The following is a 44,894-nucleotide window of genomic DNA, read 5'->3' on the forward strand; positions in this document are numbered from 1 at the left end:
GTAGTAGGTGCCGTACGGCAGCACGTCGAGGTCCGGCTGGTGGCGGGGGCCTGAGTCGGGGTGTTCAGGCCCGGGGAAGCGGTCCTCGGGTGTCATCCGCCCATCATAGGAAGACCACTCTCCCGGCGTCGTCACCTGGTGGGTATCCAATCCTCCGGAGCGTCAGCCGGGCCGCCCGCATGGTCCGTTTTGTCCCGGCTCGTTATGGTCTAGACCTCGCCCGGGGGCCGGGGCGGGCTGACCGTGGTGCGCGGGCTCCGGCGCTGGGAGGACGCGCGGACGATCAGCTCGGTCGGCATCAGGGTGCCCGGGGGCGGGCCCGTCCCGGCGGTGCGGAACCGCGGCGGGAAGAGCCGGGCGATGTCGACGCCGGTGCCGGAGTCGACACCCTCGATCGCGTCGATGAGCAGGTTGACGACGGTGGTGCCGATCCGGCGGGGCTTGAGCGAGAGCGTGGTGATGGGCGGCTCGGTGGCGGCGTAGACGTCGCTCTCGCTGCAGCAGACCAGCAGCAGGTCGTCCGGGACGCGCAGGCCGTAGCGGCGGGCGGCGGCGAGCAGGTCGGTGCCGTTGGGGTCGAACAGTCCGTAGACGGCGTCGGGCCGGTCGGGGCGGGCGAGCAGCCGGTCGGCGGCGACGGCGCCCGCGGCCGGGTCGTGCGCGGGGTACGCCTCGTAGACCGGCTCCTGGCCGACCTTGGCGCACCAGCCGAGGTAGGCCTCGGTGGAGAGCCGGGTGTAGGTGTCGGTGCTGGTGCCGGTGAGCAGGCCGATGCGGCGGGCGCCGGCCTCGGAGAGGTGGTCGAGGATGCCGAGGACGGCGGCCTCGTGGTCGTTGTCGACCCAGGCGGTGACCGGGCAGTTGCCGGGCTTGCCGTCGCTGACGACCGGGACGCCGGACCGGTACAGCTCGCTGACCAGCGGGTCCTGGTCGGGCGGGTCGATCACCACGGTGCCGTCGAGGGCGATGTTCCCCCAGACGTCGTGCCGGGAGGAGGCGGGCAGCACCACCAGCGCGTAGCCGCGGCCGAGCGCCGCGCTGGTGGCGGCCCGGGCCATCTCGGCGAAGTACGCGAACTCGGTGAAGGTGAAGGGTTCCTCGCCGTAGGTCGTGACGGTCAGGCCGATCAGGCCGGACCGCCCGGTGCGCAGGGTGCGGGCGGCCGCCGAGGGGCGGTAGCCGAGGCGCTCGGCGACCTCGCGCACCCGGCTGCGGGTCTCGTCGGGCAGGCGGCCCTTGCCGTTCAGCGCGTCGGAGACGGTGGTGATCGACACTCCGGCGGCTGCTGCCACATCCCGGATGCCGGCCCGCTCCAGACGCCGCGAGGTGGTGGGACGCCGACCGCTCTGGTTGGCTGCTGCTGTCATGGCGGACCGATCGTATGGCTCCTGACAAGGGTCTGTGACCGGCGCATCGGGAGCCCTTGGAGATACGTTTCTCCTCGAGTGAGCCGGGGTGCGCTCCTTCGATACCCGTACGAAACCAGCCGTCTTACCTCTGACATGTGCCAAAGGAACCCGGCAGAATGGCTGATCTGCGCCCATCGGCCGACCGGGCATCTCACCCCTACGGGTGAGCGCGGTCGGTATCGTTCAAGGCACCCGACCGGGGTGGTCCGGGCGCGTTCCGAGATCCCGGGGCACGGTGGCGATCCCACCGGTGACGGGCGAGCGCACCGGAGAGAGAAGAAGGAGTACGACCGTGAGCAGTGGTACGTCAGCGCAGGGCCCGCGGCTGCGGCCGACCCTCGACGGCATCCCCACCTACAAGCCCGGCAAGCCGGCCGGCGCCGACGCCTACAAGCTGTCCTCGAACGAGAACCCGTACCCGCCGCTGCCCGGCGTGCTGGAGGCGGCGGTCGCGGCGGCCGGCTCGTTCAACCGCTACCCCGACATGGCCGTCACCGGGCTGACCGAGGTGCTCGCCGAGCGCTTCGGCGTGCCCGCCGAGCACATCGCCACCGGCACCGGCTCGGTCGGTGTCGCCCAGTCGCTGATCCTCGCCACGGCCGGCCCCGGCGACGAGGTCATGTTCGCCTGGCGCTCCTTCGAGGCGTACCCGATCATCACCCAGGTGGCCGGCGCCACCCCCGTCCCGGTGCCCATCACCGAGTCCGGTGACCACGACCTGGACGCGATGCTCGCCGCGATCACCCCGAACACCCGGCTGATCTTCGTCTGCAACCCCAACAACCCCACCGGCAACGTGATCCACCGCGCCGAGCTGGAGCGCTTCCTGGACGCCGTCCCGTCCGACGTCCTGGTGGTCGTCGACGAGGCGTACATCGAGTTCATCCGCGACCCCGAGGTGCCCAACGGCATCGACCTCTACCGGGACCGCCCGAACGTCTGCGTGCTGCGCACCTTCTCCAAGGCCTACGGCCTCGCCGGCATGCGGGTCGGCTTCGCGATCGCGCACGAGCCGGTGGCGAACGCGCTGCGCAAGACCGCCGTCCCGTTCGGCGTCAACCAGCTCGCCCAGGACGCGGCGGTCGCCTCGGTGCGCGCCGAGGCCGCGCTGATGGAGCGGGTGGACACCCTGGTCGAGGAGCGCACCCGGGTGGTCGCCGGGCTGCGCGCCCAGGGCTGGGACATCCCGGACTCGCAGGCCAACTTCGTCTGGCTGGGGCTCGGCGAGCGCTCTCAGGAGTTCGCCGTCGCGTGCGCCGAGGCGGGCGTGATCGTCCGGCCGTTCCCGGAGGGCGTGCGGGTCTCCATCGGCGAGACCGAGGGCAACTCGATCTTCCTCTCGGTGGCGGAGGCGTTCCGCAAGGCGCTCTGAACCGACGCCGTCACCGGCCCGCGGCGCCGTCACCGGCCCGCGGCGCCTTCACCGGCCCCCGGGGCCGGCAGCGACCCGCAGGGGCGCACCGCACGCGGTGCGCCCTTGCGGCGTTCCCGCGGACCGCCGGCCCCGCCTCGCGCCACCGGGCCCCGGGAGCAGGCGGCGACGCTGCCGGATGGCTGGGGATCACTGGGAGCCCGCTGGGAGTTCGGCCAACGACTGCCCACGCCGCGGCCAAGCGGCCCGCGTGATCCGGTCCTTGCGCCCGGAATGCCCGGATCCGGCCCACCAGTTTCCTCCCAGCCGGCGCCCAGGACTCCGCAAGAGCGCCCAGGAAAGCTGTCCGCCATGAAGGTGCTCCCGCGACGGCGAGGTGCCGTCCTCGTCAATTCCGCGCTCGGCGTGGCTCTGCTGGGCGGTGCCGCCCTGGTGTACGCCACCCTGAACGGCAACAGCAGCGCCGCCGCCGCCAAGGCCCCGGCCCGGACGGCCACCGTGTCCAAGGGAACGGTCCTGGCCACCGTGTCCGGAACCGGCACCCTGGTCTCGCCGACCGACGCGGCCCAGGACTTCGCCACCGGCGGCCGGCTCACCGCGGTCAAGGTCGCGATCGGGGACGCCGTGAAGAAGGGCCAGGTGCTCGCCACCGTCGACACCACGGCCGCCAAACAGCAGGTGGACGCCGCCCAGGCGGCCCTCACCACCGCCAACGCCAACCTCACCAAGGCCCAGGCCGGCGTCACCACCACGACCACCGTGCCGGTGACACCCACCGCCGCGACCACCACGGCCCCGGCCGCCCCGGCCGCCCCGGCCGGCGGCGGATCCGGAGGTTCCGGCGGCTCCGGCGAACGCGGGTCCGGATCCAACACCGTGCCCGCCCCGCAGACCACCACCGTCACCACCACCAAGGTCGACGACGCGGCCGTCGCCCAGGCGCAGCAGCAGGTCGCCACCGCGCAGACCAACCTCTCCAACGCCCAGGCCGCGCTGGCCGGCACCACCCTGACCGCCTCGGTGGACGGCACCGTCGCCGCCGTCTCGGCGAAGGTCGGCGACACCGTCGGCACCGGCGGCTCCAGCGGGTCCACCGCCGGCAGCTCCGGCTCGACGGCCAAGTCGAGCGGCAGCACCGCCTCGGGCGGCACGCCGAGCGGGTTCATCGTGCTGACCAACCCGACCGGGATGCAGGTCACCGCCAACTTCTCCGAGCTGGACTCGCTCAAGCTCAAGAAGGGCGAGGCGGCCACCGTCGCGCTGAACGCGCAGTCCGACACCAAGCTCAACGCGACCGTCCTGTCCGTCAGCTCGCTGCCCAGCAGCGGCTCCGGCAGCGCCGGCTCGTCGGCCGTCCAGTACGCCGCCACCCTGCAGATCACCGGCGACACCAGCACGCTGCGCACCGGCCTCAGCGCCACCGTCCAGGTGATCACCGGCGAGGCGGACAACGCGCTGTCGCTGCCCACCGCCGCGCTCTCCGGCACCGGCACCAGCCGCACCGCGACCGTGGTCCACCAGGACGCCTCCACCGAGCGGGTCTCCGTCGGCGTCGGCGTCGAGGGCGACACCACCGTCCAGGTCGTCTCCGGCCTGAAGGAGGGCGACCGGGTCGAGCTGCCCACCACCAGCGGCGGCAACGGCTTCCCGAACGCCTCCTTCCCGGGCGCCGGCGGCCAGGGCGGCCGCGGCGGCGCCGGTGCCGGTGTGGCGGGCGTCGGCGGCGGTGGCGGTACCGGCGGCGGCGGAGCCGGCCGGGGCGGCAGGGGCTGAGCATGCGTCACGTCATCGACAAGCGCGTCCCGGCGGCGCCGCCACCGGTCATCCAGCTGCGCAGCATCACCAAGGCGTACGGGCACGGCGACGCCGTCGTGCACGCCCTGCACGGCCCGGAGGACCCGGAGACCGGCGGCCCGCTCGGTGTCAGCCTCGACATCCACCAGGGCGACTACGTCGCCGTGATGGGCAGCTCCGGCTCCGGCAAGTCCACCATGATGAACATCCTCGGCTGCCTGGACGTCCCGACCGGCGGCCGGTACCTGCTGGACGGCATCGACGTCGGCCACCTCGACGAGGGCCAGCTCGCGCTGGTCCGCAACCGCAAGATCGGCTTCGTCTTCCAGTCCTTCAACCTGATCCCGCGCACCACCGCGCTCGCCCAGGTGGAGCTGCCGCTCGCCTACGCCGGCGTCCGGGCCGCCGAGCGGCGCCGCAGGGCGCTGGCCGCGCTCTCCCTGGTCGGCCTCGCCGAGCGCGCCGGGCACAAGCCCAACCAGCTCTCCGGCGGTCAGCAGCAGCGCGTGGCGGTCGCCCGGGCGCTGGTCACCGCGCCCGCGATGCTGCTCGCCGACGAACCCACCGGGAACCTGGACAGCCGCTCCACCGAGGAGGTCCTCGGCCTCGTCGACGCGCTGAACACCACCGGCCGCACCGTCGTCCTGATCACCCACGAGGACGAGGTCGCCCGGCACGCCAAGCGGGTGCTCCGGCTGGTCGACGGCCGGATCGTCAGCGACGTCCGGCAGGCCCCGGTGGACGGGCCGCCGCCGATGCTGCACGGAGTGGGGGTGCCGGCGTGATCCTCTGGCAGATGCTCCGCTTCGCCGTCGGCGGCCTGGGCGCCAACAAGGTGCGCTCGGCGCTCACCATGCTCGGGGTGCTGATCGGTGTCGCCTCCGTGATCCTGCTGCTGGCCGTCGGCAACGGCTCGTCGGTGGCGGTCAAGGAGTCGATCACCTCGCTCGGCACCAACTCGCTCACCGTCAGCTCCGGTTCGGCGGTCGGCGGGGCGCGCGGCGCCGCCGCCTCCGCGGTCAAGAAGCTCACCGTCGACGACGCCAAGGCGCTGGCCACCGACGCCGACGCCGCCGCCTCGATCAAGTCGGTCGCCCCCGTGGTGACCACCAGCGGCACCGCGCTGTACGGGGACATCTCGTACAGCCCCGGCTCGATCGTCGGCACCTACCCGGCGTACTTCGAGACCGCCAACCAGAAGGTCGCGCACGGCGAGTACTTCACGGACGACGACGTGCTCGGCTCGCGCAAGGTCGCGGTGCTCGGCGCCACCACCGCCAAGCAGCTGTTCGCGGGCGAGGACCCGGTCGGCAAGCGCATCGTCCTCGGCGGCACCCCGTTCACCGTGGTCGGCGTGCTGGCGGCCAAGGGCGGGACGGGCTTCACCGACCCGGACGACGTGGTCGTCGCCCCGCTGCCGACCGTGCAGAACGCCTTCACCGGCTTCGGCCCGGTCAGCCAGATCCTGGTGCAGGCCGCGTCCGCGGACAGCACCACCGCGGCCCAGTCCGAGATCACCCGGGTGCTGCTCGGCACCCACGCGATCACCGACCCGACCAAGGCCGACTTCCGGATCACCAGCCAGGCCTCACTGCTCACGGCCCGGGAGAGCACCACCAAGACCTTCACCGTGCTGCTCGGCGCGGTGGCGGCGATCTCGCTGCTCGTCGGCGGGATCGGGATCACCAACATCATGCTGGTGACGGTCACCGAGCGGACCAGGGAGATCGGCATCCGCAAGGCGCTCGGCGCCCCGCGGGCCGTCATCCTCGGACAGTTCCTGACCGAGTCCACCCTGTTGTCGGTGCTCGGCGCCGGCCTCGGAGTGGCCGCCGGCATCGCCGGCTCGCACTTCAGCATCGTCGGCATCAAGCCGGTGGTGATCCCCGAGTCCGTGCTCGGCGCGTTCGGCATCGCCGTCGCCATCGGGCTGTTCTTCGGCAGCTACCCCGCCAACCGGGCCGCGTCACTGCGGCCGATCGACGCCCTCCGGCACGAGTAGGGACCCCATGAGCAACGAGATCGCCACGGTGACCAGCAGCCCGGCCGAGCAGGTCGCCCTGCTCGCCACCCCGCCGGACGCCCGCGACGTCACCGCCGAGCTGGCCGCGCCGCCGCGCCGCAAGCTGCCCTGGCTGAGCCTGCTGCTGGCCGGCGGCGTGATCGCCAGCGGCGCCTTCGCGGGCGGGGTCTGGTACCAGCAGAACAACGGGACGACGAAGGGCTCGTCGCCGCGCGCCGCGGCGGCGGCCGGTGCGGCGGCCGGCGCCGCCGGGCAGCAGCGCGGGGCCGGTGCCGCGGGCGGCGGATACGGCCAGAACGGCCAGAACGCCGGCGGGCAGAACGGCGGCCGGCGGAGCGGCCAGGGCGGAGCCGCCGGCGGCCAGGGGCAGGGCCAGGGCGGGCAGGCGGGCTTCACCCGCGGCACGGTCAAGGCCGTCGACGGCACCACCGTCTACCTCACCGACGCCAACGGCAACACCGTCAAGATCACCACCGGCGACGCGACGAAGGTCCAGCTCAACAAGGAGGGCAAGGTCGCCGACCTGCTCCCCGGCCAGAGCGTGACCGTCGTCGGCACCCCCGACGCCAACGGTGGCTACACGGCCAGTCAGCTCGTCGAGGGCGCGGCCGGCGCCGCCGGAGGAGCCGGCGGCGGGTTCGGCGGCTTCGGCGGAGGCGGCGCGGGAGGGGGCAACCGGAACCCGTCCGGCGGCTGACCCGGCAGGCCGGACGACCGCGAGGCCCTCGCCCTTCCGGGGCGGGGGCCTCGACGCGTCCTCAGAGCAGCCCGTCCCGGTCGTCGTCCGGCCGCGGCAGCCGCAGCGTGGCGAGGACGCCGAGTGCCACGGTGGCGATCGCGAGCAGGAGGAGGACGGCGAGGACGGCGCCGACGAGGAGGTCCACCCCTCGGAGGTGGTTCACGCGGCGCGGTCCAGCTCGTACCAGACGCTCTTGCCGCGCTTCTGCGGGTCCACGCCCCAGCGGTGCGTCAGGCCCTCGACGAGCTGGAGGCCCCGGCCGGTCTCGGCGAGACCGGCCGGGGTCCTGGGCTGGGGGAGCGCGTCGCTCTCGTCGGAGACGACGACCCTGAGGGTGCCGCCGAGCAGCGAGAAGAGGACGACCGGAGCGGTGGTGGCCCCGTGCCGCCAGGCGTTCACGATCAGCTCGGCGAGGGCGAGTTCGGCGGCGAGGACGGTCTCGGAGTCCCAGCCCGATCGGGCGAGGGCGTCCCGCAGGGCCTGCCGGGCGAGGGTGAGGGAGGGGGAGTTACGGGTGCACACGGGAACCTCCGGGAGAGGTGAGGAGAGGAGAGGAGAGGGGAGGGGATGCGGTGGGGATGTCGCCGTGAGCCAGGCCAGGACGTCGGCTGGTTGCTCTTCGGTGCGCGGGCAGCACGCGCCTACTGCCAGGTGGATAGGCATCTCTGACGATCCGTCGGATCGCTCTGAAAACGACGATAGCGCACTCGCTCTTAAAATTAATCGGGATGCGGGAAGGTTCCTCCTCCCGTGGGATGCATGACCTCCCGCACCCGGATGGCTCCGCAGGCAGGCCGCGCGGCAGACTGGCCTCCGTATCCGCAGAGAGGACGCCATGGCACTTCGAACGCCAACCCTTCGTCAGCGCCGACTCGGTGCCGAACTGCGGAGGATGCGCGAGCAAGCAGGCCTCGGAGGCAGCCACCTGGCCCGTCTTCTCGGCGTCACCCCTGCCCTGGTGACCCAGATGGAGAACGGCAAGTCCGCCGTCGGTGCGGAGCGGCTGCGAGAGATCGCGGTCGCCTGCGCCTGCACCAATGAGCCATTGATCGCCGCGCTCATCGAGATGGCCTCAGAGCGGGGTGTCGGCTGGTGGGAGCAGTACAGCGACAGCCTCAGCGGGGACCTGCTCGATGTCGCCGCGATCGAAGCCCACGCCCGGAGGATCTTCACCTACTCGATCACCTTCGTGCCCGGGCTGCTCCAGACCCCGGCCTATGCCGCGTCGGTGTTCGCTCGTGCCATCCCTCCGCTCCCGAGCGCTGAGGTCGATCTCAGGACGGCCTTTCGTCTGCGCAGGCAGGAGGCCGCTCGCTCAGGAGAGGCGCCTTACACGGCGTACATCCACGAGGCGGCTCTCCGGATGCAGTTCAGCGGCCCGACGGTGCTCGCCGAGCAGCTCGGCGCCCTCATCGAAGACTCCGAGGGCCCGGGAATCTCGGTTCGAGTGGTGCCGTTCAGGATCGAATCGCTGCCCGGCCCCAGCGAGAACTTCGTCTACACCGAGGGAGCGGTGCCCGAGCTGGGCACGGTGCAGATCGACATCAGCTTCGGCTGCCCGCTCTTCGATGATCCGTCCGACCTCGCGAGCTACCGCGAGATCCTCGACCGGATGGCATCCGTGGCCCTCTCGGAAGAGGACTCGCGTGACTTCATCCGATCCATCAAGAAGGAGATAGAGGGCAATCATGGCTAGCCCGGCATGGCAGAAGTCCACTTACTCCGGTTCGAGCAACGCCTGCGTCGAGGTGTGCTCCGTCGACGATCTGATCGCACTCCGCGAGTCCGACGACGGCGGCGTCGTCATCCACACCACCCGGGCCCGCTTCGCCGCCCTCCTCCGGGCTGCGAAGGCCGGCGAGTACGACCGCCGCCCCTGACCTCCGGTAGCCGCGCGGGAAGTCGACCCCGCCGACTTCCCGCGCGGCGGATCGTCGACCTGCGGATCGCGGGTGGCACAGGTCACACCGGAGGGATGTCACGGACGGCCGGGCTGTCCTGTCCAAGTGGTCGACAGCGCACGACGACACCAGGGAGCACATCGTGGAAGCCCGACTGAACCCCTTCGCCAGCCCGCTGCTGGGCAAGGTCTACAAGCACCTCATCGCCGCGAACGCCGTGCTCGCGGAGTCGACCCTGCCGCTCGCCACCCAGGAGCTGGTGAAGCTGCGCGCCAGCCAGATCAACGGCTGCGGATTCTGCGTCGACATGCACTTCAAGGACGTCGTGCACGCGGGCGAGGAGGCGACCCGGCTGAACCTGGTCGCGGCCTGGCGCGAGGCGACCGTCTTCACCGAGGCCGAGCGCGCGGCGCTGGAGATCGCCGAACAGGGCACCCGCCTCGCGGACGGCACCGCCGGGGTCACCGACGAGGCGTGGGCGAACGCCGCCGAGCACTACGACGAGGAGCAGCTGGCGGCCCTGGTCGGCGTCCTCGCGGTGATCAACGCCTTCAACCGCGGCAACGTGGCCCTGCGGATGCCGGCCGGCAGCTACCGGCCCGGCCAGTTCGCCTGAGCACGCCCGGCCGGACGGGCCGGACCGGGACCGGGGGTTCCGGGAACGCCGTGGGAGGCGTTTCCGGAGCCCCCGTCCCGTGCGCACACCATCAAAGCTGCCCTTGAGGGGTTTCCCGTCCAAAAACCGACCGATAAGGTGTTAATCCAACATTCATCGATGCCGCATAGCCTCCTCGGGCTAGCCTCATGCTGAACGCCATCGTCCGACCGGGAGGCGAAACCCCCGTGCAAGGCACTGTCACCACACCAGGCGGCTCCGCGGTGGCCGGCGGCCCGGGCGAGGCCTTCCTGCTCGTCGTCGACGACGAACCCAACATCCGCGAGCTGCTCGCCGCCTCGCTGCGGTTCTCCGGGTTCCGGGTCGCCTCCGCCGCCAGCGGCACGGAGGCCCTCGACCTGATCGCCGTCGAACGCCCCGACCTCGTCGTCCTCGACGTGATGCTCCCCGACCTCGACGGCTTCACCGTCGTCGAGAAGCTGCGCGAGCGCACCAGCCGCGGCCAGATAGCCGGCCCGGTCCACGGCCACCCCGGCGACCACCTCCCGGTGCTCTTCCTCACCGCCAAGGACGGCGTCGGCGACAAGGTCCAGGGCCTCGCCGCGGGCGCCGACGACTACGTGACGAAGCCGTTCAGCCTGGAGGAGCTGATCGCCCGGATCCGCGCCATCCTGCGGCGCTCCGGCGGACCGGCCGAGGACGGCCGGCTGATCGTCGCCGACCTCAGCCTCGACCCGGTCGCCCACGAGGTCACCCGCGGCGGCACGCCCGTCGCGCTCTCGCCGACCGAGTTCAAGCTGCTGCACTACCTGATGGCCAACGTCGGCCGGGTCGTCTCCAAGGCGCAGATCCTCGACCACGTGTGGGCCTACGACTTCGGCGGCGACCTCTCGATCGTCGAGTCCTACATCTCCTACCTGCGCCGCAAGCTCGACTCCGGCCCGGCGCACGGCCCCAAGCTGATCCACACCGTGCGCGGCATCGGCTACGCGCTGCGTCGCCCCCCGCAGGGCTGAGCGGACCGACCGGTGTTCGCCCGCTTCTCCTCCCGGCTGTCCCTGCGCGCCCGGCTGCTCGTGCTCGCGCTCGGGCTGGTCACCACCGGTCTCGCGGTCAGCGACACCGTCGTGCTCGGCACCGTCCGGATGCAGCTGGTCGAACAACTCGACCAGCAGCTTCAGCGGTTCGGACAGCCGCTGTCGCACCGGACCCCGGCCCGGCCCGGCACCGGGGATCCCGCCCGGCCCGCCTCCGGCCGGCGCAGCATGCTGCCCAGCCAGTACCTCGTCCAGTTCCTCTCCTCGGACGGCAAGGTGCAGGCCGTGATGCGCCAGCCCGTCTCCGACAGCGACCCGGCACCCCAGCTCGCCGGGCTCGACCCCACCCGGACCGCGCCGGACGCCCCCTTCGACCTGCCCGACCAGCGCGGCCACCGCAGCTGGCGGGTGCTCGTCCTGCCGCTCCAGGGCCCGCGCAGCAGCACCGGCCCCAGCGCGTACGCCTCGCCCGCGGTCACCCCCACCTACGTGATGGTCGCCGTCTCGCGCGAGGACATCGACGCCACCATCGGCAAGCTGCGCACCTCCTTCCTGGCGATCGGCGGCGCCGTCCTGGTGCTGATCGCCGCGCTCGGCCTGTTCGCCGTCCGGGCCGGGCTGCGGCCGCTGCGGCGGATCGAGGCGGGGGCCGAGCGGATCGCCGCCGGGGAGCTCTCCCACCGGATGCCGGAGCTCTCGCCCGGCACCGAGGTCGGGCGGCTGTCCATCGCGCTCAACGGCATGCTCACCCAGATCGAGGCCGCCTTCGCCGCCCGCGCCGAGTCCGAGGCCCGGATGCGGCGGTTCGTCGCCGACGCCTCGCACGAACTGCGCACCCCGCTGGCCGGCATCCGGGGCTTCACCGAGCTGTACCGGATGGGCGCGCTGCCCACCGAGTCGGACGTCCGGCGGACGATGTCCAGGATCGAGAGCGAGGCCGTCCGGATGGGCGCGCTGGTCGAGGACCTGCTGGTGCTCGCCCGGGTCGACGAGGAACGGCCGCTCGACCTCGCCCCGATGGACCTGCGCACCCTCGCCGCGGACGCCCTGCACGACCTCACCGCCCTCGACCCGACCCGCCCGGTCGCGCTCACCGGCCCGTCCGGCGCGGGCTCCCCCGGTGCGGCGCCCGTCCTCGGGGACGAGGCCCGGCTCCGCCAGGTGGTCACCAACCTGGTCGGTAACGCCGTCAAGCACACCCCGCCCGGCACCCCGGTCCGGATCGGCGTCGGCGGAGCGGGCGGCGTCTGCCTGCTGGAGGTCGCCGACGCCGGGCCGGGGCTCACCGAGGAGCAGGCGCAGCAGGTCTTCGACCGCTTCTACCGCGTCGACGCCTCGCGCAGCAGGCACGACGGCGGCGGCGCCGGCCTCGGCCTCGCCATCGCCACCGCGCTCACCCGCGCGCACGGCGGCACCCTCAGCCTGGACACGACCCCGGGCGCGGGCGCCACCTTCCGGGTCGAATTGCCGACCATCCGGGACCGGGTCTCCTGAGCGCCTCCTGAGGCCTTTCCGTCCGGCCCGGCGGAATTGTCGACTCGTCAATTCCCCTGTCGAGCAAGCAGTCGGAACGCCCTTTTCATTGCCGGAAATCGGCATGGAGGGCGGAGATTCCGTGTGCCTATGATCAGCGGCGCCGGGTTGTCGATCATCGCCCGGGCCACGGATTCCGCCCCCTCGCCGACCCGAAAGGGGTCCTCGTGACCATCCGCCGCACACTGGTCTCGGCCGCGCTCGTCGCCGCCGTGATCTCGCCCGCAGCCGTGCTGTCCGCGGCGCCCGCCTTCGCCGCGCCGGCCGCCGCGGCGCAGACCCGCGCCGACGCCGGCTCGATCGCCGAACTGGAGCAGGCCGCCGCCGACGCGGCCGCGGCCCACCGGGCCGCCGTCGCCGCCGAGGCCGACGCGCAGGCCAAGGCCCAGGCCTTCCTGGCGAACCCGCAGCCCTACCTGGGCACGTTCCAGCAGGCCAAGGAGACCGCGAAGACGGCCGCCGCGGCCAAGGAGGCCACCGACAAGGCGGTCCACGAGGCCATGACCGCCTACGGGGCGTCGACCGAGGAGGAGCGGCCCGCGGCCAGGGAGCGCCTGCTGAAGGCGATGGACGCCGCCAACGCCGCCATCCGCGCGGACACCGAGGCCAAGGCCGCGGTGACCGCTGCCGGCACGGCCCTGGACGACGCCAAGGTCGAGGCGTTCCGGAAGATCGGTACCGCGCAGGCGGCCACCAAGGCCGCGGCCGCCGCCGAGGCCGCCGCGGACAAGGCGCTCGCCGACGCGCGTGCGGCTGCCGAGAAGCCGGCGGAGAAGCCGGTCGAGAAGCCGGTGGACCAGCCCGTGGAGAAGCCCGTCGAGCAGCCGGCCCAGCAGCCCGCCGCCGTCACTCCGGCCTCGGACACCGTCGCTGCGGCGGCGACCACCGGCGGCGGCACCACCGCGACGACCGCCTCGACCGCCGCGAACACGTCGACCGCCACGAACACCTCGACCACCTCGAACCGGTCGACCACCGCCTCGACCACCTCGACCACCGTGCCCACGGCGTCGACCGCCACCACCGGGACGACCGCCACCGGCTCGACCGCCGAGCTGGCGGAGACGGGTGCCACCCCGGCCACCCCGTACCTGGCCCTGGGCTCCGGCCTCACCCTCGGACTCGGCGCCGCCGCCCTGTACGTCTCCCGCCGCCGGCCGGCCCGCTCCTCCTGATCCACCCGGTCCGCGCCCGCTCGGGAGGAGGACGCGGACCGACGGCACCCCGAACCGCAGGGCAGGCCCTCCCGCCTGCCCTGCGGTTCCGCGTCTGCGGCCCCGAAACGCCCCGATCGGGTGAACCCCCGCCGTTCACCCGCCCGGCCCCTCGGTCGTGTGCGACCGTGCAGCCGTTGCTTGTGCGGGCCCGTACGAGCTGATGGGACCGGACGGGAGAGAGAGGTGTCCCCATGAGCGTGCTCGTTGCCGAGAGGACCGTCGTGAACCTGGACCAGCAGCTGTGGCAGGTATGGAACTCCATGGATCTGCCCGACGGCTTCCGTGCGGAGATCATCGAGGGGACGATCACGGTGTCACCCACCGGCAGCAGCCGCGTTTTCGACGTCGACAACCGGGTCCTGGAGGACCTGTTCGTCCACCTGCGCGGCGGTGACTGGAGGCCCGGGAACGACTGCAACGTCATCGACGGGCTCAAGGTGCTCATTCCCGACGTGTTCGTCGCCCGGCGGGACATCGAGGAGATCGACCACCCGGAGGGCAAGGGTCTCCTAGCCTCCGGTGTCGCCCTCGTCGTCGAGACGGTCTCTCCGGGCGCCGAGAACCGCCGGCGCGACCACGTCCTCAAGCGCCACGCCTATGCCGCCGCCGGCATCCCGGTGTACGTGATCGTCGACGACTACGACGACGGCGGTGCGGTGACCGTCCTCACCGGGCCCGATCCCGAGCGGCGGGCCTACGCCTCCTCCACCCGGGTCCCGTACGGGCAGGAGGCCGTGGTCCCGGAGGGGCCGGCCAAGGGCTTCGTGATCGGTCCGGAGATCACGGGGGAGCGTCGTGGCTGAGCGCGGGGCGTCCTTCCGGCGGGACCTCTCCGAATGGCGGATCGCCCTGGTGGCCTGGCGGCTGCTGGTGCTGCAGGCGGCGCATCCGGTGGTGGGGGCCGGGATGGCCGAGCACTCCACGTACCAGGCGCACCCCTGGCGGCGGGTGGAGCACACCCTGGGCAGCGGGCGGCGGCTGTTCTACCAGGACGCCGATGCGCTGCGGCGGGAGGTCGCGCGGCTGGACCGGGCGCACAAGCGGATCCGCGGGACGGCGCCGGACGGGCGCCCGTACGACGCCGGGGACGCGGCGACCAGGGCGTGGGTGCTGCTGACGCTCTTCGAGTGCGTGGTCGCCATGCGCCGCCTCGGCGGGGACCCGTACGACGCCGGGCAACTGGAGCTGGTGTACGCGGAGTTCACCGACGCGGTGGCGGCCTTCGGCCTCCCGGAGGGCGAGCTGCCGGGGACGGCCGCGGAGCTGCCCGGCTACTTCGCCCGGGTGGCCCGCGAGCTGGAGTTCAACGAGGCGACCCGCTACCTCCTGAACGACATCCTGCGCGGGGCGCCGCGGCCGCGCCGGCTCCGGTTCCTCGGGGACGCCGGGTGGCGCGCGGTGCGCGGGGTGGTGGCCCGGGCGGTCACCGCACTGACGGTGGCCGACCTGCCGCCGGTGGTGCGGGAGCGGTTCGGGCTGGTCCGGACCCGCCGGGCGGCGCTGCTCTCCTGGCTGCTGCACCGGGGCGCCGGCGCCGTCGTCCCGCTGCTGCCGGACGGGCTGCGCTTCCGCTCCCCGGACGAGCAGCGGGTGCCGCCGCGGTGGCGCCCGCCCCGGCAGGACGCCCGCGGGCCGCGGCTGGACCGGTTCTTCCGCGAGGTGCTGGACCAGACCGGGGACGGTTTCATCACCGTGCACGACCTGCGGGCGATGGCGCACAACGTCTGCTGGCAGCTGGAGTTGGACGACGAGGGTGAGGCCCGGGTGTACCGGGCCTTCGACGGCTGGTGGGAGCAGCTGCGCTCGGCGATGGACGCGAACGGCGACGGCAGGGTCAGCCGGGAGGAGTTCGTGGCGGCCACCGTCGCGGGCTGCGACCGGGACCCGGCCTACCTGGAGCAGGGGCTGCTGCCCGCGCTGCGGGCGGTGTTCGCCGCCGCGGACACCGACGGCAGCGGCTTCCTGGAGGCGGACGAGTACCGGGTGGTGTTCGGCGGTCCGCGCGTCCATCCGGCCGAGCTGTCGCACGGCTTCCGTCAGCTGGACGCGGACGGGGACGGCCGGATCACCCGGGAGGAGTTCCTGCACGGCTTCACCGAGTTCTTCACGGCCCGCGCCGACTCCACCCCGGGCACCCAACTCCTGGGCCGCCCTTAGGGCGTGTCGAGCGGACCCCGGTCCGGGAGGGCGTCCTCCCGGAGCGCCGCCGCGGTGTCGGCGGCCAGGGCGCCGGCCGCCGTGACGGTGGCGGCCAGCGCCGCCGGGTCGGCGCCGGGGGCGGCGAGCAGGGCCGCGGCGCGGTCGCGGAACCAGGGCGGGGTGGCGGCGAGGGCGCCCTTCTCGTTCAGGCACCAGCGCCGGTCGTGCGCGTGCAGCGCCTGGACCAGAACGCCGACGGCGCGGGAGAGGCAGAGCGAGACGTGCAGGACGTCCCCGCGGGCCGCGCCCTTCCCGGCGGACGCGACGAGGAACCCGGCCTCCCAGGCGGCTCCGACGAGCGCGGTGCGCAGCGCCTCGGGGTAGTGCGCCATCGCGGCCCGCACGGCGGTGAGTTCGCCGCGCGGGTCGGCCAGCACCTGCCCGAGGGCGAGCTCCCCGGCGTAGCAGGGGGACCAGAAACCGAGGGGGTGTCCGGCCTGGACGCCGACCTCGTAGCGGCCCTCGCGGCAGTCGGCCCAGACCCGTTCGACCCGGTCGAGGTCGCGCAGGATCCAGTCGACGGCGGTGCCGTCCACGGTGAGCCAGGCGCCGCCGTTCACCCAGGGCCCCCACTCGCCGGGCCCGGCCACCTCGACGTCCGGACCGGCGAGGGTGCGCAGGGCGGCGAGGTCGGGGTGCCCCGGTAGTAGACGCCGAGGTCCCAGTCGGAGTCGGGCCGGTGCGCGCCGCGGGCCCGGCTGCCGCCGAGCGTCACGCCGACCACGCCGGGGATGCGGGCGAGCCGTTCGGCGGTGTCGGTGATCGTCGTCAGCATCCGGCCGAGTCTGGCACGGCGGGAAGCCCGTTCGCCGGGATTTTCCGTCCGTCGTACGGTCGTGGCATGGACGCGCGTGCGAGGGTGCTCTCGCCCGCGCCGTCCGGTCCGGTGCGGGCACCGCGCTGTCAAGCGCCGGATCGGCCAAGACCGCGCCGGCATCTGCCCGGGCGTTCGTTGTCGCCGCCGCGGGCGTGTCCGCAGACTGTGCGCACCGCCACGCTCCACCACGCACGGTATCGCCGGTCCGAACCCCACCCCGCCTGCGATTCATCCGTAAGCATGATGGATACTGCTCCTTGTGAACGTGTTCACGTTCACAAGCGGGCAAGCTTGCGTGGCCGGATACCGGTCTGCAGCTATAGATGAAGTTTGTCCGAAACGCGCCCCGCGGGGCAGGTTGGAGAGAGGGCGACGTGGAACTGGCAATCGCTCACGAGACCATCGCGCGATGGCAATTCGGCATCACCACCGTCTACCACTTCCTCTTCGTCCCGCTCACCATCAGCCTGGCCGCCATCGTGGCCGGTCTGGAGACGGCCTGGGTGCGGACGGACAAGGAGAAGTACTTCCACGCCACGAAGTTCTGGGGGAAGCTCTTCCTGATCAACATCGCGATGGGCGTGGTCACCGGCATCGTGCAGGAGTTCCAGTTCGGCATGAACTGGTCCGACTACTCCAGGTTCGTGGGAGACGTCTTCGGCGCCCCGCTCGCGATGGAGGCGCTGATCGCCTTCTTCTTCGAGTCCACCTTCATCGGCCTGTGGATCTTCGGCTGGGACAAGCTGCCGAAGAAGCTGCACTGCGCCTGCATCTGGATGGTCGCGCTGGGCACCGTGCTCTCCGCCTACTTCATCCTCGCGGCCAACTCCTGGATGCAGCACCCCGTCGGCTACACGATCGACCCGGCCACCGGCAAGGCGCAGCTCACCGACATCACCAAGGTCCTGTTCCAGAACACCACCCTGACCGTGGTGGCGCACACCCTGACCGCCGCCTTCCTCACCGGGGCCGCCTTCGTGGTCGGCATCGCCTCCTTCCACCTCTGGCGGGCCAAGCGCCGGCCCGAGGGCGCCGACCCGAAGAGGACCGCCGTGATGCGCACCTCGCTGCGGCTCGGCCTGGTGCTCGCCGTGGTCTTCGGCGCCGGCACCGCGCTCAGCGGCGACTCGCTCGCCAAGGTGATGTTCGAGCAGCAGCCGATGAAGATGGCCGCCGCCGAGGCGCTCTGGGACACCCAGTCGCCGGCGCCGTTCTCGATCTTCGCGGTCGGCGACGTGAGCAAGGGCCACAACTCGGTCGAGCTGGAGGTCCCCGGGATACTGTCCTTCCTCGCCCACAGCGACTTCAACTCCTCCGTCCCCGGCATCAACGACACCGCGGCCGCCGAGGCCGCCAGGTACGGGGGCGACCCCAAGGACTACATCCCGAGCATCTTCGTCACCTACTGGGGCTTCCGCCTCATGATCGGCTTCGGGATGACCTCCTTCGTGGCCGGCGTGATCGGGCTCTGGACCACCCGCCGCAGGCTGTTCCTGCGGCCGGAGTTCCGCACCGGCGACACCGAGGTCCCGCGGCTGATGCTCACCCCCGGGCGGGAGCTGGGGCCGTTCCTCACCAAGTGGAGCTGGCGGATCGGCATCCTGACCATGGGGTTCCCGCTGATCGCCAACAGCTTCGGCTGGATCTTCACCGAGATGGGCCGTCAGCCCTGGGCCGTCTTCGGCCTGATGACCACAGCGAACGCGGTCTCCCCCAACGTCGGGGTCGGCACCCAGATCGGCGCCCTCACCACCTTCACCGTGCTCTACGCGATCCTCGCCGTCGTCGAGGTCCGGCTGCTGGTCAAGTACGCCAAGGCCGGGCCGGTGGTGACCGAGCAGCCGCCCGCGAAGGACCCGTCGCTGCGCGGCCCGTCCGCGGACGACGAGGCCGACAAGCCTCTCGCCTTCGCCTACTGAGGACCACAGGGGATCTGACATGCAACTCCACGACGTCTGGTTCGTACTGATCGCGGTCCTGTGGATCGGCTACTTCTTCCTGGAGGGCTTCGACTTCGGGATCGGCATCCTCACCAAGCCGCTCGCCCGCGACACCGCCGAACGGCGGGTGCTGATCAACACCATCGGCCCGGTCTGGGACGGCAACGAGGTCTGGCTGCTGACCGCCGGCGGGGCCACCTTCGCGGCGTTCCCGGACTGGTACGCGACGCTGTTCAGCGGCTTCTACGTCCCGCTGCTGGTCATCCTGGTCTGCCTGATCGTGCGCGGCGTGGCCTTCGAGTACCGGGCCAAGCGCGAGGGCGCCCGCTGGCAGCGGAACTGGGAGGAGGCGATCTTCTGGACGTCGCTGATCCCGGCCTTCCTGTGGGGCGTGGCCTTCGCCAACATCGTGCGCGGCGTCGACATCGACGCGCAGAAGAACTACGTCGGCACCTTCTGGGACCTGCTCAACCCGTACGCGATCCTCGGCGGCCTGGTCACGCTCAGCCTGTTCACCTTCCACGGTGCGGTGTTCGCGGCGCTGAAGACCGTCGGCGGGATCCGCGAGCGGGCCAGGGCGGCCGCGCTGCGGACCGGCCTGGCCGCCGCGGTGCTGGCGCTGGTCTTCCTGGTCTGGACGCAGGGCGACAGCGGCAACGGCCGCAGCCTGGTGGCCCTGGTGGCGGCCGTGCTGGCGCTGGTCGGCGCCCTGGTGGCCACCCGGCTGGGCCGCGAGGGCTGGGCGTTCGTCCTCTCCGGGGCGACCATCGTGGCCGCCGTCGGGATGCTCTTCCTGGCGCTCTTCCCGAACGTCATGCCGTCGACCCTGAACGACGGGTGGAGCCTGACCGTGGGCAACGCGGCCTCCTCGCCGTACACGCTGAAGCTGATGACCGTGGTGGCCGCGGTGTTCACCCCGCTCGTGCTGCTCTACCAGGGCTGGACGTACTGGGTGTTCCGCAAGCGCATCGGCGTCCAGCACATCCCCGGGCACGCCCCGGCCGCCGCGCCCGAACAGGTGTGACGCCGTGAAGCCGGTCGACCCCCGACTGCTCGCCCAGGCCCGCACCACCCGGGCCTTCCTCGCCGGATCGGTCCTGCTCGGCGCGGCGGGCGCGGCCCTGGTGGTCGCGCAGGCCGGTCTGATCGCCGAGATCGTCGTCCGCGGCTTCCAGCGCGGCGCGACCACCGGCGAGCTGACCGCGCCGCTGCTGCTGCTCGTGCTGACGGCCGTCGGGCGCGGGCTGGTCGGCTGGCTCACCGAGCTCACCGCGCACCGGTCCGTCGCCCGGGTGAAGTCCACCCTGCGGCGCCGGCTGCTCGACCACGCCACCGCGCTCGGCCCGGCCTACCTGGCGGGCCGGCGCACCGGCGAGCTCACCACCCTCGCCACCCGCGGCGTCGACGCGCTGGACGACTACTTCTCCCGCTACCTGCCGCAACTGGCGCTCGCCGTGGTCGTCCCGGTGATCGTGCTGCTGCGGATCGTCGGCGCCGACCCGGCCTCGGCCGCGATCATCGCCGCGACGCTGCCGCTGATCCCGCTGTTCATGGTGCTGATCGGGATGGCCACTCAGGCCCGGATGGACCGGCAGTGGGACACCCTGGCCCGGCTCTCGCACCACTTCCTCGACGTGGTGGCCGGGCTGCCCACCCTCAAGGTGTTCAACCGGGCCCGCGCCCAGGCCGCCACCATCGCCCGGATCACCGCCGACTACCGCCGGGCCACCCTGCGCACCCTGCGGATCGCCTTCGTCTCCTCCTTCGCGCTGGAGCTGCTCGCCACCCTCTCGGTCGCCCTGGTCGCGGTCACCGTCGGCTTCCGGCTGGTCGACGGCACGCTCGACCTGGAGACCGGGCTGATGATCCTGGTCCTCGCCCCCGAGGTCTACTTCCCGATCCGCCAGGTCGGCGCGCTCTACCACTCCAGCGTCGAGGGGCTGACGGCCGCCGACGAGATCTTCCGGGTGCTGGAGACCCCGCCGCCCGCGGCCGGCACGCGGCCCGCGCCCGACCTCACCGGTGCCGTCATCACCGCCCGCGGCCTGGTCGTCCGCCACCCCGGCCGGACCGAGCCCGCGCTGGACGGCGCCGCCCTCACCCTGCGCCCGGGCACCACCACCGCCCTCACCGGGCCGAGCGGGGCCGGCAAGTCCACCCTGGTCGCCGTCCTGCTCGGCCTCACCGCGCCGGACGCCGGCACCGTGCGGATCACCGCCGCCGACGGGCGCGACCACGACCTCGCCGAGCTGGACCCGGACGGCTGGCGGCGGCAGATCGCCTGGGTGCCGCAGCACCCGCACCTGTTCGCCGGCACCGTCGCCGAGAACCTCAGGCTCCACCGCCCGGACGCCGACGACGAGCAGCTCTGGCAGGCCCTGCGGGCCGCGCACGCGCTCGACTTCGTCACCCGCCTGGACGCGCCCCTCGGCGAGGACGGCGCCGGGCTCTCCGCCGGACAGCGGCAGCGGCTCGCGCTCGCCCGGGTGCTGCTCGCCGACGACCGCCCCCTGGTCCTCCTGGACGAGCCCACCGCCAACCTGGACGGCGCCTCCGAGGCCGCCGTCGTGGACGCCGTGCGGGGGCTCGCCGAGGACCGGCGCCGCACCGTGCTGGTGGTCGCGCACCGGCCGGCCCTGCTGGCCGTCGCGGACGAGCGGGTCCGGCTGGCGGGCCCCGTCGCCGGGCCGCCCGCCGCCGGGGAACCCGCCCCGGCGCCCGCCCCGCTCGCGCACAGCGGTCGGCCGACCGACGCCCCGGCCCCGGACGAGGAGCCCGCGGCCCCGGCGGCCGCCACCCCCCGGCTGGCGCTCGCCGTCCTGCTCGGCGCGCTCGCCCTCGGCTGCGCCGTGGCCCTGATGGCCACCTCCGGCTACCTGATCTCCCGGGCCTCCCAGATGCCGCCGGTGCTCTACCTGATGATGGCCGTCACCTCCGTACGGGCCTTCGGGATCGGCCGCAGCGTCTTCCGCTACGCCGAGCGGCTCGTCTCGCACGACGCCGTGCTGCGCACCCTCGGCACCCTGCGGGCCGCCGTCTACCGGCGGCTGACCGTGCTCGCCCCGGCCGGGCTGCCCGCCTTCCGGCGCGGCGACCTGCTCTCCCGGCTGGTCGCCGACGTCGACGCCGTCCAGGACCACTACCTGCGGTGGCGGCTGCCGGCCGCGGTGGCCGGCACGGTCTCGCTGGCCGCGGTGGTGGCGATGGGCGCGTTCCTGCCCGCCGCCGGGGCGGTGCTCGGGCTCGGCCTGCTGCTCGCGGGCGTGCTGGTGCCGGCCCTCGCCGCCCGCTGGTCGGCCGGCGCCGAACGGCGGCAGGCCCCGGCCCGCGGCCGGCTCGCCACCGCCGTCGTCGACGCCCTCACGGGCACCGCCGAACTCACCGTCGCCGGCGCGCTGCCCGGCCGGCTCGCCGCCGTCCGGGCCGCCGACGCCGCGCTCACCCGGCTGGCCGCCCGCTCCGCCGCCACCACGGCGCTCGGCACCGGGCTGATCGCACTGCTCACCGGGCTGACGGTGGCCGCCGCGGCCGCGGTCGGCGTCCAGGGGGTGCGCGCGGGCGCGCTGGCGCCGGTCTGCCTGGCCGTCGTGGTGCTCACCCCGCTGGCCGCCTTCGAGGCGGTCACCGGGATGCCGCAGGCCGTCCAGGCCCGTCAGCGCAGCCGGGCCGCGCGGGCCCGGCTCGACGAGGTGCTGCAGGCCGAGGCCGCGGTGGCCGAGCCGGCCGAGCCCGTCGCGCTGCCGGAGCACCCGCTGCCGGTCGCGGTGCGCGGGCTGACCGTCCGGCACCCCGGGCAGGCGGCGGACGCGCTCGCCGGGGTGGACCTCGACCTGTCCCCCGGGCGCCGGATCGCCGTGGTCGGCCCCTCCGGCTCCGGCAAGACCAGCCTGGCCCAGGCGCTGCTGCGGTTCCTGGAGCCGGGTGAGGGCGCCGTCACCTTCGCCGCCGGCCGCCCGGAGGCGGTGGACGGCCGCGCGCTCGCCGGTGAGGACGTCCGCCGGGTGATCGGGCTCTGCGCGCAGGACGCCCACGTCTTCGACAGCTCGCTGCGGGAGAACCTGCGTCTCGCCCGCCCGGGCGCCGGCGAGGACGAGCTGCGCGCCGCGCTCGCCGCCGCCCGCCTGCTGGACTGGACGGAGCGCCTGCCGCAGGGCCTGGACACCATGGTCGGCGAGCACGGCGCCCGGCTCTCCGGCGGCCAGCGGCAGCGGCTGGCCCTGGCCCGGGCCCTGCTGGCGGACTTCCCGGTGCTCGTCCTGGACGAGCCCGCCGAGCACCTCGACCTGCCCACCGCCGACGCGCTCACCGCCGACCTGCTGGCCGCCACCGCGGGGCGCAGCACCGTGCTGATCACCCACCGGCTGGCCGGGCTGGACGACACCACGGTGGACGAGGTGCTGGTGCTGGACGGCGGCCGGGTCGCCGAGCGGGGCCGCTGGTCGGAGCTGCTCGCGGACCGGGACGGGCGGCTGCACGCGATGTGGCGGCGGGAGCGGGAGGCGGACGGGCTGCTGGAGCCGGTGGGGTCCTGACCGCCCTCGTGCCGTCCTTCGGCTGAAAACCGTACAAACTAGGCTCTTCTTCATGGACCCCACGCCAGACCTCCCCGCGGCCGCCCCCGAGCCGACCCCCCACCGGGTGCCCGAGATCGCCTCGCTCGGCCTGGACACGCTGGTCACCGAGGTCGCGGAACGCCTCCAGTCGGCCGCCGCGGTGACCGACCGGATGCAGCGGCTGCTGGAGGCGGTGGTCTCGATCGGGGCGGGGCTCGACCTGCACGCCACCCTGCACCGGATCGCCACCGGCGCCGCCGAGCTCGTCGACGCCCGCTACGCGGCGCTCGGCGTGATCGCCCCCGGCGGCACCGGCCTGGCCGACTTCATCCACGTCGGCGTCGACGACGCCACCGCCGCCGCCATCGGCGAACTCCCGGCCGGCCGCGGCATCCTCGGCGCGCTCATCGACCGCCCCGAACCGCTGCGCCTCACCGACCTCGGCGCCGACCCGCGCTCCTCCGGCTTCCCGCCGCACCACCCGGAGATGAAGACCTTCCTCGGCGAGCCGATCCGGATCCGCGACGAGGTGTTCGGCAACCTCTACCTCACCGAGAAGCTGGGCGGCGGCGCCTTCACCCCCGAGGACGAGCAGGTGGTCCACGCCCTCGCCGCCGCGGCCGGCGTGGCGATCGAGAACTCGCGGCTGTACGAGGAGGGCCGGCGGCGGGAGCGGTGGATCGCCGGCGCCGCCGCCGTCACCACCGCGCTGCTCTCCACCGACCAGGCCGAGACCGCGCTGACCGTCGCCGCCGAACAGGTGCGGGAGCTGGCGGACGCCGCGCTCGGCATGATCCTGCTGCCGACCGGCCCGGTGGAGGGCGGCGACGGCCGGCCGGGCGACGGTCAGATGCGGGTCGCCCACGCCTCCGGCGAGGCCGCCGAGTTCGTCCGCGGCGAGCTGCTGCCCGAGGGCGGCCTCGCGGCCCGGCTGCTCGCCGGGGAGAGCGTCTACCTGGACGACATGTCCAGTGATCCGACGGTGGTGATCCGGGTCGCCCGCGGGTTCGGCCCGTCCATGGCCGTCCCGATGGTCGCCGCGGGCCGGGTGCTCGGCGGGCTCTGCGTCTGGCGTCCGCGCGGTGCGCTGCCGTTCACCGACGCCGAGAAGCAGCTCGCCGAGACCTTCGCCTCGCAGGCCGCGCTGGCCCTGCGGCTCGCGGAGGGCCAGCGCGACCAGCAGCGCCTGGCCGTCTTCCAGGACCGCGACCGGATCGCCCGGGACCTGCACGACCTGGTGATCCAACGGCTGTTCGCGACCGGGATGATGCTGGAGAGCGCGGCCCGCAGGTCCGTCGTCCCGGAGGTGAAGGTCGGCATCGGCAACGCGGTGGACGAGCTGGACGCCACCATCCAGGAGGTCCGCACCACCATCTACGCGCTCCAGCACGACAACCACGGGGACGCCCCGGACACCCTGCGCACCCGGGTGATCCGGGAGGCCAGCCAGGCCGCGGCGGCGCTCGGGTTCAAGCCCTCGGTGAGCTTCGTCGGGCCGGTGGAGAGCCTGGTGGGCGAGCGGACCGGCCGTCAACTCCTGGCTGCGCTCCGGGAGATGCTCTCCAACACGGCCCGGCACGCGCGGGCCTCCCGGGTCGGGGTGGAGATCGACGCGACCGTGCACCTGGGCGACACCGGCCGGCCGGTCAGCGGCGATCCGGAGTCGCTGGAGCGGGCCGGCCGGCCGGGGGTGCTGCTCACCGTGACCGACGACGGCGTCGGCATCCCGGAGGGCGGCCGGCGCAGCGGCCTGCGCAACCTGACCCGGCGGGCCGAGGCGCTCGGCGGGGACGCCTGGCACGAGGCCGGGCCGCACGGGAGGGGCACCAGGGTCCGCTGGACGGCCCGGTTGTGACCGGTTCCGCACCCTGGAGCGGTCGGTTCCGGTTCCGCTTGCGGGTCGCCCCGGGGGTGCTCCGGGGCCCCTCCCGGCCCGGGCGCACCACCCTCACCCCGCCGGCGGGTGAAAGTTAAACGAGGGAGAACTTCCCGACCAACAGCGCAAGTTGTGAACGTTTTGGGCTTTCCGTGGGTCTGTGTGCACACATAGCTTTGCTCCCGTCTCGGAGGGGAAACCGGACGGGGGGAGCAGTGGACGCGTCGGGCCGCGGTCACACCGCAGCAGGGGCACATCGAGGCGGGTTCAGGGCCGAGCGAGCCCCGGACGGTCGGTACCGCTGGCAGTTGAAGGCGCCGAACGGGCGGGTGGTGGCGATCACCCCGGCCGCGTTCGACACGCCCGGCGAGGCCGAACGCGGCTTCGACGGGCTGCGGGCGGGCGCCGCCGAGCTCACCGCGCGGATCACCCACGTCCGGGACGGCATCGGCTGGATCTGGGTCATCCCCGGTTCGCGCACCCTCCCGGAGGTGCGCTCCAGCCGCGCGTACGAGCGGTACGCGACCTGTCAGAACGCCTTCCGGCGCTTCGTCGTGCTGCTCGCCAAACAACCCGCGCGCGAGCTACCGCCCCGCGAACTCCCTTCGAAGACGGTGCCGTTGAGACGCCCCGATGGCCGCTGAGCGGCGCGGTCCGCGGCTGCTGATCGTCCCCGCACCCGACCGCTGCCTCGGCTGGGCGCTGCGCGCCGCCAACGGCCGGCCGCTCGGCGTCGGCGTGCGCACCTACCGCAGCGAGGAGGAACTCGCCGAGGCGGTACGGGAACTTCTCATCGAACGGGCCGCACTGCGGTGCTCGGTCGTCCAGTCCGAGGGCCGCCAGTGGGCGTGGTCCGCCCACCTGCCGGTGCGCAGCACCCGGCGGGCCGCCGTCGAACCCGCTCCGGTCGCCCGCAGCGCGCGCGGGTACCTCCGGCGCGACCAGTGCCAGGCCGGCGTGGAGGGCTTCCTGGCCGGACTCCAGTGGCTCGGGCAGGAGTCGCGGCGCGCCGGGCGGGACGCCCGCTGGCCGCTGTAGGCCGTGCCCGGCCGGTCCGCACGTGCAGTCCGGGTAAAGCGCAGGTATCCGGCAACACCCCGAGCCGCCACCTGGAGAAGAACGTCACCGGCCGCCGGGGCGCCCGCCGCCGGTCCACCGCGAGCCTCCTGACCAGTGGCTAAACCTCGTCGAAGCGATGAGTCGACATTCCCGACCCGCCCTCGACCACCCTTCCGGCGGAACCTGCCCGCCGGACAGGATCGGCACTGCCGGAGCGGCCGCCGCGGACGCGGCCACCGGCCCCGCACTCCCACCGGAGTCCGGGTCACGCGATGGACGTCTCTCCCACCGGAGGAAGAGAAACATGCGTAAGACCGCTGCCAAGCTGCTCACCGTCGCCGCCCTCGCGACCTCCCTGGCCACCGTCGCCAGCGGCACCGCCCTGGCCGACCCGGCCTCGCTGCCGGCCGCGCAGGACATCGTCGGCGTCGGCTCGGACACCACCCAGGCGCTGCTGAACCAGTTCTCCACCGACTACAACGCGACGGTGGCCGGCACCACCGCGCCGCGGCTCTACAGCTGGGACGCCACCGGCACCTCGCCGATCACCACCAAGACGGGCGCCACCTCCATCGCCCGCCCGAACGGCTCCGGCGCCGGCATCACCGCGCTGAACATCAACACCAGCGCCACGGTCGACTTCGCCCGCTCCTCGCGCGGCCCGGCGGCCACCGACCCGACCACCGACGACTTCATCGCCTACGCGAAGGACGCGGTCTCCTGGGCGGCCCTGGGCACCGGCGGCCACGCGCCGGCCAACCTGACGACGGCCAACCTGAAGGACATCTACACCTGCGCCGTCACCAAGTGGAACCAGATCGACCCGTCGCTCTCCTCCGCCACCATCAAGCCCCAGCTGCCGCAGGCCAGCTCCGGCACCCGCTCCTTCTTCCTGCAGGCCATCGGCGGCGGCACCGCCGTCACCCCGGGCGCCTGCGTCACCACCGGTGTCCAGGAGAACCAGGGCTCCGACCCGGTCCTCAACGACGCCGACATCCTGGTGCCCTACTCCGTCGCCCACTACATCGGCCAGGTGTACTTCGGCAAGGGCAGCGGCTCCGACGTCCAGGGCCCGCTGACCATCCGCAGCGTGAACGGCATCGCCCCGGTCGACACCGTGAACAAGGTCATCAGCTCCAGCTACGCCGCCACCGCGTACGGCCGCGTGGTCTACAACGTCGTGCGCCACGCCGAGTGGATCGCCACCGACACCCACGGCACCGCCCTGCGCGCGATCTTCGGCCCGACCGGCTGGATCTGCAAGAGCGGCTCCGCGGACATCAAGAGCTACGGCTTCCTGCCGCTGCCGTCCTTCGCCTGCGGTAGCGCCACCCACTCCTGAGCCGTCCCGCTCCACCCGGCGGCCACGGGCCCCGCGCCCGTGGCCGCCGGCCGCACCGACAGCCACACCACCTCTCCCAAGGAGCTCCGCATGGCAAGATCGCGCGCACGCCTGGCCGCAGCCGGCGCCGCCGTCGTCCTCACCGTGACCGGCCTGAGCGGTGCGGCCGCCGCCGACGCGGCCACGCCGTCCACCGGCAGCGCGGTGATCACCAACGACGCCACCTTCCTGGCCCAGGCCGCCCTCAAGGGCATCCTGGTCGTCCCGCTGCAGCCGGCGGCGCCGGCCTACGACAGCACCACCGGCCTCACCACCACCTTCCCGGTGACCGGCGGCGCCGCGAACATCCCGCAGTTCTACGGGGACGTGAACCTCGGTGGCGGCCTGCTCTTCGTCAACCTCGCCAACGGCAAGAGCGTGACGTTCAAGCAGCTGGACTTCCACGTCGACACCTGGCAGATCAACGCCGTCCCGGTCGGCGGCACCACGCCCGTCGCGCTGCTGGACCCGGCGGGCGACAACGTGATCGGCCGGACCGGCACCACCCAGAACCTCTCGGCCTCCAGCCTCCAGGTGGACGCGGCCGGTGCGCAGTACCTCGACGCCAAGCTCGGGACGAGCTTCTTCACCGAGGGCCAGTCGGTCGGCTCGCTCGCGCTGACCTTCACCCAGGGAAGCTGACCGGCAGTTTCGGGGCGGCTTCGCCGCAGGTCGACGGGTCCGCGCCTCGGCGCGGGCCCGTCCGCATTCGGAGTTCCCAACTCCGGTGCGGAGTCGTCGCGTTGTGGTCTCGTACACCCGGTCGACCCGATCCGGCCATGTCCGGCTGGCCGAATGGTACGCACCGGAGCCATCGATCACAGCGCGACCGACCCTCGTGCCGCCGCGGCGGCCGCAACCCCCGGAGGTGCCCGCCATGAGAATCCGCGAACCCGACCCCGGACACCGGGGGAGGTGGAGCCGGCGCCTGTCGGCGCTGACCCTCGTCTGGGCGGTCGTGGCGGCGATCGCGGTGGTCCCGCTCGGCCTGGGCACCGCCCCGCAGGCGCACGCGGCGGGCTCCACCACGGTCACGGGGCCCAAGGTGTGGCAGCCGGCCAGCGGCAGCTACGGCCCCGAGGGCAGCGTGACGGTCTCGCAGACCGGCAACCTGACCAACCAGGTGGTGCAGGTCTCCTGGAGCGGCTTCACCCCCACGGTCGGCCGGCCCGGCGGCGAGCCCGTGACGGTCGTCCAGCCCTACTCGGACAAGGCGATGTACCCCGTCCGGATCTACCAGTGCCGCGGCGAGGACCCGGCGATCACCGACTGCTACGGCAGCACCCTGTACGGCGGTGACCGGGACAAGGGCTTCGAGCAGAAGTTCCCGGCCGCGGGCAACGCCCCCGACTTCCCGTCCAACGCGGTGATCGCCCCGACCGGCCCGGACGGCTCCGGCGCCGCCTCGATCGAGATCCTCACCGGCCAGCAGGCCCCCACGCTGGGCTGCGACGCGCAGCACAAGTGCTCGATCGTCGTCGAGCCCAACTACGGCGGCGACCCGCTCGACCTCCACCAGGAGCAGAACGGCGTCCCGAACTGCGACAACCACGCGATCGACGACGACGGCTTCTTCTTCTACGCGGCGACCGACAGCGTCATGCAGGGCGTGGAGAACTGGGTCACCGGGAACAACGCCAACGAGCAGTGCGCCTGGCGCAACCACGTGGTGGTCCCGCTGGACTTCGCCCCGGCGCCCGCCGACTGCAAGGTCCAGCAGGCGTCCTTCAGCACCGCCGGCCTGGAGATGGCCAACCGGACCATGCAGCAGTGGCGGACCGGGCTCTGCCTGGGCAGCTCCCCGATGTCGCTGCAGTACATCATCGCCACCGGCGAGCCGCAGGCCCGCGCCGACTTCCTGGCCGGCACCGGCACCGACCTCGCCCTGGTCGCCCGGCCCGACCGCTCGCCGGCGCCCCGCCCGTACGTCTACGCCCCGCTGGCCAGCACCGGCATCTCCGTGGTGTACGTGGTCGACGACCCGACCACCGGCCGCCAGATCCGGGACATGAAGCTGAACGCCCGGCTGCTCGCCAAGATGCTCACCCAGTCGTACGCCGCGCTGGGCCCGGTGATCCCCTCCGTGGAGGGCAACCCCAACTGCCTCTTCGCCGACCCGGAGTTCCGCGCGCTCAACCCCGAGAACGCCAACCTGCACTGGCCGAACTGCAGTTCGCCGGAGGAGCTGACCCCGACCGTGGTCGGCGGCACCACCGACCTCACCTACCAGCTGACCTCCTGGATCGCCGCCGACCCGGACGCCGCCCAGTTCCTGCAGGGCGCGCCCGACCAGTGGGGCATGCACATCGACACCTTCTACCTGCGGCCCGCGTTCACCGGCTACCCGGTCGAGGCGCTCCAGCGGCAGGACAACTCCGGCGTCCCCGGCGGCAAGGACGCCGCGGGCATCTGGAAGCAGCTGGAGTGGAACCCGACCCTCGGCGGTCTGGTCGACGTCTCCCGGACCATCCTGCAGAACCGGATGACGGCGCTCTCCTCCAACATCCTCAACGGCAACTACCAGAAGCGCCCGGCGCAACCCCAGGGCAGCCGACGGCTGTTCGCCATCATGGACGCCGGCCAGGCCCAGGCCTACAGCCTGCCGGAGGCCGCGCTGAGGAACCCGGCCGGCGGCTTCGTCCAGCCCGACCGGTCCGGCTTCGCCGCCGCCGTGGCGGACATGCCGGTCGACGCCCTCACCGGGACCCAGAGCCTCCCCTACGGGCAGGCCGGCAGCGACTTCGCGCGGGACCAGCGGGCCTACCCGCTGACCGCGGTGCAGTACGCGATGGTCCCCACCGCGGGCCTGTCCGCCGAGAAGAGCGCCGCCGTGGCCACCTTCCTCGGCAAGGTCACCGACCCCGGCTGGGGCCAGCTCTACGGCGTCGAGCCCGGCCGGCTCGCACCGGGCTTCCTCGGACTGACGCAGGCCCAGCTCGCCCAGGCCCAGGACGCGGTGAAGCACGTCTCGGCCCAGGACGGCAGCTACCCCGGCAACCAGACGCCGCCCGCGCCCACCACCGAGCCGAAGCCCCCGACCACCGCTCCCGACGGCGGCGGGACCGCCACCGGCGCCGGCTCGACGGGCGGCAGCACCGCGGGCGGCACCGCGGCGACCGGGGGCACCGGCCAGTCCGGCGACGGCGGCGCCACCGGTGCCACGGGGAGCGGCGGAGCGACCGGCACCGGGGACGCCACCGGCGGCAGCGGCTCCCCCTCCGGCTCCACGACCGGCTCGACGATCGGTTCCACGACCGGCTCCACGGGCACCGGCAGCAGCCTCGGTTCCGGCGGCACCGGGAGCGCCGCGACGGCCGGCGGCGCGGCCACCTCCGCCCCGGTGGCGGCCAAGGCCACCCCGGGCGCCACCCCCGCGGCCACCGGCGGCCCGCTGGCCGCCGCCCCGGTCGCGGCCGGCGCCCCCGCGCCCGACCGGCCCGGCACCGCCCGGCTGCTGCTGCCCGTCGCCCTGATCGCCGGCCTGGTGCTGCTGGTCGGCGGACCGGCCGCGCTGTTCCTCGGCGGCACCCCGGCGGGGGCCAAGGCCCTGGCCGGTGTGCGGGCCCAGTGGGCGCGACTGCGCCGCAGGGGCTGAGACCGCGGCGCGCGGTGCTCGGCGGGGCCGCCGTCCCGGCCCCGCCGAGCCCGCGGCCCGCCGCGCACGCCGTTCGTCGGATCCGCCGCTTCCGAGCGTGCCGTTCCCCGAGCGCGTTCCCCGAGCGCGTTCCCCGAGCACCCCGTTCCCCGAGCACGCCGTTCCCGAGCACCCCGTTCCCGAGCACGGAGAGCAGACCATGACAGCCGCCGCCGAGCCCGCGGCACCGCACGACGGAGCACCGTCGCGCCGCGACGGCCGCCCCGACCCCGACGTCCCGCGCGCCATCACCTCCCCCGCGACCCCCGGCGACCGGGTCTTCCGCGGGGTGCTGCGGCTAGCCGGCCTCTCGGTCTTCGCGATCATGGGGCTGATCGCCTTCTTCCTGGTGCTGCGCGGCACCGACGCCCTGCGGGTCGTCGGCTGGTCCTTCCTGACCGAGCAGAAGTGGCAGACCGCCGCCCACAACTTCGGCATCGCCGCCGTCCTGCCCAACGGCCTGCTGATCGCGGTGATCGCGCTGGTCATCGCCGTCCCGGTGGCGCTCGGCACGGCCGTCTTCATCGCCGAGTACGCGCCGGTGCGGCTGCGGGCCGCGCTGATCTCGCTGGTCGACCTGATGGCGGCGATCCCCAGCATCGTCTACGGCCTGTGGGGCCTGTTCTTCCTGCAGCCGAGGATCATCGGGTTCGTCCGCTGGCTGGCCAACCACCTCGGCGACACCGTCCCCTTCCTCAAGGTGCGCACCGGTGACATCGGGACCTCGTACACCTCGTCCACCTTCATCGCCGGCGTGGTGGTCGCCCTGATGATCATCCCGATCATCACCTCGCTCAGCCGGGAGGTCTTCTCGCAGGCGCCGCAGGGCGAGCGGGAGGGCGCCTACGCGCTGGGCTCCACCCGCTGGGGGATGGTCCGCACCGTGGTGCTGCCGTTCGGCCGCGGCGGGGTGATCGGCGCGGTGATGCTGGGCTTCGGCCGGGCGATGGGCGAGACGATCGCCGTCGCGCTGATCATCTCGCCGAACTTCAAGGCCATCACCCACGTGCTGGAGAACGGCGCCAACTCGATCTCCGCGCTGATCGCGCTGCGGTTCGGTGAGTCGGACCGGCTCTCCCTCTCCGCGCTGATGGCGGCCGGGCTGGTGCTGTTCGCGCTCACCCTGCTGGTGAACGTGGCGGCCGGCTTCGTGATCAACCGGTCCCGCTCCGGCTCGGCGACGGCGGACTGACCATGACGAACCGTCACCAGGACCGCCGCCCGAGCCGCCACCCGAGCCGCCACCCGAGCCGTCGACCGGGCCACCGCCGGGACCGTCACCAGGACCGCCACCCGCACCGGCGGGCAGCCCGCGCGACCCACCGCGAGACCCACCGTGAAGGGACCACCCGATGACCACGCTCGACCTGCCGCCGGTCGCGGCGCCCGGGCCCGCCGGCGACCCGGCGCCCGCGGCGCCCGCCCCGCCCCGGCCCGAGAAGCGGGTCCGGCTCGGCGGCGTCACCCGCGACGACGTCCTCACCGTGGCCGGCGCGCTGACCGGCTCGCTCGGCCTGGTCTGGATGCTGTACGAGCGGATCCTGCCGTTCAGCGGCGCCTTCGGCTTCCTGGTCTGCTGGTACCTGCTCTTCCTGCTCGGCTACTACGGCCTCGGCCGGCTGCAGTGGAACCGGATGATGGTCCGGGACCGCCTGGTCGGCGTGGTCGCCTGGAGCTCCGGCGCGCTCGTGGTCGCCCTGATCGTCGACCAGATCGGCTACGTGGCGAGCCGCGGCTACGAGGCCGCCCAGCACCTCAACTTCTTCACCGAGTCGATGGAGCACACCGGGCCGCTCAACCCGATCACCTCGGGCGGCGCCCTCAACGCCGTCGTCGGATCGCTCGAACAGCTGGGCCTGGCGACGCTGTTCGCCGTTCCGCTGGGGATCGCCGCGGCGGTCTTCATGTCCGAGGTCGGCGGCCGGATGGCCCGCCCGGTGCGCACCCTGGTCGAGGCGATGACCGCACTGCCGTCCATCGTGGCCGGACTCTTCATCCTCGGCGTCGTCATCATCACCTTCGGCTTCGAGAAGAGCGGCTTCGCGGCCTCGCTGGCGCTCACCGTGATGATGATGCCGATCGTCACCCGGGCCGCCGAGGTGGTCATCCGGCTGGTGCCGGGCACCCTGCGCGAGGCCTCGTACGCGCTGGGCGGCAGCCAGTGGCGGACGGTGTGGAACGTGGTGCTGCCGACCGCCCGGCCCGGCCTGGTGACGGCCGTGGTGCTCGGCATGGCGCGCGGCGTCGGCGAGACCTCGCCGGTCCTGCTCACCTCCGGCTTCACCTCGCAGTTCAACGGCAACCCGTTCGAGGAGCACCAGGTCTCGCTGCCGCTGTACATCTGGAACTACGTCAAGCAGCCCTACGACGGCATGATCGCGCGCGGCTTCGCCGCCGGACTGACCCTGATGGGCGTCGTGCTGATCCTCTTCGTCACCGCACGGGTGCTCGGCGGCCGCCGGCCCGGGCAGCTGACCCGCGCCCAGAAGCGCCGGATCGCCCGCGAGGCCCGCCGCCTGGAGGCGGCCGCCGCGCACGCCGTCGCCACCCCGTACGGGCTCCGGCCGAGGAGGCGCTGATGTCCGGCCGGACCGGCGACCTGCCGGCGACCCACCGGGCCGGCCCAGCGCCGGCGCCCCGATCCGCCGGGCCCGTACCGGCGCCCCGATCCGCCGGCCCGGTGCCGGCGACCCGACCGACCACCCTCCGTACCAGAGGAGTTCCCATGTTCCGGGAGGCCGCAAGGCGCTCCGTGGCCCGGCTGCTCGCGGGGCTGCTGTCCCTGTTGCTCGCCGCGGCCTCCCTGCTGACCGGGCTGAGCACCCCGGCGTACGCGGCGGTCGCGCTGAGCGCCGACGGCTCCAGCTGGGCCGGTCCGGCGATCGACCAGTGGCGCCAGGACGTCGCCTCGCAGGGCATCCAGATCAACTTCAACCCGGTCGGCTCGGCGGCCGGCCGCAACCAGTGGTCGATCGGCCAGGACGACTTCACCGCCTCCGACGTGCCGTTCCGCTCCGCGCCGGACACCGGCCTCGGCCAGTCCGGCCACAGCTCCGGCTCCGGCGAGCCGGAGAACCCCACCTACGGCTTCTCCTACGTGCCGATCACCGCGGGCGGCACCACCTTCATGTACAACCTGGTCGTCGGCGGCAAGCAGGTCCGCGACCTGCGGCTCTCCCCGCAGAGCGTGGTGGACATCTTCACCGGGAAGATCACCAACTGGAACGACCCGAGGATCACCGCCGACTACGGGAAGGCCCTGCCCAGCCTGCAGATCACCCCGGTGATCCGCTCCGATGGCTCCGGCGCCACCGCGCAGTTCACCCGGTGGATGGAGCACACCCACAAGGCCCAGTGGGACGACTACTGCACGTCGGTCAACGGCGTCACCTGCGGCGACTACACCGAGTTCTTCCCGTCCTCCGGTCGGATGGTCGCGCAGAACGGCTCCGACGTGGTGGCCGGCTACATCAAGGCCTCCTCCAACGTCGGCACCATCGGCTACGACGAGTACGCCTTCGCCAAGCGCAGCAACTGGCCGGTCGTGAAGGTGCTCAACCAGGCCGGGTACTACTCCCTGCCGACGGCCTCCAACGTGGCCGTGGCGCTCACCGCCGCCAGGATCCGCGGCGTCGACGACGGCACCGCGCCGAACGACCCGAACTACCTGCAGCAGAACCTCGACGGCGTCTACACCATGGACGACCCGCGCGCCTACCCGATCTCCAGCTACAGCTACCTGATCGTGCCGCGGGCCGGGGCGGCCCTCCCCCCGCCGCCGCGGTTCACCAACGACAAGGGCGGCGCGCTCAGCCGCTTCCTCGACTACGTGCTCTGCGAGGGCCAGGGCGAGGCCGACGGCCTCGGCTACTCGCCGATCCCGCGCGGACTGGTCCGCGGCGGACTGCTACAGACCAAGAGCATCCCGGGCAACGCCAGCAAGGTCGACCCGAACACCCTCGCCAACTGCCCCAACCCGACCTTCAACGCGGCCGGTGAACTGACCGTCCTCAAGAACGCCCCGCAGCCCAGCCCCTGCGACAAGCAGGGCACCCCGCTGGACTGCACCGTGCAGAACGGCCAGCCGGTCAAGACAGGTTCGGGCTCCGGTGGCTCGACCGGCGGCGCCGGCAGCACGGGCGGCTCGGCGGCGGCGGGCGGGGCCGGCGGCTCGGGTGGCGGGAGCGGTGCGCGCACCGGCGCCGGCACGGCCGCGGGCGGCACCGGCGGCAGCGGCGGCACCGGTGGGGGGTCCGGCGGGGCCGGCACCGGTGGCGCGGGCGGTACCGGCGGGACGGGCGGCACCGCCGGGTCCGGCGGGGCGGGTGCCGCCGGTGGCGGCGACGCGGCCGCCGCCGGCGACCCGAACGCGGCCGGCGGAGCGGCCCCGGGCGAGGACCCGACCACCGAGGACGTGATCGACCCGCAGACCGGCCAGGTGGTGGCCCGCGCCCGGGCCGGCGGCGAGGTCGCGGCGAACGTGGTCGAGGTCGCCGGCAAACCCGAGGACTGGACGCTGAGCACCCTCACCGCCGTCGAACTGCTCGCCGTCGTGCTCGTCCCGCCGCTGCTCGGCCGGCGCCTGCTGCGCCGGCGCAAGTCCTCGGACGGCACCTCGTGACCGCCCCCGTGCTGGAGAAGCCGGCCGCCGCCCCCGCGCGGCCGGCCGGGCCCGCCGGCGCACCGCCCGCGGGCCCGGCACCCCGGCCCGCCGTCACCCCCGCCCGCCGCCGCTTCCTCCAGGGCGCCTGGGCGGCCAGCCTGCTGGCCGCGCTCGTCCTCGGCTTCGTCGGCTACCTGTTCACGCTCTCGCACCTGCAGGAGCGGCACTACCAGTCCACCGCCCACAAGACCTTCCGCGACCAGCTCGCCCGGGCCGTCGCACCCACCGGGACGGCCGCCGACGGCGCCCCGGTGGCCCTGCTGGACATCCCGGCGATCGGGCTGCACCAGGCCGTCGTGGTCGAGGGCACCACCGGCCGGGACCTCATGCGCGGGCCCGGCCACCGCCGCGACACCGCGCTGCCCGGCCAGGGCGGCGTGGCCGTCGTGTTCGGCCGCGGCGCCACCTTCGGCGCGCCGTTCGCCAGGCTCTCCGAGCTGCGGGTCGGCGACCGGATCGAGGCCACCACCGGGCAGGGGAAGTTCAGCTACACCGTCAACGTGTACGGCGACGGCGACCACCCGATCAGCGACCCGGTCCGCAACCGGCTCGTCCTGGTCACCGGGGACTCCGACTGGATCCCCGGTTCCACCGTGATGATCGGCGCCCGGCTGGACGGCGACCCGGAGCAGAACCCCGGCGGACGGCCGGCGACCGTCGCCTACGACAAGGCGCTGGCCGCCGACAAGGGCGCGCTGGCCGCGCTGCAGCTGTGGTCGCTCGGCCTGCTGGGGGCGGTGGTCGGCGCGCTCCTGCTGGCCCGCCACTGGCGGCGCTCGGCCGCCTACCTGAGCGCCGCGCCGGTGGTCGCCGCCCTGCTCTGGGCGGTCTACGAGAACGCCGCCGCCCTGCTGCCCAACCTCTACTGACGCGCGCCCGGAGGCCCGTACCGATGACGGATGCACCGATGACCGACCTGCCGATCACCGACCTCCCGGCGGCCGGCCCGACGACCGGCGCCCGGGCCGTGGACCCGGTCGCCGACACCCTCACCCTCCCGCCGACGCCACCCGGCGCGCACCCCGGCGGGCCGCTGGCCGGGCTGGAGACCCGCGAGGTCTCCGCCTGGTTCGGCACCCACAAGGTGCTGGAGCGGGTCTCGCTCGCCATGCCGGCCGGCGAGGTCACCGCGCTGATCGGCCCGTCCGGCTGCGGCAAGTCCACCTACCTGCGGATCCTCAACCGGATGCACGAGATGGTCCGCGGCGCCGCCCTCTCCGGCGAGGTGCTGCTGGAGGGGGACGACGTCTACCGCCCCGGGCGGCGCCCCGCCGAGGTGCGGCGCCGGATCGGCATGGTCTTCCAGCGCCCCAACCCGTTCCCGGCGATGTCCATCCAGGACAACGTGGCCAGCGGGCTGAAGCTCGCCGGGATCAAGGTGTCCAAGGAGGAACGCCGCGACCTCGTGGAGACCAGCCTGCGCCGGGCCGGGCTCTGGGAGGAGGTCTCCGGCCGGCTGCACACCCCGGGCGGCGCGCTCTCCGGCGGGCAGCAGCAACGCCTGTGCATCGCGAGGTCGTTGGCGGTCTCGCCGGACATCCTGCTGATGGACGAGCCGTGCTCGGCGCTCGACCCCACCTCCACCCGGCGGGTCGAGGAGACCATCGCCGAACTGCGCGGGCGGCTCACCATCGTGATCGTCACCCACAACATGCAGCAGGCCCAGCGGGTCTCGCAGACCTGCGCGTTCTTCCTGGCCACCCACGACACCCCGGGGCGGATCGTCGAGGCCGGGCCGACCGCACAGGTCTTCGGCGACCCGCGCGACCAGCGGACCTCGGACTACGTCAACGGCCGCTTCGGGTAGGGCCGGCCGCCGGGATCGGCGGGACCGGAGCCGGCCGCCGGGATCCGCCGGCCGGGCCCGGCCGTCAGCTCCGGGGGAGGGCGAGGAGCTCCTCGAGCACCGCCGCGACGCCGTCCTGCTCGTTGCTCACGGTGTGCCGCGCCACCGCCGCCAGCACCTGCGGGTGCGCGTTGGCGACGGCGTAGGCGGTGCCCGCCCAGTCCAGCATCTCCAGGTCGTTCGGCATGTCGCCGAAGGCCACCACCTCGCTCCGGTCGATCCCGTGCCCGGCGCACCAGTGGGCCAGCGTGCTGGCCTTGGTGACGCCGGGCGCGCTGATCTCCAGCAGCGGGATCGGCGCCGAGCGGGTGATCTCGGCCAGGTGCCCGGCCGCCTCCCGGGCCTCCGAGAGCAGCTTGTCCGGGTCGAGGTCCGGGTGCTTGGCCAGCAGCTTGAACAGGCCCCGGACCGCCCCGCCGGCCCCCAGCAGCTCCTCCGCCGGGCCGATCGGATGGTCCTCGTCCTCGCCCCACATCGGCACCTCGTACCCGGGCTCGCGGGCGAACCCGGCCGGGTACTCGAAGGCGAACGAGGTGCCGGGCAGCTTGGCCCGCAGCACCTCCACCACCTCCAGCGCCGTCGCGGCCGGGAGCGGGAACGACTCCAGCAGCTCGCCGCGCCGGACGTCCACCACCGCGCCCCCGTTCGAGCAGATCGCCAGCCCGTGGCCGCCGATGTGCGCGCTCACCTGCTGCATCCAGCGCGGCGGCCGCCCGGTCACGAACACCACCTGCACCCCGGCCGCCTCCGCCGCCGCCAGGGCCGCTGCGGTGCGTTCGCTGACGGTGCCGCCGGCGCACAGCAGGGTGCCGTCCAGGTCGGTGGCGATGAGGCGGGGAGCGGTGCGCGGTTCGGTCACCGGTCCATCTTCGCCCATGGGTACGGCGCCGGTCACCGCCGAGGTTGCGGTCGCCCGGCGGGGCCCGCGGGCCGTCTCCCGGACTCCTCCCGGCCGCCCGCCGTCCGCGTCACGGCCGGGTGCCGTCCGCCCGCGGGCCCGCTTTCGGTCCCCGAGGCGCCGTTTCCGGCCTATTCCCCGGTGGCCGGCGTGTCCTGCCCGGGGCGGCGGGCAGGACTGTGGACGGTGTCCCCGTCGGCAGGAAGAGCCATGCCCACTCGCCAGCTCGGACAGCAGCACCCCGTGACCGCCCCGCCCGCCGCCGCCCGCCCCGGCCGCCCGCCGGACGTCCGGGACGACTCCCCGCCCGACCCGCCGTCCGGCTCCCCGTCCGGTTCCCCGTCCGACGTCGCACCCGACTTCGCGCCCGAGGCCTCGCGCGAGCCGGTCCTGCTCGGCGACGTCCTCTTCCACGCCCTCGCCGAGATCGCCCGCCGCGCCCCCGAGTCCCGGTTCCCGGCCCAGCGCACCCGCCCGCACCCGTAGCCGGGCGTCCGGCCGCCGACTACGTGAGCTGGGCGAGGCCCTCGGTGGCGATCCGCTCGAACACCGCGAGGTCGTTCTCGAAGATCGAGTCCGGCACCGGCCAGTGGACCACCAGCTCGGTGATCCCCAGCTCGCGGTACGTCCCGGCCCAGTCGACGAAGGCGTCCAGCGAGGCCAGCGGCTTCTCCGCCGTCGAGCCCTGCAGCAGCACCTTCTCCAGCGCGGCCACGTCCCGGCCCTTCGCCTCGCAGGCCGCCGTCAGCTTCGCGATCTGCTGCGCGATCACCGCGGGCGCCTGCTCCACCGGCACGTCCGCGGGCCCCTTCGGGTCCCCGTACGTCACCCACCCCTGCCCGTGCTCGGCCGCCAGCCGCAGCCCGCGCGGCCCGGTCGCGGCGACGTAGAACGGCACCCGCGGCGACTGCACGCACCCGGGGACGTTCCGCGCCTCGACCGCCGAGTAGTACGTGCCCTCGCGGGTCGTCGCGTCGGTGCGCAGCAGCTCGTCCAGCAGCGGCAGGAACTCGCCGAACCGGTCCGCCCGCTCCTTCGGCGACCACGCCTCCTGCCCCATCGCCGTCGCGTCGAAGCCCGTCCCGCCGGCCCCGATCCCCAGCGTCACCCGCCCGCCGGACACGTCGTCCAGCGTGATCAGCTCCTTGGCCAGGGTCACCGGGTGCCGGAAGTTCGGCGAGGTCACCAGGGTCCCGAGGCGGATCCGCTCGGTCGCGCACGCCGCCGCCGTCAGGGTCGGGACGGAGCCGAACCAGGGCTCGTCGCGGAACGACCGCCAGGACAGGTGGTCGTAGGTGTACGCGGCGTGGAACCCGAGGTCCTCGGCCCGCCGCCAGATCTTCTGCCCCTCGCTCCACCGGTGGATGGGGAGGATCACGGTGCTCAGACGCATAGGGCCGACCCTACGCCGCCCAACGGCCGCCGACGTGGCGCACACCGCAGTATGCTCGCCTCATGGCAGCTACTACCCGCATCACGGTCACTCTGCCGTCCGAGCAGGTGGCCGAGCTCAAGAAGCTCACCGACAACGTCTCCGGCTATGTGGCGGAAGCCGTCGCCCGCCAGATCCGTCACCAACTGCTCGCGGAGGAACTACGCCGCCACGAGGACGAGCACGGCGAGTTCACCGATGAGGAACTGGCGACCGCCCAATCCCGGATCTTCGGATCGGCCGAGTCCGAGTCCTCGGCGAACGCGGCGTGACCAACCGCATCGAGACCGTCGTCCTGGACTCCCAGGGGTTGTCCGCCTGGATCTCGCAGGACCGGGGCGTGCTCGCGATGCTCCGGTCCTTCCACACCATGGCGGCTGACCTGGTGGTCTGTTCCAACACCATCGTGGAGGTGGCGCACGCACGAGTGAACACTCCCCGGCTGAACTGGATTCTCTCCCAGGTCAAGGTGGAGGCGGTCACCGAACAGGCGGCTCGGGCCGCTGCGGCACTGCTCAAGCAGGCCGGCCTGCACGGCCACAAGTACGCGATCGACGCCACCGTCGCCGAGATGGCGCTCCGCCAGCCCGGACCGGTAGCGGTGCTGACGTCGGACGTCGACGACATGGCGAAGCTCTGCGGCACCCGGGTTCGGCTCGTCGGGATCTGAGTCGGAGCGAGGCCCGGACGGGCCGCGCACTCCGTCCTGACGGATCGCGTGTCCGGTGGCCGGCTCCCGGATCCGGCGGTGCGGACCGGGTCACCGTCGGAATCAGCGCTGGAGCCAGCTCAGCAGGGCCGTCGCCGTGAACACCGCGCCCGACGTCAGGAAGACCGCGCGCGGGGTCAGCCACCCGGGGCCTTCCGGGGCCGGCCGCGGAGGCGGGGGCTGCGGGGCCGGAGCCAGCAGCGCGTCCGCGAAGGCCCGGGCGGTCGGCGGTCGGTCCGCCGGATCGACGGACATCGCGGTCCGCAGCAGCAGGGCGACGTTCGGTGGGAGCTCCGTTCCGGCCGGGAGCGCCGGCAGCGTCGAGGCGGTCGGCCGGTCGGTCATCAGGGCCGTGGCGCGCCCGCCGGGGCCGAACGGCTTCTGCCCGGTCAGCAGCTCGTAGGCCACCACGGCCAGCGCGTACACGTCGGCCCTCCCGTCGAACCCGCCGGTCTGGAAGGCCTGTTCCGGTGCCATGTACGCGGGTGTGCCCGTGGTCACGGTCAGCCCGGACGCGTCGGCCAGCTGCTTCGCACTGCCCAGGTCCGCCACCAGCACCGCGGCGGGCACCTGGCCGGTGGCGAGCAGCAGGTTGGACGGCTTGACGTCGCGGTGCACCACGCCCGCCTCGTGCAGGACCTGGACCGCGTAGCCCGCCTCCGCGGCCAGCCGCAGCGCCTCCTGCGGGTCGCACCGCCCGACCCGGTCCGCGAGGGTGCCGCCGGGTACGTAGTCCATGACGAAGTAGGGCCGGTCCTCCTGCACCCCGACGTCGTGCACCCGGACCACCCGCGGGCTGGCGATCCGGCGCAGCAGCCTCGCCTCCGCCAGGAACCGCTCGCGCACATCGGCGTTGGCGGCCCAGTTCTCGGCCAGCACCTTCACCGCGACCTCGGTGTCGAGCTCCGGATCGTAGGCCTTCCAGACCGTCGCGAAGGAGCCGGCTCCGAGCCGCTCCGTGAGGAGGTAACGGCCGAGCTTGCGCATGTGGCAGCATTCTGCCGGAGTCGGGGGGAGCGCGGAACTCCCGTTCGACGAGCGGGGTGCCGGGCGGGACGGAACGGGGGATCCGGGTGTTCGAGGAAGGCGAGCTGGAACGGCTCGTGGCGGCTGCTCAGGCGGGGGACCCGGGGGCGAGGGAGTACCTGCTGGCCAAACTGCGGCCGGTGGTGCTGCGCCGCTGCTCGCGCTTCCTGCCGCACCACGCCGACGCGGAGGAGGCCGCGCAGGACGCGCTGCTGTCGATCAGCACGCACCTGGGCGACTACGGCGGCCGCGGCTCCTTCCTGGGCTGGGTGACGGTGATCGCCTCGAACGCCGCCCGGTCCACCTACCGCTCGATGCGCCGGCGCGCCGAGGACAGCCACGCCGACCTCCCCGATTCCGTCGACCCGCGCACCACCAGCGTCATCGCCGGGACGCGGCTGGACCTGATGGAGGCGCTGGGCGCGCTGGAACGTCAGCACCCGACCCTGGTGGAGTCCTTCGTGCTGCGCGACCTGGGCGACCTGACCTACGCGCAGGTGGCCGAGGAGCTGGACACCCCGCTGGGCACGGTCAGGGACCGCATCCACCAGGCCCGTCGCTTCATGCGCGGGCGTCTGGCCCCCGGCCGGTGAACGGCGGCCCCGTGGCGGGCGGCGGCCGTGCCGTCGTCCGGCCCCGGTCCGCCGTCGCCGCCCTGGTGGCAGCCGCCGCGCTTGGGCTGGCGACCGGCCGTTTCGTCCTGCCGCCGCCACCCGGCACCACCGCCCACCCGGCAGCGGGGCAGGCCACCACGGTCGGCGGGGCGTCCCGGGCCGCCTCCGCTCCCGCGACGCCCGGCGGGTCGGCGCCCGCGTCCTCGGCCTCCGGATCCGACTCCGCCTCGCCGACCGATGCGACCGGGCCGGTGACGACCGCGAACCTCCTGGAACCCGAGGCGTTCAGCCCGGACGTGGGCATCGGGCAGATCCACGTCACCGACCGGTACGGCGACGGGGTTTACGCCGACACGGCCTGCTCCGGCGAGAAGAAGACCCTGGGCGGGCCCGGCGCCCACTCCCGCGAACTGGTGACCAGCCCCCGCACCAACCCGGGCGACCCCCCGCCGGCCGCCGACCGCGTCGACCAGGTCGCCCGCGAGGTCGCCGCCGAGGCCCCGAGCCCTTCCCTGGCGCAGAGCCTCACCGAGCGTCTGCTGCTGGAGGAGGTGCCCTGCAAGGAGGAACCGCCAGGGCACTGGGTCTACGGAAGGACCACGACGCTGCAGCTCGCCCCGGACGTCACCGCGAGCTGGATGGGCCTCTACCCGGGAGCCTTCAACACCACCGGCAGGGCGCCCGAGGGCAAGGAGCCCTGCGGGGGCATCGCCGTGCTGCGCAGCGGCAGCCACTACGGGGTGCTGGAGGTCCACGCCTGCCTGGGGACGGCCGCGATGGACCGCGTCGTCAGGACCGCTCTGTCACAGCTGTGAAACAGCCGGTCGGGGCTCCGACATTCCCTCCTCCGGCGGCATCTCCCCGGTTGTACGAGGACGCAGCAGGCGTCCCGACCAGCAGGGGGACCAGATGACCGAGAACCAGGCCGTCCAGCAGAAGTCCGTTCGCCGCAACCGGGTCGCCGCCGCCGCGGCCTGCTTCGCCGCCGCACTGATCACGGTCGGCGTCGTCGGCACCCCGTCGGCCACCGCCGACGGGGCCGCGCAGGGCGCCGCCCGTCCGGCTGCGGTCGCGGCCCCCGCGCCCGGACTCGGCTCCGCCGCCCTCGTCCAGAGCGAGGACGCCGTCCGGCAGGGGCTGAACCCGGTCGGCGCGACCGTCGTGCTGACCGGGCGTCAGGGTCTGTCCGCGTGCTCCGGCGAGGAGACGATGCGCGACCTGACCGAGGGCAGGGCCACCGCGTACGCCTCCGTGGCCTGGACCTTCGACACCGACGGCCTCCTGACCGAGTCGGCCGCGAGCGCCCCCACCGGGGCCGAGGCCGCCACCTGGGAGAAGCAGCTCGTCGCGCTCGTCCAGGACTGCCAGGACGAGCCCGCGGGCCACTGGCACTACGGCGCGGCCCACACCCTGACCGTCCCCGGCGGTACCGCCCGCTGGTACCCGGCCTACAGCGGCGACGGCGTCGCCGGAGGCGGGGTCGCGGTCCTGCGCAGCGGCAGCAAGGTCGCCGTCGTCGAGCTCACCGGCCGGGCCGCCGGCGCCCCGAACTCCGTCGAGGGCATCGCCACCGCTGCCCTGAAGCGGCTCTCCTCCTGAACGGCGGGGCCGGCTCCGCCGCCGGGCGGAGCCGGCCCCGGACATCTTCCGGAAGGGGGCGCGGGGGAGGCGCTAGTCTGTCGGCCGCACCTTCAATCTGATCATGTGTTAAACGGGGGTTCATTCGTCATGCCTTCTTCCAGGAGACTGCTCACCACCGCGCTGGTCGCCGCCGCCGCGTTCGGGCTCTCGGCCTGCGGGCCGGACAACGCGTCGGACCAGGGCCAGGGCAGCGCGCCGAGCACCGCCGCCACGGCCGCGCCGACCGGGGCCGCGCCCGGCACGGGGGCGGCCTCCCCCGCCGGGACGGGCAAGCCGGCGCCGACCGCCAAGCCGTCGGGCACGGCCGACGGGGAGCCGGAGGGCTTCTGCACCCACGGGCCGCTGCCGGCCGGGCAGAAGTGGATCTACCCGGTCAAGGGCACCAGCGCGACCGCCCTGGTCTACAAGGACACCAAGGACGTCTGCGGCGTCAACGACGTCGGCTTCGACCCGGTGGGCGCCGAGAAGACCGCCCCGTTCGCGCCCACCGCCAAGGGCCACCTGAGCTCGGTGCTGGCCCCGCCGAAGGACGTCAACCTGGCCGACCTGGTCAAGCACATCAGCGAGTGCCTCGCCTCGCCGTACAACGAGAAGGGCTCCTACCCCTGCTCGGTCGGCGACTACAAGGTGGCGATCGACGCCTCCGGCAAGGTCACCGAGCTGTGGGAGCGCGCGCACTCCTGACGGGTCGCGCACCCGCCGCCGGGTCGGGCAGAGGGCGCCGGGGGGGGGGCCCCCCCCGGGGGGGGCCCCCCGCCCCCCCCCCCCCCCCCCCCCCCCCCCCCCCCCCCCCCCCCCCCCGCCCCCCCCCCCGCGCCCCCCCCCCCCCCCGCCCCCGGCGCAGCCGAACGTCACGGCGGCCCGCTCCGCGAAGCCGGTCACCAGCTCGCCCATCCGCTCCCGGCCGGGGCCGCCGGCCGGCCGGACGCCGTCCTCGGTGAGCCTGAGGACGGCCTGGTAGGGCT

General features: G+C 73.9%; 41 protein-coding genes and 1 pseudogene (1 of these 42 only partly in view). 34 read left to right on the top strand and 8 right to left on the bottom strand.

Annotation, left to right across the window (positions count from 1 at the left end; all coding sequences use genetic code 11):
- Together ACIA8Q_RS27835 and ACIA8Q_RS27840 are read right to left on the bottom strand one after the other, a co-directional pair.
- Window positions 1-96: the start of a metallophosphoesterase gene (locus tag ACIA8Q_RS27835; RefSeq protein ID WP_360211974.1), read on the bottom strand. Its footprint begins 1,137 nt before the window's first position; only the first 96 of its 1,233 coding nucleotides appear in the window; the start codon lies at window positions 94-96; its stop codon lies off the left edge, out of view.
- A 113-nt stretch (window positions 97-209) separates the two neighbouring features.
- A complete protein-coding gene (locus ACIA8Q_RS27840; protein ID WP_078859964.1) occupies window positions 210-1,367 on the bottom strand; it encodes a LacI family DNA-binding transcriptional regulator in 1,158 nt (385 codons plus the stop codon).
- A gap of 334 nt (window positions 1,368-1,701) precedes the next feature.
- Here ACIA8Q_RS27840 and hisC point away from each other — a divergent pair, with 334 nt between their 5' ends.
- The 5 genes from hisC to ACIA8Q_RS27865 all read left to right on the top strand — a co-directional run bounded on the left by hisC (window position 1,702) and on the right by ACIA8Q_RS27865 (window position 7,295).
- On the top strand, window positions 1,702-2,781 hold the full coding sequence (gene hisC, locus ACIA8Q_RS27845) for a histidinol-phosphate transaminase (RefSeq protein WP_360211972.1): 1,080 nt from the start codon (window positions 1,702-1,704) through the stop codon (window positions 2,779-2,781).
- A 351-nt stretch (window positions 2,782-3,132) separates the two neighbouring features.
- Window positions 3,133-4,554 carry a biotin/lipoyl-binding protein gene (locus ACIA8Q_RS27850; RefSeq protein ID WP_360211970.1) on the top strand — a complete coding sequence of 474 codons (1,422 nt, stop codon included), beginning with the start codon at window positions 3,133-3,135 and terminating at the stop codon, window positions 4,552-4,554.
- Window positions 4,555-4,556: 2 nt separating this feature from the next.
- Window positions 4,557-5,360 carry an ABC transporter ATP-binding protein gene (locus ACIA8Q_RS27855; RefSeq protein ID WP_360211968.1) on the top strand — a complete coding sequence of 268 codons (804 nt, stop codon included), beginning with the start codon at window positions 4,557-4,559 and terminating at the stop codon, window positions 5,358-5,360.
- Complete coding sequence (locus ACIA8Q_RS27860; protein ID WP_360211966.1) at window positions 5,357-6,577, top strand: ABC transporter permease; 1,221 nt, start codon at window positions 5,357-5,359, stop codon at window positions 6,575-6,577. Before ACIA8Q_RS27855 ends, ACIA8Q_RS27860 begins: the two co-directional genes overlap by 4 nt.
- 7 nt (window positions 6,578-6,584) lie before the next feature.
- The gene (locus ACIA8Q_RS27865) at window positions 6,585-7,295 is read left to right on the top strand and encodes a hypothetical protein (protein ID WP_360211964.1); all 711 of its coding nucleotides are present in this window, start codon (window positions 6,585-6,587) and stop codon (window positions 7,293-7,295) included.
- Between the two features lie 61 nt (window positions 7,296-7,356).
- Here the strand turns inward: ACIA8Q_RS27865 and ACIA8Q_RS27870 are convergent, their stop codons facing one another.
- Complete coding sequence (locus ACIA8Q_RS27870) at window positions 7,357-7,500, bottom strand: hypothetical protein (RefSeq protein ID WP_360211962.1); 144 nt, start codon at window positions 7,498-7,500, stop codon at window positions 7,357-7,359.
- Window positions 7,497-7,859 carry an ATP-binding protein gene (locus ACIA8Q_RS27875; protein ID WP_360211960.1) on the bottom strand — a complete coding sequence of 121 codons (363 nt, stop codon included), beginning with the start codon at window positions 7,857-7,859 and terminating at the stop codon, window positions 7,497-7,499. Before ACIA8Q_RS27875 ends, ACIA8Q_RS27870 begins: the two co-directional genes overlap by 4 nt.
- A gap of 313 nt (window positions 7,860-8,172) precedes the next feature.
- On the opposite strand from ACIA8Q_RS27875, the gene ACIA8Q_RS27880 reads away from it, so the two are divergent.
- The 8 genes from ACIA8Q_RS27880 (at window position 8,173) to ACIA8Q_RS27915 (ending at window position 15,798) form a co-directional block, all read left to right on the top strand.
- Window positions 8,173-9,033, top strand: coding sequence for a helix-turn-helix transcriptional regulator (locus ACIA8Q_RS27880; protein WP_360211958.1), 861 nt, complete (start codon window positions 8,173-8,175; stop codon window positions 9,031-9,033).
- Window positions 9,026-9,217: a DUF397 domain-containing protein gene (locus ACIA8Q_RS27885; RefSeq protein WP_360211956.1), complete on the top strand. Its 192-nt coding sequence runs from the start codon at window positions 9,026-9,028 to the stop codon at window positions 9,215-9,217. The genes ACIA8Q_RS27880 and ACIA8Q_RS27885 overlap by 8 nt, the downstream gene beginning before the upstream one ends.
- Window positions 9,218-9,380: 163 nt before the next feature.
- Window positions 9,381-9,854, top strand: a complete 474-nt coding sequence (locus tag ACIA8Q_RS27890) for a carboxymuconolactone decarboxylase family protein (RefSeq protein ID WP_396317888.1) — start codon at window positions 9,381-9,383, stop codon at window positions 9,852-9,854.
- A 188-nt stretch (window positions 9,855-10,042) separates the two neighbouring features.
- Window positions 10,043-10,870 carry a response regulator transcription factor gene (locus ACIA8Q_RS27895; RefSeq protein WP_387905076.1) on the top strand — a complete coding sequence of 276 codons (828 nt, stop codon included), beginning with the start codon at window positions 10,043-10,045 and terminating at the stop codon, window positions 10,868-10,870.
- Window positions 10,871-10,882: 12 nt separating this feature from the next.
- On the top strand, window positions 10,883-12,385 hold the full coding sequence (locus ACIA8Q_RS27900) for a HAMP domain-containing sensor histidine kinase (RefSeq protein WP_360211950.1): 1,503 nt from the start codon (window positions 10,883-10,885) through the stop codon (window positions 12,383-12,385).
- Window positions 12,386-12,591: 206 nt separating this feature from the next.
- Entirely contained in the window at window positions 12,592-13,599 is a 1,008-nt protein-coding gene (locus ACIA8Q_RS27905; RefSeq protein ID WP_360211948.1) for an LAETG motif-containing sortase-dependent surface protein, read from the top strand.
- A gap of 233 nt (window positions 13,600-13,832) precedes the next feature.
- On the top strand, window positions 13,833-14,444 hold the full coding sequence (locus ACIA8Q_RS27910) for a Uma2 family endonuclease (RefSeq protein ID WP_396317889.1): 612 nt from the start codon (window positions 13,833-13,835) through the stop codon (window positions 14,442-14,444).
- Window positions 14,437-15,798 (top strand): EF-hand domain-containing protein, encoded by a 1,362-nt coding sequence (locus ACIA8Q_RS27915; protein WP_360211944.1) that lies wholly within the window; start codon window positions 14,437-14,439, stop codon window positions 15,796-15,798. The genes ACIA8Q_RS27910 and ACIA8Q_RS27915 overlap by 8 nt, the downstream gene beginning before the upstream one ends.
- Here ACIA8Q_RS27915 and ACIA8Q_RS27920 read toward each other — a convergent pair.
- Window positions 15,795-16,615 (bottom strand): annotated as a pseudogene (locus ACIA8Q_RS27920) (DUF4037 domain-containing protein). The gene ACIA8Q_RS27915 and the pseudogene ACIA8Q_RS27920 overlap by 4 nt on opposite strands.
- Before the next feature lie 416 nt (window positions 16,616-17,031).
- Between ACIA8Q_RS27920 and ACIA8Q_RS27925 the strand changes: the two are divergent.
- The 14 genes from ACIA8Q_RS27925 (at window position 17,032) to ACIA8Q_RS27990 (ending at window position 37,570) form a co-directional block, all read left to right on the top strand.
- On the top strand, window positions 17,032-18,576 hold the full coding sequence (locus ACIA8Q_RS27925; protein WP_360211942.1) for a cytochrome ubiquinol oxidase subunit I: 1,545 nt from the start codon (window positions 17,032-17,034) through the stop codon (window positions 18,574-18,576).
- A 19-nt stretch (window positions 18,577-18,595) separates the two neighbouring features.
- Complete coding sequence (gene cydB / locus ACIA8Q_RS27930; RefSeq protein WP_360211940.1) at window positions 18,596-19,621, top strand: cytochrome d ubiquinol oxidase subunit II; 1,026 nt, start codon at window positions 18,596-18,598, stop codon at window positions 19,619-19,621.
- A 4-nt stretch (window positions 19,622-19,625) separates the two neighbouring features.
- The gene (gene cydD, locus ACIA8Q_RS27935; RefSeq protein WP_360211938.1) at window positions 19,626-23,129 is read left to right on the top strand and encodes a thiol reductant ABC exporter subunit CydD; all 3,504 of its coding nucleotides are present in this window, start codon (window positions 19,626-19,628) and stop codon (window positions 23,127-23,129) included.
- A 52-nt stretch (window positions 23,130-23,181) separates the two neighbouring features.
- On the top strand, window positions 23,182-25,005 hold the full coding sequence (locus tag ACIA8Q_RS27940; protein ID WP_360211936.1) for a GAF domain-containing protein: 1,824 nt from the start codon (window positions 23,182-23,184) through the stop codon (window positions 25,003-25,005).
- A 329-nt stretch (window positions 25,006-25,334) separates the two neighbouring features.
- The gene (locus ACIA8Q_RS27945; RefSeq protein WP_360211934.1) at window positions 25,335-25,670 is read left to right on the top strand and encodes a hypothetical protein; all 336 of its coding nucleotides are present in this window, start codon (window positions 25,335-25,337) and stop codon (window positions 25,668-25,670) included.
- Window positions 25,660-26,064 (top strand): hypothetical protein, encoded by a 405-nt coding sequence (locus tag ACIA8Q_RS27950; protein WP_360211932.1) that lies wholly within the window; start codon window positions 25,660-25,662, stop codon window positions 26,062-26,064. Before ACIA8Q_RS27945 ends, ACIA8Q_RS27950 begins: the two co-directional genes overlap by 11 nt.
- Before the next feature lie 325 nt (window positions 26,065-26,389).
- The gene (locus ACIA8Q_RS27955) at window positions 26,390-27,427 is read left to right on the top strand and encodes a substrate-binding domain-containing protein (protein ID WP_360211930.1); all 1,038 of its coding nucleotides are present in this window, start codon (window positions 26,390-26,392) and stop codon (window positions 27,425-27,427) included.
- Window positions 27,428-27,517: 90 nt separating this feature from the next.
- Entirely contained in the window at window positions 27,518-28,108 is a 591-nt protein-coding gene (locus ACIA8Q_RS27960) for a hypothetical protein (protein ID WP_360211928.1), read from the top strand.
- Between the two features lie 235 nt (window positions 28,109-28,343).
- The gene (locus ACIA8Q_RS27965) at window positions 28,344-31,061 is read left to right on the top strand and encodes a hypothetical protein (RefSeq protein ID WP_396317890.1); all 2,718 of its coding nucleotides are present in this window, start codon (window positions 28,344-28,346) and stop codon (window positions 31,059-31,061) included.
- 199 nt (window positions 31,062-31,260) lie between these two features.
- Window positions 31,261-32,292: a phosphate ABC transporter permease subunit PstC gene (gene pstC, locus ACIA8Q_RS27970; protein WP_360211924.1), complete on the top strand. Its 1,032-nt coding sequence runs from the start codon at window positions 31,261-31,263 to the stop codon at window positions 32,290-32,292.
- A 160-nt stretch (window positions 32,293-32,452) separates the two neighbouring features.
- Window positions 32,453-33,679, top strand: a complete 1,227-nt coding sequence (pstA, locus tag ACIA8Q_RS27975) for a phosphate ABC transporter permease PstA (RefSeq protein WP_360211922.1) — start codon at window positions 32,453-32,455, stop codon at window positions 33,677-33,679.
- 146 nt (window positions 33,680-33,825) lie between these two features.
- Window positions 33,826-35,721 (top strand): phosphate ABC transporter substrate-binding protein PstS, encoded by a 1,896-nt coding sequence (locus ACIA8Q_RS27980; protein ID WP_396317891.1) that lies wholly within the window; start codon window positions 33,826-33,828, stop codon window positions 35,719-35,721.
- Window positions 35,718-36,632, top strand: a complete 915-nt coding sequence (locus ACIA8Q_RS27985) for a class E sortase (protein WP_387905107.1) — start codon at window positions 35,718-35,720, stop codon at window positions 36,630-36,632. Before ACIA8Q_RS27980 ends, ACIA8Q_RS27985 begins: the two co-directional genes overlap by 4 nt.
- A gap of 23 nt (window positions 36,633-36,655) precedes the next feature.
- On the top strand, window positions 36,656-37,570 hold the full coding sequence (locus ACIA8Q_RS27990; RefSeq protein ID WP_363365354.1) for a phosphate ABC transporter ATP-binding protein: 915 nt from the start codon (window positions 36,656-36,658) through the stop codon (window positions 37,568-37,570).
- Window positions 37,571-37,634: 64 nt separating this feature from the next.
- On the opposite strand, the gene ACIA8Q_RS27995 is transcribed toward ACIA8Q_RS27990, so the two are convergent.
- The gene (locus ACIA8Q_RS27995; RefSeq protein ID WP_396317892.1) at window positions 37,635-38,486 is read right to left on the bottom strand and encodes an HAD family hydrolase; all 852 of its coding nucleotides are present in this window, start codon (window positions 38,484-38,486) and stop codon (window positions 37,635-37,637) included.
- 231 nt (window positions 38,487-38,717) lie between these two features.
- Between ACIA8Q_RS27995 and ACIA8Q_RS28000 the strand changes: the two genes are divergently transcribed.
- On the top strand, window positions 38,718-38,993 hold the full coding sequence (locus tag ACIA8Q_RS28000) for a hypothetical protein (RefSeq protein ID WP_360211912.1): 276 nt from the start codon (window positions 38,718-38,720) through the stop codon (window positions 38,991-38,993).
- Between the two features lie 19 nt (window positions 38,994-39,012).
- Here the strand turns inward: ACIA8Q_RS28000 and ACIA8Q_RS28005 are convergent, their stop codons facing one another.
- Entirely contained in the window at window positions 39,013-39,900 is an 888-nt protein-coding gene (locus ACIA8Q_RS28005; RefSeq protein WP_387905113.1) for an LLM class flavin-dependent oxidoreductase, read from the bottom strand.
- A 62-nt stretch (window positions 39,901-39,962) separates the two neighbouring features.
- Here ACIA8Q_RS28005 and ACIA8Q_RS28010 point away from each other — a divergent pair, with 62 nt between their 5' ends.
- Window positions 39,963-40,211, top strand: coding sequence for a hypothetical protein (locus ACIA8Q_RS28010; RefSeq protein WP_387905114.1), 249 nt, complete (start codon window positions 39,963-39,965; stop codon window positions 40,209-40,211).
- The gene (locus ACIA8Q_RS28015; RefSeq protein ID WP_387905116.1) at window positions 40,208-40,609 is read left to right on the top strand and encodes a DNA-binding protein; all 402 of its coding nucleotides are present in this window, start codon (window positions 40,208-40,210) and stop codon (window positions 40,607-40,609) included. Before ACIA8Q_RS28010 ends, ACIA8Q_RS28015 begins: the two co-directional genes overlap by 4 nt.
- A gap of 102 nt (window positions 40,610-40,711) precedes the next feature.
- Here ACIA8Q_RS28015 and ACIA8Q_RS28020 read toward each other — a convergent pair whose 3' ends face one another.
- On the bottom strand, window positions 40,712-41,635 hold the full coding sequence (locus ACIA8Q_RS28020) for a serine/threonine-protein kinase (protein WP_396317893.1): 924 nt from the start codon (window positions 41,633-41,635) through the stop codon (window positions 40,712-40,714).
- 86 nt (window positions 41,636-41,721) lie between these two features.
- Here ACIA8Q_RS28020 and ACIA8Q_RS28025 point away from each other — a divergent pair, with 86 nt between their 5' ends.
- The 4 genes from ACIA8Q_RS28025 (at window position 41,722) to ACIA8Q_RS28040 (ending at window position 44,613) form a co-directional block, all read left to right on the top strand.
- Window positions 41,722-42,267: an RNA polymerase sigma factor gene (locus ACIA8Q_RS28025; RefSeq protein ID WP_396317894.1), complete on the top strand. Its 546-nt coding sequence runs from the start codon at window positions 41,722-41,724 to the stop codon at window positions 42,265-42,267.
- Window positions 42,264-43,103: a hypothetical protein gene (locus ACIA8Q_RS28030; protein ID WP_396317895.1), complete on the top strand. Its 840-nt coding sequence runs from the start codon at window positions 42,264-42,266 to the stop codon at window positions 43,101-43,103. Before ACIA8Q_RS28025 ends, ACIA8Q_RS28030 begins: the two co-directional genes overlap by 4 nt.
- Before the next feature lie 94 nt (window positions 43,104-43,197).
- Entirely contained in the window at window positions 43,198-43,887 is a 690-nt protein-coding gene (locus ACIA8Q_RS28035; protein WP_360213241.1) for a hypothetical protein, read from the top strand.
- A gap of 129 nt (window positions 43,888-44,016) precedes the next feature.
- On the top strand, window positions 44,017-44,613 hold the full coding sequence (locus ACIA8Q_RS28040; protein WP_360213239.1) for a hypothetical protein: 597 nt from the start codon (window positions 44,017-44,019) through the stop codon (window positions 44,611-44,613).
- The last annotated feature ends 281 nt before the right edge of the window (window positions 44,614-44,894 follow it).

This window comes from Kitasatospora sp. NPDC051705, assembly GCF_044453265.1.
Classification (GTDB): Bacteria; Actinomycetota; Actinomycetes; order Streptomycetales; family Streptomycetaceae; genus Kitasatospora.

What these genes read in the sequence shown, in the direction of transcription:
- pstC (WP_360211924.1), top strand. Translation starts at nt 31,261, where the DNA reads ATGACAGCCGCCGCCGAGCCCGCGGCACCGCACGACGGAGCACCGTCG.
- ACIA8Q_RS27880 (WP_360211958.1), top strand. Translation starts at nt 8,173, where the DNA reads ATGGCACTTCGAACGCCAACCCTTCGTCAGCGCCGACTCGGTGCCGAA.
- ACIA8Q_RS27965 (WP_396317890.1), top strand. Translation starts at nt 28,344, where the DNA reads ATGAGAATCCGCGAACCCGACCCCGGACACCGGGGGAGGTGGAGCCGG.
- ACIA8Q_RS27995 (WP_396317892.1), bottom strand. Translation starts at nt 38,486, where the DNA reads ATGGGCGAAGATGGACCGGTGACCGAACCGCGCACCGCTCCCCGCCTC.
- ACIA8Q_RS27895 (WP_387905076.1), top strand. Translation starts at nt 10,043, where the DNA reads ATGCTGAACGCCATCGTCCGACCGGGAGGCGAAACCCCCGTGCAAGGC.
- ACIA8Q_RS27885 (WP_360211956.1), top strand. Translation starts at nt 9,026, where the DNA reads ATGGCTAGCCCGGCATGGCAGAAGTCCACTTACTCCGGTTCGAGCAAC.
- ACIA8Q_RS28020 (WP_396317893.1), bottom strand. Translation starts at nt 41,635, where the DNA reads ATGCGCAAGCTCGGCCGTTACCTCCTCACGGAGCGGCTCGGAGCCGGC.
- ACIA8Q_RS27955 (WP_360211930.1), top strand. Translation starts at nt 26,390, where the DNA reads ATGCGTAAGACCGCTGCCAAGCTGCTCACCGTCGCCGCCCTCGCGACC.
- ACIA8Q_RS28010 (WP_387905114.1), top strand. Translation starts at nt 39,963, where the DNA reads ATGGCAGCTACTACCCGCATCACGGTCACTCTGCCGTCCGAGCAGGTG.
- ACIA8Q_RS27940 (WP_360211936.1), top strand. Translation starts at nt 23,182, where the DNA reads ATGGACCCCACGCCAGACCTCCCCGCGGCCGCCCCCGAGCCGACCCCC.
- ACIA8Q_RS27990 (WP_363365354.1), top strand. Translation starts at nt 36,656, where the DNA reads ATGACGGATGCACCGATGACCGACCTGCCGATCACCGACCTCCCGGCG.
- ACIA8Q_RS28035 (WP_360213241.1), top strand. Translation starts at nt 43,198, where the DNA reads ATGACCGAGAACCAGGCCGTCCAGCAGAAGTCCGTTCGCCGCAACCGG.
- ACIA8Q_RS27950 (WP_360211932.1), top strand. Translation starts at nt 25,660, where the DNA reads ATGGCCGCTGAGCGGCGCGGTCCGCGGCTGCTGATCGTCCCCGCACCC.
- ACIA8Q_RS27855 (WP_360211968.1), top strand. Translation starts at nt 4,557, where the DNA reads ATGCGTCACGTCATCGACAAGCGCGTCCCGGCGGCGCCGCCACCGGTC.
- ACIA8Q_RS27980 (WP_396317891.1), top strand. Translation starts at nt 33,826, where the DNA reads ATGTTCCGGGAGGCCGCAAGGCGCTCCGTGGCCCGGCTGCTCGCGGGG.
- ACIA8Q_RS27850 (WP_360211970.1), top strand. Translation starts at nt 3,133, where the DNA reads ATGAAGGTGCTCCCGCGACGGCGAGGTGCCGTCCTCGTCAATTCCGCG.
- ACIA8Q_RS27840 (WP_078859964.1), bottom strand. Translation starts at nt 1,367, where the DNA reads ATGACAGCAGCAGCCAACCAGAGCGGTCGGCGTCCCACCACCTCGCGG.
- ACIA8Q_RS27865 (WP_360211964.1), top strand. Translation starts at nt 6,585, where the DNA reads ATGAGCAACGAGATCGCCACGGTGACCAGCAGCCCGGCCGAGCAGGTC.
- ACIA8Q_RS27910 (WP_396317889.1), top strand. Translation starts at nt 13,833, where the DNA reads ATGAGCGTGCTCGTTGCCGAGAGGACCGTCGTGAACCTGGACCAGCAG.
- ACIA8Q_RS28040 (WP_360213239.1), top strand. Translation starts at nt 44,017, where the DNA reads ATGCCTTCTTCCAGGAGACTGCTCACCACCGCGCTGGTCGCCGCCGCC.
- ACIA8Q_RS27960 (WP_360211928.1), top strand. Translation starts at nt 27,518, where the DNA reads ATGGCAAGATCGCGCGCACGCCTGGCCGCAGCCGGCGCCGCCGTCGTC.
- pstA (WP_360211922.1), top strand. Translation starts at nt 32,453, where the DNA reads ATGACCACGCTCGACCTGCCGCCGGTCGCGGCGCCCGGGCCCGCCGGC.
- ACIA8Q_RS28005 (WP_387905113.1), bottom strand. Translation starts at nt 39,900, where the DNA reads ATGCGTCTGAGCACCGTGATCCTCCCCATCCACCGGTGGAGCGAGGGG.
- cydB (WP_360211940.1), top strand. Translation starts at nt 18,596, where the DNA reads ATGCAACTCCACGACGTCTGGTTCGTACTGATCGCGGTCCTGTGGATC.
- ACIA8Q_RS28000 (WP_360211912.1), top strand. Translation starts at nt 38,718, where the DNA reads ATGCCCACTCGCCAGCTCGGACAGCAGCACCCCGTGACCGCCCCGCCC.